This window comes from Bacillus cereus (assembly GCF_002561295.1).
GTDB classification, from domain to species: Bacteria; Bacillota; Bacilli; order Bacillales; family Bacillaceae_G; genus Bacillus_A; species Bacillus_A cereus_S.
In genome coordinates this window covers 115,344-159,357 of sequence record NZ_NTUG01000038.1, presented here as the reverse complement: position 1 = coordinate 159,357, position 44,014 = coordinate 115,344, and the positions used below count along the sequence as shown (strand labels likewise).

Sequence of the window (44,014 nt, the reverse complement as noted above, 5' to 3'; positions counted from 1 at the left end):
GCACTCGTCGTATTTGCTTCGCTTCTTACTCGTAAATTCGTTGCGGTGATTGTTCCTTTTTCTTCTGTACGATTATGAATTATCGCTGGCTTTTGAGTTTTAGGGACCACTACCTTTTGTTCTGCTTCTTCAAATTTTAAAAACTCTAAAGAAACGTAACCTTCTTTCCCTTTATACTCAATTTTTGCCCAGCCATTTGCTTTTCCTAAAACTGTTACTTTTTCATTTTTTGTAACATGTCCAACAATTGAATTTCCTAAGGCAGGGCTATTCCTTACATTTAAACGTGTCGCTGTAACAATACCAATTTCTTTTTGTTCACTATTAATTGTTGGTTTCTGTTTTGTTTCAACAATTGGATCTGACACTTTCATCTTTAAAAACTGTAAGGGGACATAGCCTTCTTTCCCATCATAAGAAATTTTAGCCCACTCTTTTTCTTTTCCTAAAACTTGTACAGTTGTCCCTTGCTTTACTTTTCCTATAACTTTACTTTGCGTTGTCGGTTGCTCACGTATATTTAAATTCGTTGCATTCACTGTCGCTAAATTTTCTTCTTGTGCAAAAGCATTTGTAGTAACGAAAGATGCTGCTGTTGCTATAAATGCCCCCGTTATAACCTGTTTTGTCGTTTGTTTCATCTGTTCACTTAGAATATAAACAATGTTATATTCTTCAACCCTCCCTTGCCAAAATCAAGTTTCACTTTATCTTAACACACCACCCCGCATTCATTTTTCAAATATACTTATCGTTTTTCCCAGCATACTCCTCTTAACGAATACTATCATTTTCTTTATTTGGTTTTTTTTGTATAAAATCTTTTCTACCATGAAATATTACAAAAGGATGTATTTTAGATGGAGTATTATTTGATATTTAGGAGGACACCCATGATAAAAATCACTACTTTAGCATTAGCACTATCTTTATCCTTTTTTAGCGGTCTAAGTAGCGGACATGCTGCGAAATACGAATTTCATAACCTTGACGTAAATGCAGTAGCTCAAGATGGAGATGATTCCCAAGGAGACAGCAATGGCTCTAAAGATGGCAATGGCTCTCAAGGCGGCAATGGCTCTCAAGGTGGTAACGGCTCTCAAGATGGCAATGGCTCTCAAGGNNCGGCTCTCAAGGTGGCGGCGACTCTCAAGGTGGCGGCGGCTCTCAAGGTGGTAATGGTTCTAAAGCTGGTAACGGCTCTCAAGGTGGCGGTGGCTCTCAAGGTGGCGGCGGCTCTCAAGGTGGCAATGGTTCTAAAGCTGGCAACGGCTCTCAAGGTGGCGGCGGTTCTCAAGGTGGTAATGGTTCTAAAGCTGGTAATGGCTCTCAAGGTGGCAATGGTTCTAAAGCTGGCAACGGCCCTCAAGGTGGTAATGTAAAAGGACAAGGTACTACCGAACAAGGTGGCAATGGTTCCAAAGCTGGCAACGGCTCTCAAGGTGGTAAAGTAAAAGGGCAAGGTACTACCGAACAAGGTGGTAAACTTCCTAATACTGCAACACACTATCCTGCAGCAATCTTAATGGGCATTACTACATTCCTCTTTGGAATCACACTATTTGTTCGTAGAAAAAGAGTAAAATAATTAAACTAAAATAACTCCATCTATAAAATGCATGATACAAATAGCTCAATTACAATATAAATGGACCTTCATCTCGAACTTTATAAATTCAAGATGAGGGTCCATTTTAAAATTTATACATTTTCCTTTTTCGAAATATTAGTGGTATTTACAGGCAAAAAATTCAGGTTACAACTACAAATGACCAAAATACTATTGTTAGAAAAGATGAAATCCCCCTAACTTGTTATCTATTTTATTTCATAGAGAACAAGTTATATTCAAGCTAATCTTATTAAGAAAATGGCATTGTCTGAAAATCAAAAAATTAATATGCCTTGCCCCAATACACCATATGTTCAGCTTTTTGGCCACAACATACGCACGCTTCTGCTAGTGATTCCTGCTCAAATGGTATACACCGTGAGGATACGCCTACTTCTTCTTTTAATTTTTCTTCACAAGCAAGGTCTCCGCACCACATTGCTTTCATGAACCCTTGTTTCTCATTAGCAGCTTGTTTCATTTCATCAAAAGTTGTAACGCTGTATGTGTTTGCATCGCGAAACGCTTTTGCTTTATGAAATAGAGAAACGTGGATTTCATTAAGTAGCGATGTAATACGTTCTTCTAATTGATCCATTGATACAAATTCTTTTTCCTTCGTATCGCGTCTAACAAGTACTACCTGATTTTTCTCTATATCTTTTGGACCAACTTCTAGGCGAATTGGAACGCCTTTCATTTCATACTCATTAAATTTCCAGCCTGGCGTTTTATTACTCGCATCTATTTTTACGCGCGCAACTTTTTGAATACGCTCTTGTAGGCCTGCTGCTTTTTCTAACACTCCTTCTTTATGCTGAGCGATTGGCACAATGATAACTTGTACTGGTGCTACTTTTGGTGGCATCACTAGTCCATTATTATCACTATGAACCATAATAAGTCCACCGATCATTCTTGTTGATACTCCCCAAGATGTTTGGTGTACGTATTGCCATTTTCCATTACGATCTAAAAATTTAATATCAAACGCTTCAGAGAAATTTGTACCGAAGTTATGGGATGTTCCTGTTTGAAGCGCTTTTCCATCATGCATTAAACTTTCAATTGTATATGTTGCCTTTGCTCCTGCGAACTTCTCTTTATCTGTTTTCTGTCCTTTAATAACTGGAATAGCTAAGTAATCTTCACAGAAAGAAGCATATAAATTCAAGATATTTAATGTTTCTTCTTGAGATTCTTCAGCCGTTTCATGAATGGTGTGACCTTCCTGCCATAAAAACTCAGTTGTGCGAAGAAATGGTCTCGTCGTTTTTTCCCAACGAACAACTGAACACCACTGATTATATAGCTTTGGTAAATCATTATAAGACTGGACAATTTTTGAAAAATGCTCGCAAAATAACGTTTCAGATGTTGGACGAACGCAAAGTCTTTCTGCTAATTTTTCATCTCCACCATGTGTAACCCATGCTACTTCAGGCGCAAATCCTTCTACATGATCCTTCTCTTTTTGCAGTAAGCTCTCTGGAATAAACATTGGCATATATACATTTTCATGACCAGATGCTTTTAATTTTTCATCCATCACTTTCTGTATATTTTCCCATAATGCATATCCGTATGGACGTAAAATCATACACCCTTTTACACTTGAATAATCAACAAGTTCCGCTTTCTTCACAATATCGGTATACCACTGAGCAAAGTCTTCTTCCATTTTCGTAATAGCTTGTACTTGTTCTTTTGCCATATTCGCTTCCTCCTTTAGAAAATAAAAAAAGCCCGTGTCCCCTAAATAGGGACCGAGCTTTTGCCGGCGTTACCACCCTGATTCATGCACAAAAATTGTGCATGCTCTCTTTTTGATAACGGGAACTTCCCGCTGCATATGCAGAACGCAAAGGTAGGTTCTATATCGCCTTTTTAAGAATCTTTCAGCCAATCGAATTCTCTCTCTGCAAAAAAGGTTGGATATGTACTAGTCCTTTTTCATCGTTATAACAAGATAAATTTGTTGAATATCATAATATAAATCCCATTGCAAAACAATAGTTAATTTTCTTATTTTTATATATTCTTTTCTAATTTAGATGAAATTTAAACATACGTTTTTCGAAAAAGTTTTACAATTTGATGAGCAATCATACCAATGAGTGTTCCCACTAAAACAAAGAAACATGCAATGCCGTATCCCATTCCATCCCAACCACCAATAGCAAAGATTGTAATCGGAAAGAATGCTAAACAAAGAAGAATTATAATAAGTGCAAATATAATATCAAGCGATTTCTTTGGAAATTGTTTCTTTAATAAAAATGAAACGGCAAATACAGCAAGAATTGTTATAGCCCCAATTATAAAAAACACTTCAAAACCATCCATCCCATTCCCTCCTTCCATGTATCTTTGTATAATCATTATATGTTTAAATATTCTAAAAATAAATAATAAACTTTTTATAAAAACAAGTTTTTATAACCAGGTATTAATAGTAATATATAATAATAGATTGTATAACAGGAGGTATACGCAATGGGAAAAGCATTAACGAATCATGTAATCATTTTATCTTTTGACTGTTTATCGGCATTAGATCTTCCTATATTACAAGAACTTCCTCATTTTCAGCCTTTCATAAAGCAAGGTGCAATTGCTAAGAAAGTAGAAGCTATTTATCCTTCTGTAACATATCCAAGTCATGCCACTATTGTAACTGGTAATTACCCTAACAAACATGGTGTTGTAAATAATACATTACTTCAGCCTGGAAGGGAATCACCGGATTGGCATTGGTATCGTCGTTCTATTAAAGGAACAACATTATATGACGAGGCACGAAAAGCAAATTTAACAACTGCCGCCCTATTGTGGCCAGTTACAGGAAGAGCAAAAATTGACTACAACTTACCAGAAATCTTCCCAAACAGACCGTGGCAAACTCAAGTGCTCGTTTCATTATTTAGTGGCAGTCCACTTTATCAACTAGATTTAAATCATCGCTTTGGTCATATTAGAAATGGATTATCACAACCTGAACTTGATGATTTCGTTCTCGCTTCTGCTGTATACACCATTCAAACAAAAAAGCCTAACGTTATGTTTGTACATTTTACAGATTTAGATACACAAAGGCACTATCATGGATTTTCTTCTAAGGAAACAGTCGCCGCTATTCACAGACACGATGAAAGACTAGGAAAAATAATTCAAGCATTGAAAGATAGTGAAATATACGAACAAAGTACAATTATTGCTCTCGGTGATCATAGTGCTCTAAGTGAAAATAAATCGATTCAATTAAACGTTCTTTTCCATCACAATGGACTTATTTCTGTAAATAAAAAAGGGAAATTAATAGATTGGCGCGCCTATTGTCAAAGTTGTGATGGTTCTGCCTACATACATGTAAAAGATAAGAATGATATCCAAACGATACAAACAGTCCAACACCTTCTTGAAGAACTTCTTCAAGATAAACAAAACGGAATTGAATTCATACTCCATGATGAAGATGCAAAAGAACGTGGAGCTGATGGAAACTGTCTTTTCATGCTTGAGGCAAGGGAAGGCTATTACTTTACTGAAAACTATACAGGCAACTTTATAAAAGAAATTACAGAAAAGGATGTAACTCCTAGTAAAAAATATACGTTTGGTACACATGGCTACTCTCCAACAAAACCAAACTATGAAACTATCTTCATGGCTGCCGGAAAAGGCATTCGTCAAGGTACAAGTATTCCATATATGCGTCTTATTGACGAAGGACCTACCATCGCTCGTTTACTCGGGCTACATCTTGGTGAAACCGATGGAACCGTAATAGAGGATTTACTTCAATTGTAAAGAAGTTTGTATCTATGTAAAAGTTACGTAAAACTTACCTCTGTTTCTCTTTTTTCTATTTTTATTTTTGTACACTAATATTAGAACGCCTAATAAGGAGGAACATTCTATGAAAAAAATGTCCAGACAAGAAAAAAGCTGGATATTGTATGACTGGGCCAATTCAGTATACTCGCTCGTCATTACAACTGCACTATTTCCTATCTACTTCAAAGCTGCAGCAAAAGAAGCAGGTCTATCTGGAGCAACTTCAACAGCTTTTTGGGGATATGCAAATTCTCTCTCGACACTTGTAATTTCGATTCTCGCTCCTATTCTCGGTACAATTGCCGATTATAAAGGATTTAAAAAACGTTTTTTCACATTCTTTTTTGGACTCGGTATTATATTTACAAGTATGCTAGCAGTTGTACCTACATCACAGTGGTATTTACTACTAGGCTGCTATATGCTCGCTTTGATTGGATTTGCTGGAGCAAATATTTTCTATGATGCATTTTTAGTAGATGTCACAACAGCAGATCGAATGGATCGTATTTCAACACGCGGATTTGCGCTAGGTTATATTGGAAGTACAATTCCTTTCATCGGCTGCATCGCCCTTATTATCCTGGCACAAAAAGGAGCCATTCCATTATCAGTTGGTATTGCTAGTCAAATTTCCTTTGCCATTACAGCTCTTTGGTGGGGATTATTTACGATTCCGATGCTCAAAAATGTGGAACAAACACATTATATTGAACGTCATCCAAAACCAATTACGATGAGCTTTAAGCGTTTAGTTCATACCTTTAAAAATATCCGTCAATATCGCACTGTCTTTTTATTTCTACTTGCTTATTTCTTCTACATTGACGGTGTCGATACAATTATTACAATGTCCACAGCTTATGGAACAGACCTTGGTATTAATGCAACAAACCTACTTGTTATCTTATTTGTAACACAAATTGTCGCTTGTCCATTCGCATTGCTATATGGAAAACTATCTGAAACGTTTAAAGGCAAAAAAATGCTATATGTCGGTATTATTATTTATATCATCATTTGCACATACGCTTATTTCTTAAAAACAACACTCGATTTTTGGATTTTAGCTATGCTAGTCGCAACTTCTCAAGGCGGAATTCAAGCGCTCAGCCGCTCGTATTTTGCTAAACTAGTACCGAAAGAATCCGCAAATGAATTCTTCGGTTTTTATAATATTTTTGGTAAGTTTGCAGCTATTATGGGGCCAGTTCTAGTCGGTGTAACAACCCAACTAACAGGAAAAACAAATGCTGGTGTACTAAGTATTATCGTTTTATTTATAATCGGTGGATTCATACTAACACGGGTACCGGAAAATGCTACCTCTGTTACACCGCCAGCTCCAAAATCGGAAACACTATAATAGAAAATGTCCCTTTCTGCATACAGAAAGGGACATTTTTATATGAATCTGTAAACGGTTTCCTTCTACTGCTTGTACAAAAATAATTGATCAACCGTTGTCCCTAACACTTCAGCTAAACGAAATGCCAGCGCTAAACTTGGATCGTATTTATTATTTTCAATTGCATTTATTGTCTGTCTTGATACTTTACATTTATCAGCCAATGCACCTTGTGAAATATTATTTTCAGTGCGTAATTCGTAAATTTGATTTTTCACATTTTTTCTCCTAACCTGTAAAATCGTTTTTACAACATCAGTATATATTTGGCCGATATCGTTGTCAAAAAATTCCCATACAAAAAAGGAGCATGAATCGCTCCTTTTCCAGCAGAACCACATCATCCATCTCCTATGCGAAAGAATCCGTAGCCTTCTTTTGGTCTGTCTCCTCTTCTTTTTCATTTATTTTCATATGTGAAATTGGTAAAATTGCAAGTAAAATAAGGGACATTGCGATACAAAACACAACAATAAGCGAAGTTAATTCTTTTAATCCCCCAGCTAATGAGTTTCCAATTAATAGCATTCCCATAAATAGTGGTAAAATCGTACCATTTACACGTCCTACCATATGCTCTGGTACGAGCTGAATCATAAGCGTTCCAACAACAATGTTCACAGCAGCTAAACAAATTCCCGTCCCAAATCGCATCAAACTTGTAATCCAAAATGATGTAGACAGTCCTTCCACAAGAAATGACATAGCCAATACAATCATACCAAACACAAACATTTTTTTCGGATGTACCTTTGAGGCAAAAACTGCCGCAACGATGCCTCCAATTAACATACCTATTCCATCAGCTGCTGCTAAATATTGAACAGCTTCCTTTTCCAACCCTAATCGTTCGATCACGAGAAATACTTCCAACGGATTTGTTAGTCCTACTGCCAGGCCAATAATGGAGAAAGTAATTGAAATCATACATAAATTTTTTGTTTGAAGGACATACAGCCATCCTTCTTTTATATCACTCAATAATGAAATATTTTTAGGTTTCTCTTTTTCTACCCACTTTGGTAAAAATGAAAGAGTAATAGCTGATAATATAAACAATCCAATTAAGCTATATAGTGAAGTAAACAGCCCTAGTTGCGTATACACAAGCGATCCTACAACTGGTCCGAAGATTATAAATAGAGACTGCAACGTTTGATTCACTGCAATTGCGTTTGCTACTTGTTTTTCTTCTACATAACGCTTAAATATGCGCGATGATGAAGGCTGAGAAAATTGTCCAACAATCGCTGAAACAAGCGCTGCAAAAAATATAGCCTGCCAATAATCCATTTTTAACAAGAAAACAATCCCAATAATAGATACCACACTCAGCATATCTCCTGCTACCATCGTTCTCTTCGGATTCCAGCGATCCGCTAGCGCACCACCAATGAATGAAAAAATAAAAATAGGCGCGTATTCCATAACAGATAATAATGAAACTGAAACGGGATCATTATTTGTCCGCTCCATAACGAAATACAAAAGTGCCATATTTCGAATCCAAATCGCAAACTGCTGTAAAATATCAGATGTCATAACAAGCATAAATGCTCGATTTTTAAGTAAATCTTTCATGTTATTCCCCCTTTTTATAAACCGACCGTTCAGTCTATTTCAATATGAAAGAAAAGCTGCTGATTTATGATTCAGCTGCCAATCCTTGTAACAATACATCAATTGCTTTCTTATAAATACGCTTCATTTCTGTAGGATCTAACTCGTAATACAGTACGCCTAATCCCGATAGTAAACCATTTACAATATACATCAAATCACGAATATCTCCTTGACGGAATTCACCAGATTTGATTCCTTCTTCGATGAGTTTCTCAAAAACACCATATGAAGCTCTTGCTAAAACAAGCATTTCATCTAAAATCTCTTTACCTACAACTTGACTCATCGAGAACTCTTCTACTGCACTGAATATGGGTTGTTGTATATCTTCCACATGATACTCTGCAAGCCCATATAATTTTTCTGTACTTGTATGATACTGCTTTTCTTTTTCATTCCATTTTTCAAGCCAATCATACGTATGTTGTTTAACTACGAATAAAAATAATTCTTCCTTACTTTTAAAGTGATAATAAATACTTCCTTTACTACGCTTTGTAATTTCACAAATCTCTTCCATAGATGTTGCCGCGTATCCCTTTTGTGAAAATAACTCTTCCGCTTGATACGCTATCTCTTTTTTGATTTCTTCTGCACTTTTTCTCATGTTCACACCTCACATAAAGTGAAACTTTAATCAGTGGGGGTTTTCTTCATCCCTCACTAATTATTAGCCCTCACCAATCGGGCTTTTACGGGCAGTTTATCTCTCGCCCAATTTTGAGGTGGGATTATTACTGCCCGTTAACGCGGATAAACCGACCGTTCAGTCTAATATTAACAAATATAAAACCTCTTTTACAAGAGGCAATATTCCTTATTTAGGAAAAAGTATTTTCAAACCATGTTCGAAGTGTATGAATCACTCCAATTTTCAAACCAAGTTTAACAAGAAATACGCCACCTGCAATTGCTAAAAATAAAGCTACCTTTCCCTTATTTTTGACTTTCGGCTTTTTCTCCATGTGCATTCCCCTTATAACATCATATATTCCTGATTTATCAATACAATACTCTTAAACAAACGTTTGATTAGCTGGTTTTATGCGCGTTCAAGCCAACTAATCAAACGTTTGTTTAAAAAGATATACGCCCATAAAGGGCGCATTTTTTTAATCTCCCCCGCCGCCTCCGCAGCTACCACCATCACCGCCCGAAGAACCACTGTCGCCCCAAAAAGAACTTCCGCAATCATTTGAGTTATCAGAACCCGCAAAGAAAAATGGGGTAGAGGTAGTAGTTGTCGTACTATCACCATTACCTGTTTTATAAAGATTTACTTTTCGTTTATTTCCTCTAATTGATTTGACAATCATTCCGATGAAAACTAAAAATAATAATGCCGCTATCACAAAACCCATATAAACCCCTCCTTTATTCTTCTAGTAATTGTAATAATCGTTCTATCTTCTCTAAGGAAATAAATCGTGACTCGCGCAGTATCTCTTTCCCTTCATGAAATAATAAAACGGTTGGCCCTGTAAATACTAAATACTCTGCTGCAATTTTTTTCATATCCTGTAGTGAAATTACAATATTTTCTATACCTTGGTATTGTTCTAATAAGTGATTTACTTTCTGTAACATCACATCACAAACACCACAATTTTCCGTTTTGATGAATAAAAGCACTACATCTTTTGCTTTAATATATGCTACTAATTCTTCTATCGTTTGAAATTTTCTCATGTTATTCTATCCCTCTTAACGCAATTTACGAAACATTTGATCTTGGTACATACGAAATGCTGAATTTCCTTTTATTTTTCGCTTCTCCATTAGTTGTTGAAATCGGAGAGTTTTTGCTGTTAACTCCTCTTTTAGTTGTGCTCGTTCTGTTTCATCGTAACAACAAACGATTAAATCTTCTATTTTCAATATATCCTTTTGTAATTCCATTTCTACTGGAATCATTCTAGCATTTTTCAAAATTTTATAGCTCATCCTAAGATCCGGGGGTACCATCGAAAGGTCTTCTAATTGTAGCGGTTTTCCCTTACCAGGAATATCATCAAGATCACCCTTATTGATTGCTTGACGAATTCTTTCTTCAGCAATACTTAAGAAAACATCCATTCCGTAACCTCCCTTACATATTTTTACTATTATTTTACATGAAAAACTTATATGATACCATAATATGGTGTATGAAAAATAAACTTCCAAAATATAAAATGCGGTGCCTCTTACAATAGAGCCACCGCATTTCATCAATCTTTCTTCAATTTTCTTGCAATCCCATTTCCTAAAGATTGTAATCCTTGGACAAGAATAATTAAGATAAAAACCGTTGCATACATTACTTCTGGTTCATAACGTAAATGTCCAAAACGATAAGCTAAATCACCAAGGCCACCAGCTCCTACAAGACCAGCCATCGCTGTTGCACCTATTAATCCAATCGTCGCAATTGTAAGTCCTAATACAAGGGATGGACGCGCTTCTTTCACCATAACATGCCAAATAATCTTTACTGTAGAAACTCCCATCGCTTGATATGCCTCAATTACACCACGATCCACTTCTAGTAACGCCGTTTCCATTAAGCGTGCGATATAAGGAGCTGTAAACACAACAAGCGGTACAATAACACCTTTCACACCAATTGACGTTCCCATCAGCAGCTTCGTAAAAGGTAAAATGAAGAATAGTAGAATAATAAATGGAAGAGAACGAATCACATTAATAATCGTATTCAAAATGGGGTATACAATTTTATTCTCATGTTGCCCACCAGGTCTTGTTAACACAAGTGTGACGCCAAGTGGCAATGCAATGATAACTGATATAAGTAGTGAAATGGATGTCATTTGAAATGTTTGAATCGTCGCTTCCCATATCATCTTACTCCATTCATCCCAAAAGGACTTGCTTCCCATACTCTTCCTCTCCTCCTTCTACGATAATTCCTTGTTCCCTTAAAAACGTTAAAGCCCGTTTTACCTCGTGCTTTTCACCTTGCATATGAACAACGAGTTTACCATATGATTCTGATTTCAGTTGTGTAATATTTCCTGATAAAATGTTCGGATATACTTGAAATCGCTTCGTAGCAACAGCAAGTGCCGGTTCTCCTGAAGAGTTTCCGATAAAGGACAACGTTACAATTTCACCAGTATTTTTTAGTTCTTTCTGTATTTCCTCTGGAATCTTAACCGCTAAAGCACTATTCACAAATTTTTTCGTTGTTTTATGTTGTGGGTTTGTAAAAATCTCTTTCACTGTTCCACTTTCTGCGATAGCGCCCTTTTCCATCACAGCAACTCGATCACATATGCGCTGAATGACGTTCATTTCATGTGTAATGAGTAAAATCGTAATCCCAATTTTCTCATTAATTTCTAGTAACAGATCTAAAATCGACTCCGTTGTTTCTGGATCTAACGCGCTCGTCGCTTCATCACTTAACAACGCTTCTGGTTCATAAGATAACGCACGCGCAATTGCAACACGCTGTTTTTGTCCACCAGAAAGCTCGCTTGGATACGCATCTTTTCTATCAAACAGATCAACAATACGTAAATACTTTTCTACTCTTTTTGCAATTTCTGTTTTTGAAATCCCAGCTAATCGCAAAGGCAGTGCAATATTTTCATAAACATTAACTGTTTTCAACAAGTTAAACCCTTGAAAAATCATCCCGATTTTTTGTCTCGCCTTCGCCAACTCTTTTGACGATAACGTCGTTAAATCTTTTTCATTTACAATGATATTACCTGTTGTTGGTTTTTCTAATAAGTTTACACAGCGGATTAATGTACTCTTACCAGCACCGCTATATCCAATGATTCCAAATACTTCCCCCTTCTCTACTTTCAGAGAAGTTGGTTTCAGAGCTTCTACCTTACCTTTTTGTGTTGTAAATACTTTAGAAACATTCTTCAATTCAATCATGATAATCAGCTCCTACCAAGACGGTAAAACAGAACCATCGAATTTCTTCTCAATAAACTCTTTTACTTCTTTAGACTGATACGCTTTTTTCAACTTTTTCACAACCGCATCATCTTTATTTTCTGTACGAACAACTACCCAGTTCACATATGGTGAATCTTTTCCTTCGCGGAAAATAGAATCTTTAGCTGGACTTAACTTTGCACCTAATGCAAAGTTTGTATTAATTGCTGCAGCTTTCACTTCTCCTAATTGTGTTGGTAATTGTGACGCCTCTAACTCAACAATTTTCAAATTCTTCGGATTCTCAATAACATCTTTTGCAGTTGCTTTTTCTGTTGCTTTCGGATCAACTTTTAAAACACCTGCTTTTTCAAATAGCTTTAATGCTCGAAGTTCATTCGTTGGATCATTTGGTACAGCAATCGCATCTCCATCTTTTAACTCTTTTACATCTTTTAAACTTTTAGAATATACTCCCATCGGGAATGTGACCGTTGAAAATACTTCTGTCAATTTCAGATTACGTTCTGCTTTAAATACATCTAAATAAGACTTCGTTTGATAACTATTTACGTCAATGCTTTTTTCATCTAACGATACATTCGGCGCTACATAATCATTAAATACTTTTATGTCGACTTGCACCCCATCTTTTGCTGCTACTTCTTTTACTTTTTCAAAAATTTGTTCATGTGGCCCCCCAGTCACACCAACTGTAATTTTTTTCTCATCTAGCGCTTTTGCCTCCTTACCCGAATCAGCACTACATGTCCCTAATAACAAGACCGCTCCACAAGAAATACTTAATAATAGTTTTTTCATATACAATTTCCCCCCACATATATTCTCTCTCTTCAAACAAAAAACACCTCTCAAATAAGAGAGGTGTCGAATAAACAAAATAGGCTCCTCTCTTATCTTCCAAAACGAAAATCGTTTTGCAGGAATTAGCACCTTAGCTTATTATTCATAAGCTCGGTTGCCGGGCATCATAGGGCCAGTCCCTCCGCCTCTCTGGATAAGAGTATTTGTATGTATTTGTTCAAAAGTTATGGTACTAATAGTAAATCTTACAAAAAATTTTGTCAATGCTATTTTTCTGAATATATTTTATTTTTATCTTGAAACATCTTAGAAAGAATGAGCCATCACTATGTACAAAGTATGCGCATCATTACTATACTAAGTAACAGCACATATACGAAAAGAGGTTACATTTTATGAATGAATCATCATCTATACAAGCCCTGCTCCTATCTCAAATAGAAAAACTATCTCAAGCCTTTCATTACGATTTTTTATATGAAGAGGATCAAAAAGGAACACTATGCCAAATCCTTTTACGCGACGATAATGGCTCTATCGCAGCAACACCACTTAGTTTTCATATGTTGGTAAACGAGGGCACTGGGAAAGGTGAACTTATTTTTTATCACGAACATGGTGAGTTTCATCGTCAAAAATTTGATATTTATACAGAAGACAGCATCGTTAAGTTGCTGTTGTTCATTCAAGAACGTTTGCAAGTCAATCAATGAAAATAATGAAAGCAGCCACAAAAAGTGGCTGCTTTCATTTTATACTCCTAAATAACTTTCCCTCTTATTTTTCAGTACGATCCATTTCCTCTAAATTCCAAACTCGTGTCACCCAAGACTCGTAAAAAGAGGGTTCATGAGAAACGAGTAAAATTGTTCCTTGATAATTTTGCAAAGCTTCTCCTAATGCTTCTTTCGCATGCACATCTAAATGATTCGTTGGCTCATCTAAAATTAATACATTACTTCGCTTTAACATAAGTTCACATAAGCGTACCTTCGTCTGTTCTCCACCACTTAGTAAGTGAAGCGGCTGCCGAATATGCTCTTCTTTTAAACCACATCTCGCTAAAGATTGCCGGATTTCTTTTTGCGTCATATCCGAACGCCCTGACCATACTTGTTCAAGCGGAGTAATTTCTTTCGCAAATTCTTCTTGTGCAAAATATGCGGGCTGTACTCGTTCTCCAATACTTACCGTTCCACTTAATGGTTTTAATTGCCCTAGTAATGTTTTTAACATTGTTGTTTTTCCAATTCCATTATGACCAACAATTGCGATCTTCTCGCCCCTTTTCACTTGTAAATTAAGGGATGTAAACAATGGTTCTGCATAACCAATCTGGATTTGCTGCGCTTGTAATATACGGCTCACAGGCTCATTGTGAACTTGAAAATGAAAACGCGGCCGCGGCGCATCATTAGGCTTTCCAACCTTTTTCATTTTCTCCAATACCTTTTCGCGGCTTTTTGCTTGCTTTGCTTTTCGGATTTTATTTTTTTGAATAAAACCCTCTAAATTTGCAATTTCCTTTTGCTGCCTTGTATAAGCTGCTTGTAATTGTTGTTTTTGAAGTTGATAGCTTTCTAAAAAGCTTTCATAATTCCCCGCATAGCGCTTTATTGTTTGCCCTTCTAAATGATAAATCACATTCGTAATACTGTTTAAAAATGATTCATCATGTGAAACGACAATATAAGCATGCTCATACGTTTGTAAATATGCTCGTAGCCAATCAATATGAAGCGTATCTAAATAATTTGTTGGCTCATCTAGCAATAAAATGTGTGGCTTTTCTAAAAGAAGCTTCCCGAGTAATAACTTTGTACGCTGGCCACCACTTAATTTTGAAACATCTTTTTTCATCCCTAAATCTAACAAGCCTAAACCAGCTGCTACTTCTTCTATTTTTGTATGAAGTTGATAAAAATCTGAACCTTCTAGTACACTTTGTAATTTTCCATATTGCGTTAATAGCTTCTCTAAGTCCGTTTCTTTGGCCATCTTTTCAGCAATATTCATCATTTCACGTTCAATCATATACAGGTGAGAAAAAGCACTTTGTAAATATTCTTCAATCGTTGTCCCTTCTTGTAAATCAATATGCTGCTGTAAAAAACCGACCTTCACATGTGGAAACCATTCAATTGTTCCCCCATCAGGTAAAATCTCTCCTGCTAAAAGACGAAGCAATGTAGATTTCCCTGCACCATTACTTCCTACAAGCCCAACGTGATCACCTTGTAATAACCGAAAGCAAGCACTATATAAAATGGTTTTATCTCCATACGTATGTGTAAGTTTTTCTACTGTTAATACACTCATTTTTGTTCTCTCCTTTTCTTTATCACTAACAAGCCAAATAGAGAGAACAGCAAAATAAAGATCTTATTTAATTGTGTATACATGAAAAATGGGTAAGGTGAACACACCTTACCCATTACAAAATATTATTGTAAAAAAGGATTAAGGTTCTTTACCTGCTGTCTTCAATTTGGCTTACACTTTAAAAATGGGCAGACTTCTCCCATATCAAGCTAAAACCATTTGAAGAACAGTTGATAAAGTCATCTTATCCTTTCACTCCTTTATAAATCATTATCGTCTTATAATAAGCATGTACCATGCTCTTATATTTTATTCGTTATCAATCTGTTTGTTCCTCTTTTTCACAAAAGATTTCTTCATACATTTTTTCCATTGCATAAGGACTTGTAAATTCTAAAGTTAACGATTTCCACATATAAATTCGTCTTTGTAATTCCATACCATATTCTGTACTCACGATCCTCTTTAACTCTGGAGTATGCACTTCTTCCTCAAACTGCTTTACTGACTTCTGTTCACCTGTTGAATAATCTGTCAAACAGCCAATAACTCCTCGACCATGCTCTTGTGATTTCTCTTCTAAATCAAACAGAATCGTATGTATACATCCTGTAACAAGGAACACTTCCCGCTGAAGATTTCCTCTTGCCTGCTTATGCATAATACGATAAAAAGCATTCTTCAATTCATAAAAGGAAACCCTCGTATCAAATTCATCATAGTTTTTACGAAGCAACATGATTTTGGCTAGTTCCGCTCTTGCATCCATACTTTTCAATAAATCTGTTACTAACGATATTGCATGTTCCACATATTCCAGTCGAATCATAGAATCCGTCAGTTCATCGAATACCTTTTCAAATTTCCCTACTAAAAAATTCCCCGTGAATTCTGGCGTTTCTTCTAAAAATTCTTCACGTAATTTCATCAAATGTGTTAATCTTTCCACTTCTTCATCTGTTATATCAGAATCTTCTTCTAAACCAAGCTGCATGATGCTAATCTTGGTCTTTAATTGTAACTTTATCTTTTCTACATTATCTGCGTTTAACTCATCTACCATTTGTCGAATCGTTTTATTCATCATATCTCCTCCACACAAAAAACCTCTCAACAATTATTATACCAAAAATTGTTAAGAGGCTTTTGTTACTTCCGCATATAAGGAGCTAATATTTCTAAAATCTTCGCTTTATCTTCTTTCAGTTCAAGTGATGTCAACATATCCATTGTGCGAGGACGTGGTAAATTCACACGCACTTCACCAATAACCGTCGCTGGCCTTTGCGATAGAATAAATACCCGGTCGGATAATAAAATTGCTTCATCCAAGTCATGTGTTACCATTACGATTGTTTGTTTCTCTTGATGCCATGAATCTAAAAGCCAACGATGCACTTCCATTTTTGTAAATGCATCGAGTTTACCAAATGGTTCATCAAGTAGCATAATTGGTTTTTCACACAAATACGTACGAAGGAAACTAATGCGCTGACGCATACCACCGGATAATGCATCTGGGTAATGATTTGCATATTCAGCTAGACCAAACTGCTTCAAAGCTTCCATTCCATTTGCCAATCGCTCTTTCTTTGGCTTTCCATCAATTTCTAATGGAAGAACAATATTTTGCAGCGCTGAGCGCCACGGAAGCAACAGATCTTGCTGCGGCATATAACTTACAATATCCTGCTTTTGAACGAGAGTATCGTTGTAAATTACCTCACCACTCGTCGCCTCTTCAACACTCGCAATCAGATTTAATAACGTACTTTTCCCGCAACCACTTGGGCCTACAAATGAGACAAACTCACCTTCTTGTATAGAAGCACTAATCTTTTCTAGTACATTTTTTCCATCAAACGCTTTTACAACATCTTTTATTTGTAATCCGTTCATTTTTCACTTGGAAGGAATTCATTTGTAAAGGCATCTTTCACATCAATTTTCTTTTTAATAACTTTGTTATCATATAAGAAATTCATGTAATTCGTCCAAACTTCTTCCTTCTGCACTCCCCATGCTTTCGCATCGTCTTGATACTTTGTGCTTAGCCACTTTTGGCTCTCTTGTACTAGTTCTTTATTAATATCTGGTACATTTTTAATTAAAATATCAGCCGCTTCTTTTGGCTCTTTAATTGCAAAATTATATCCTTCTGCTGTTGCATTCATGAATTTTTTCACAAAGTCTTTATCATTTTTCGTATGTTTTTCACTTGTAATAATGACTGGGCTATAAAAATCTAATGCTGGATCTAAGTCTTTTACCATAATTGTATTTAATTCTTTTCCTTGGCGTTTCGCTTCGATACCATCCCAGCCATAATAAATCCATTCAAAATCTGCATCTCTACCAATTGATTTAAAGAAATCAGTTTGTCCAAGAACAATCTTTTCTACTTTACTAAAGTCAGCTTGATGTTTATCCATAATTGTTTTTAACGTCGCTTCTTCTGCTGGTGCTCCCCAGCCTCCATAACGTTTTCCTTCAAAATCTTTTGGAGAAGTAATATTGTCTTTTTTCAACGATGCAAATGCAGATGTATTATGTTGAATAATTGCCCCAATTGAAACGACCGGAATTCCTTCAACGCGAGCTGATGTTACATTTTCTTGATAACTTACACCGAAGTCCGCTTTTCCTGATGCAATCATTTGCTCCGCTGATACATTATCACCTGGTTGAATAATTTCTACATCTAACCCTTGCTTTTTATAGTAGTCTTTCGTCTTCGCTACATATAAACCAGTATGGTTCGTATTTGGAAACCAATCTAAAACAACTTTTACTTTCTTTTCTTTATCTGTACTCTCTTCTTTCTTCGCTGCATTACAACCGACCACGCCCACAGCTAACAACGCTGCTAGCATAACTTTTAAACCTTTTTTCATTTTTTATCGTCCTTTCTATAGATCCATGGTGCTGTTAGTCTTGCCATAAATTCTACGATAAAATACAAAAGTAATGTCACCATTACGATAATCGCTGCGATACCAAATACACGAGCTGTTAAAAAGGATTTTGTTGCACGCGTAAGCATAACGCCTAACCCTTCACTCGCACCGAGCCATTCTCCAATAATGGCTCCCATTACGCTATATGTAACCGCAATTTTCAAACCCGAGAAAAAGTACGGGAGCACGGCTGGAAACTTTACCTTTTGATAGACTTGCCATTTCGTCGCACGCATTGTTTGTAATAGCTTCAACATATTCTTATCCACAGTTTGAAAACCTTCTAAAATACTAAGGGCAATTGGAAAGAAACAAACAAGAATCACGACCATTACCTTTGGCAGCATCCCATAGCCAAACCAAATAATGAATAAAGGTGCTAGTACAACAATTGGTATCGTTTGTGATATTACGAGTAACGGATTAATTAAAATGCGAAATAGCGGAATAACGTCCATAATAATTGCAATACTCGTTCCAAGTAAAATCGCAAAGAATAGCCCGATAATAACTTCTTGTAATGTTTGCATTGTATTTGGTAACAATAAATCTTTCATTCCAATTAGCTCTTGAACAATCGTAGAAGGTTTTGGCAAAATCCACGGTTCAATTTGAAATAATGAAACAGACCCTTCCCATATAGCAATGAGAAGGATAAGCCAAATCGTTGTAATTGTTATGTTAGATCGTTTCTGGTTTTTCATATTCATCACGGTACTTCCAAACTTTCTCATCAATCGTTACACCCGTACTTGGACGATAATGAATTTTAATAGAAGTAATCACTTCTTCTGCTCCAGCATCGACACAAGCTTGTTGCGCACGCTTAATAACATCAAGAAGCACATCTAATTCTCCTTCCAGCGTTGTTTCCATTGCACCTACTTCATAGCGAACACCAGATTGTTGTACGACTTCAATTGCCTTATCAACAACGGAATATACATCTTTGTTTTTCGCTTGTGGTACAACTGAAAATGAAATAGTAACTTGTTGTGACATACTAAAATCCCCCTTGCAAAATGTTGTGTAAAAAAGAAAAGGCTTTCCTGCAAAATACGCAGGAAAGCCTTGTATGCAAGTTATTATACAATAACATGTGCTTACATCACTTTAAGTAACTCCCTACGCTGGCATTATCCAGATCAGGTTGAGGGTCGATGCTTTCTTACATCCTCTCAGCCAATTGGCTCCCCGGTCTTAATTCGTTTTCATTGTAGCATGATTTATTTTTTCAAACAAACAAATCCACATTTTTTTCATAATATGATACTGCTTACAATCTATTGGTCATATATTTTATCATAGCAAAAATACAAGCATATTAAGGAGGGTAAAAATGGGAATCCGTTTTATTCAAATCTCTTCTATTTATTTTATCATCGGTGTTTGTATGGGGTTATTCATGTCAATTTCATCTAATTTCAAATTGACCGCAGTTCATGTGCATGTTTTATTACTGGGCTGGACTTCTATGATGTTGGCAGGTATTTTATATTATATTTTCAAAGAAGCTGGCACCTCAAAACTTGGTAAATTACATTTTTGGCTCTTAAATATTGGACTACCGATTATGATGATTGCACTCGCCTTTGAGATTTATGGACATCATACAGCTATACCTTTTGTTGCTGGTGGAAGTATTCTTGTTGTTCTTGCTATTATCATTTTTGCTATTAATATTTTCACCCACATGAAAGACTCTCAAAAATAAGTCTCTTTCAGAAGAAAAAGCAGAAATAGATGAATTCGTTTCTGCTTTTTTCTTTGCAGTACATTTATTATATGTATTCATCATTATATATAATTAAAATGAATATTTTTGCAAAATAATGTCACAAAATATAGTGAATGTTACATTTTATGTGTTATATAATAAAAAAGTTGATTTAACAAGTTTTCATTTGAATAATTTTATAATTATCATTCGAATTAAATTATTCAAAAATATCTTACTATATAAATTTCGGAGGTAGTTTATCATGTTTTGGCTACAATTTATTACCTTACTACTCTGCATTTTTATCGGTGCACGTCTTGGCGGAGTTGGACTCGGAGTGATGGGTGGAGTTGGTATGGCAATCCTCGTGTTCGTCTTCCACTTACAACCTACCGCTCCTCCTATTGACGTTATGCTGATGATTTTAGCAGTGATTACAGCTGCTGGTGCCCTGCAAGCTGCGGGCGGAATGGAATACCTTGTCCATCTTGCAGAAAAAGCACTTCGTAAAAATCCAAAGCGCATCACATTCTTCGCACCGATTGTGACATATTTATTTACATTGTGTGCCGGAACTGGTCACGTTGCTTACTCTGTACTTCCTGTTATTGCAGAAGTATCACGTGAATCAGGAATTAGACCAGAGCGCCCGATGTCAATTGCCGTAATCGCTTCGCAACAAGCCATTACAGCAAGTCCAATTTCAGCTGCAACAGTAGCTTTATTAGCGATGCTAGCTGATTATCAAATTACATTGTTAGATATTTTAAAAGTAAGTATTCCTTCTACTTTTATCGCTTGTATGTTAGCGGCATTCGTTGCAAGTAAAATGGGCAAAGAGTTAAATGAAGATCCCGAATACTTAAAGCGTTTAAAAGAAGGGATGATCCCAAAACTAGAAGAAAAGAAAGAATTTATCGGTGCAAAAGGTGCCAAGTTATCTGTTATTCTTTTCTTGTTCGCAACTATTTTTGTTGTTCTTCTTGGTTCATTCGAAACACTTCGTCCAGGATGGATGATAGATGGAAAATTAGTTCGCCTTTCTATGCCAAATACAATTGAAATGGTCATGCTTACAATTGCTGCTCTTATTATTATCTTCTGTAAACCAAATGTAGAAAGCATTGTATCTGGTAATGTCTTTAAAGCAGGCGCTACAGCTGTTGTTGCAATATTTGGTATCGCTTGGATGGGAGACACATTCTTTAACGGAAACTTAAATACAATTCAAGGTTCGATTCAACACTTAGTAACAAGTGCACCATGGTTATTCGCTATTGCATTATTTATTCTATCTATTTTACTTTATAGCCAGGCAGCTACAGTACGTGCGTTAGTGCCACTCGGATTATCACTTGGTATTTCACCAGCACTACTCATTGCAATGTTCCCTGCCGTAAACGGTTATTTCTTCATTCCAAACTACGGAACAATCGTTGCTGCAATCAACTTTGACCGCACAGGAACAACACGTATTGGTAAATATGTATTAAACCATAGCTTTATGATTCCTGGCCTTGTCGCAACATTTACTTCCATCGGAATTGGAATGCTACTCATTTCAATTATGTTTTAGTATTACAGGTACAAATCTTTTATCATATAAAGATTTGTGCCTTTTTTACGCATAAAGCTAAAAAAAGGGATTTTTGTTATATAATTCATATGAAAAGTATTTATTCGAGGTGAAACATGGTACAAGGCGAGAAACAAGAATTGTTAATCGATGTAAAAAAGTGCACAAAAATAGCTAATATTTCTCTTCTTCTATTGGGGATTATTACTTTTATTATTTATTCTCTATTATGGGGAATTTCTATTAATCTTGATTATATATTTTTAGCAATCTCTTTTGCACTTTACTTTATCTTAATTATTGCACACGAATTGTTACATGCATTCGGCTTTATTGTTTTCGGAAAGGCAAGTTATAAAGATATTAAATTTGGTATCATCATGCGTTACTTCATGCCGTATGCGCATTGCAAAGTCCCTATGAAAAATAAAGCTTTCAAAAAGGCGCTCTTACTTCCTGTCGTTGTAACAGGAATCATTCCGTTTATAATTGGTATTATGTTTGGATATGGTTTACTTACCTTTGTCAGTGTAGGTTTAGTCGTTGGCGGTGCTGGCGATATCATGATTTATCAACTTATCAAAAATCTTCCGGATGACATAATGATTCAAGATCATCCGAGTGAACCTGGCTGCATTGTTTTAGAAAATAAGAGCTGACAATTTCGTCAGCTCTTATTTCATGTAATCAAAAGTTTGTTTACACTGTTCATTCAATAATTTCTACGTTATACCCTTTCTTCTCTATCCCACTTAACACTTCTTCAATATGATTTTTATCTTTCGTTTCTAATGACAAATGGAGTTGTGCATATCCCGGAAACACCTTTGTTCCAATCCGCTCTAAATGAATGTGTAGCACATTCGCTTCAAAACTCGTTACAATTTCAAGTAAGTGCTGCAAATGTCCTGGTTTATCTTTAATCATTGTTGCAATATGAACAAAGCGACCAGCTTCCACCATCCCATGTTCAATAATACGGGTAATAAAGTTAACATCAACATTTCCACCACTTAAAATCGACACAACTTTTTTCTCTTTCACAGGAATCTTTTGATAGAGCAATGCGGCTAACGAACTAGCCCCTGAGCCTTCTACTAATAATTTATTTCGTTCCAATAGCATTAACATCGTTCGTGCTATTTCCATTTCATCTACACAAAAAATATCATCTACATATCGCTCCACAAGCTGAAATGTAAGTTCTCCCGGTCTTTTCACTGCGATTCCATCTGCCATAGTTGGTGAAGATTCCACAGTAATTACTTTCTTTTCTTCCAGGGATTGCTTCATTCCTGGACAAGCAAGCGCTTGTACACCATACACTTTCACCGACGGTTTTTGTTCTTTAATCGCCATCGCAACACCTGCAATTAAACCACCACCACCGACAGGACAAATAACAGCTTCGACGTCATCAAGCTGCTGCAATATTTCTAAACCTACCGTTCCTTGACCAGCAATTACAGCAGCATCATCAAATGGATGGACAAATTTCGCACCAGTTTGTTCTTTCAAATCTAGCGCATAGGCTAATGCATCATCAAATACATCACCATGCAACTCTACATGTGCGCCATATCGTTTCGTCGCAAGCACTTTACTAAGCGGTGCACCTTTTGGCATCACAATCGTACAGGGAATATCAAGCATATTACTAGAATAGGCCACACCTTGTGCATGATTTCCCGCAGACGCTGCAACAACCCCATTTTCTAATTCACCTTTATCAAGAGAAACCATCTTATTATAAGAACCACGCACTTTAAAAGAACCCGTCTTTTGTAAATTCTCAAGCTTTAAATATACTTCATTATGCGATAGTTCACTAAATGTACTCGAATAATCTAGCGGTGTCATATGGACAATGCCCTTCATTTTCTCATGAGCAGCTATAATATCTTGTAATGAAATCATGCATTCGCCTCCGAAACAATATATGTTCATATATATTAGTTTAAGCGGCGCAGTTTATTTTATGCGGTAAAAAGGAACCATTTCTATACTCGGCATTTTTCCATATATCAAAATCTCAGGAAGATATAGCATATCCTCCACAAAAAAATGGCTGTCAATAAAGACCAGCCATTTTCTTCGTACTCTCATAAGGTGAATCTGCTAAACTTATCGCTGAAATAACGGAAACCCCATCTGCCCCCGCTTCTATAACAGAAGCCGCATTTTCAACTGTGATTCCTCCAATTCCCACAATCGGAACTGTAATTCCCGCATCTCTAAAATGACGCAAACCTTTCGTTCCCTGTACCGCTTTTGTATCTTTTTTCGTGCTCGTTGGAAAAATAGGCCCTACTCCTAAATAATCCGCACCATTTGCAATTGCAAAACGAGCTTCTTCTATTGTATGAGCAGATACCCCGACAATTTTATCACCCATTTTTTCACGAACCGATGTGATCCCTTCATCACCTTGTCCGACATGAACGCCATCTGCATCCAATTCAATTGCTAACTCTACATCATCATTCACAATAAAAGGTACATCATATTCTTTACAAAGCGCTTGTAACTGCTTAGCAAAACGCACTCGTTCTTCTCTAGTTAAGGCACCTTCACCCTTTTCACGGAATTGGAAAAGCGTTACCCCGCCATCCAACGCTTCCTTCATTACTTGTAATGGATCCCGCTTACAATTGTTACTTCCCATGATAAAATACACTTGCAATAATTTAGACATTTGCTCTGTTTCAATACGTGCCATTCCTCTCATCCCTTCTTACTACACCTCTTGGATATTTCCATATTGTGCAATATCATTTGCAATTGTGTTTGCTAACTGGTTTAAAAATTCGATTTGGAAACTTCCTGGACCTTGCTCTACTGTTTTACTTGCAGCTATTTCTGCCGCTACCCCATAAAATGTTAATGCCGCAACCGCCGCTTTCACATAATCTTTTTCAACTGCTGCAAATGCCCCTAGTACAGAAGTTAATAGACAACCTGTACCTGTCACTTTCGTTAAAATTGGATGACCATTGCGAATAATAAACGTCCGCTCTCCATCTGTTACAACATCTTCTTTTCCAGTAATCACCGCAACTGTATCTATTTCATCTGCTGCTTGTTTCGCAATTCCGACAACATCACCATTGCCAGCGCCAGCATCCACACCTTTAATCTCCCACTTCTCATTAATAACATTGGCAATTTCTGCTGCATTCCCGCGAATCATTGCTAATTTCACTTCACCCGGAATATGTCTTGCCACTTCTGTTCGATAAGACGTTGCCCCTGCACCAACTGGATCAAACAATACAGGTACATGATGTGTATTCGCAGACTTTCCAGCGATCACCATCGCTTCTACTTCTTCAGGACGAAGCGTACCCATGTTTAAAACAAGTGCTCCTGCAATGCTTGCCATTTCAGCTACTTCTTCTTTTGCATATGCCATAACTGGTGATGCTCCTAATGCAAGTAAACCATTTGCTGTAAAGTTTGTTACAACGACATTTGTAATATTATGCACAAGTGGATTCGTCTCTCTTACTGTGTCCACTATTTTTGCGATTTCTTTTATATTCATTCTTTTCATCTCCTAATTTCATAATGGGAGATACACCAAAAGACACTTTGCGTATGCAAAGTGCCTGAACATGTGCTACTTACACTCTCCCTACGCTGGCATTATCCAACAGGTTCAAATGGTCAACGGGCGGTTTAGCCGTACTCTCAGTTCGCATCCGCAAACTCCCATGTTTTCTTATTCATCTATTTCAGAGTCTACTCTTATTCTATTAAAATAACAAGTTACAAATTAAACATCTAATATAAAAGCTTTCTTCTTTGGTGGGAGAGAGCATCCACTCATGCATAGAAGCGGTCAGTTCCTTTTTTCACCCCATGCCATGTGAAAACAGAAGGAGGGAATGAGTGAAGAACTTCTTTTGTTTTCATAACAGTGATTTATATGTTAAAAAATCAAAACGAATTTATATAAAAAATAGTGATAGAAAATTTGAATTTCCTATCACTACCTTTCACATTATTTTAAGCCTTTAGATACTTCTTTCACCATTTCAGAAACAGACTCAAGTCCGCCGCCAGATAGGTACCAGTAGTTCGCATCTAAGTAAATTACATTGCCATTTTTCGCGGCATCACATTTTGATAATTTATCGACTTGCGAAATCATATGTTTTAACGGTACTTCTCAAAAATCCCCTGCCTCCTATTTTGTCAGCGAAAACTTTCACCTCTTTACTACTTAAAGATGTAGAGGATTTAAGTAATAACAAAAGGTTAGAATCTTCGGCATAACTGAATCCGCAAAGGATGTATGCTATATTTAACTTACGGAAATTTGAAAGGATGTTTAAAATATGGCAAAAAGTGTTGTAATTGCTGAAAAACCTTCTGTTGCACGTGATATTGCACGTGTACTGAAATGTGATAAAAAAGGGAACGGCTATCTTGAAGGTAGTAAATATATTGTTACTTGGGCTCTGGGTCATCTCGTTACATTAGCAGATCCAGAAAGCTATGATGTGAAATATAAAAAGTGGAATTTAGAAGATTTGCCAATGTTACCTGAGCGTTTGAAATTAACAGTAATCAAACAAACTGGCAAACAGTTTAATGCCGTTAAAAGCCAGCTTATTCGAAAAGATGTAAATGAAATTATTGTCGCTACAGACGCAGGGCGTGAGGGAGAATTAGTCGCTCGTTGGATTATTGATAAAGTTAAAACGAATAAACCTATCAAACGCCTATGGATTTCATCGGTTACCGATAAAGCAATTAAAGATGGCTTTGCAAATTTAAAGCCAGGTAAAGCATATGACAATTTATACGCTTCCGCTGTTGCACGTTCAGAAGCTGACTGGTATATCGGTCTGAATGCGACACGTGCATTAACGACTCGGTTCAATGCACAACTAAACTGTGGTCGTGTTCAAACACCTACTGTAGCTATCATCGCAGGACGTGAGGACGAAATAAAAAACTTCAAAGCACAAACGTACTACGGCATTGAAGCTCAAACATCAGAAAAATTAAAACTGACTTGGCAAGATGCTCGAGGAAATGGTCGCAGTTTTGATAAAGCAAAAATTGATACGATTGTGAAAAAACTCGACAAACAAAATGCTACCGTGGTGGAAATTGATAAAAAGGTGAAAAAATCATTTGCTCCTGGTCTTTATGATTTAACAGAGCTACAACGTGATGCAAATAAAATCTTTGGCTATTCGGCAAAAGAAACGTTAAATATTATGCAAAAATTGTATGAGCAACATAAAGTATTAACGTATCCTCGTACAGATTCACGCTATATCTCATCTGATATCGTCGGAACACTTCCAGAGCGTCTAAAAGCATGTGGAGTAGGAGAATATCGTTCTTTAGCTCATAAAATTTTAAATAAGCCTATAAAATCCACTAAAGCATTTGTTGATGATAGCAAAGTAAGCGATCATCATGCCATCATCCCAACGGAAAGCTATGTGAATTTCTCTGCTTTCACAGATAAAGAGCGTAAAATTTACGATTTAGTTGTAAAACGTTTCTTAGCAGTTTTATTCCCAGCTTTTGAATATGAACAACTAACATTACGCACAAAAATTGGTGATGAAACATTCGTCGCACGCGGGAAAACGATTTTACATTCTGGTTGGAAAGAAGTATATGAAAACCGCTTTGACGATGACGATGCAGTTGAAGATTTAAAAGAGCAAATTTTACCTCGCATTGAAAAAGGCGATGCATTAAGCATAAGACTAATTGCTCAAACATCAGGTCAAACAAAGCCACCTGCACGATTTAATGAAGCAACGCTACTTTCAGCAATGGAAAACCCTACAAAATATATGGATACGCAAAATAAACAACTTGCTGATACTTTAAAATCAACGGGTGGATTAGGTACTGTAGCTACGCGAGCTGACATTATTGACAAGCTATTTAATTCGTTCTTAATTGAAAAACGTGGTAAAGATATTCACATTACATCAAAAGGTCGTCAGTTACTTGATTTAGTACCGGAAGAACTAAAATCTCCTACACTAACTGCTGAATGGGAACAAAAGCTTGAAGCTATCGCAAAAGGTAAATTAAAGAAAGAAATTTTCATTGCCGAGATGAAAAACTATACAAAAGAAATCGTTGCTGAAATTAAATCAAGTGATAAAAAGTATAAGCATGAAAACATTTCAACAAAAACTTGTCCAGACTGTGGCAAACCGATGCTCGAAGTAAACGGCAAAAAAGGGAAAATGCTCGTATGCCAAGACCGCGAATGTGGTCATCGTAAAAATGTATCTCGTACAACAAATGCAAGATGCCCTCAATGTAAGAAAAAACTAGAACTTCGTGGTGAAGGAGCCGGGCAAATCTTCGCATGTAAATGTGGATATCGTGAGAAATTATCTACATTCCAAGAGCGCCGTAAAAAAGAATCTGGAAACAAAGCTGATAAACGCGATGTTCAAAAATATATGCGTCAACAGAAAAAAGAAGAAGAACCATTAAATAATCCATTCGCAGAAGCACTAAAAAAATTAAAATTTTAATAAAAAAAGTTCCTACCATTCTCGGTAGGAACTTTTTTTAATGAATAATTTTACTTCCTTTTGCATTCTCAACAAATTTCTCACTCGACTTGTTAATCGGTTTTTTCAGTACCAATGCAAGTACAAGCATGATTACCACAAAGACACTTAATACAAGAAGATCTCTTATCACAATATCCCAAAGCATTCCGCCCACTGTTTCACGAATCGCGCTAATTGCATATGTGAACGGTAGGAACGGATATATCGATTGGAAGAATTTTGGAAGCATTTGAATTGGGAATGTTCCGCCTGATCCAGCTACTTGTAGTACGAGTAAAATGATTGCCATCGATTTCCCAATGTTTCCGAAAACAGAAACAAGTGAATACACGATACAAACAAAGACTCCACCAATGAATAAGCTGAATAGAACAAACCAAAACTTATTAACTACATACGTATCAAGTAAGAAAATATCTCCCATCGCTACGATAAATGCCTGTGCAAGGCCGATCGTTAAGAATGTTAAGAAACGTCCAAAGTAAATTTCATGGCTCTTATAATTTGCGTCTGGTTCATGCACTTCTACTGTTAATAATGAAACCATTAATAATGCTCCTACCCATAAGGCAAGTACTGTATAGAACGGTGACATCGCTGAACCGTAGTTTGGCATCGCAAATAATTTATTTTCTTTTAAATTCACTGGGTTTGCAAAGTAATCACTTTGCTGTTCCACATCGTTTTTCAATAAACGAATGATTTCTTTTACATCTTCTTCTGATTCAAACTCACGAATTTTATCTGCTAATTCTTTAATCTTTTTCTCAGTAGCCGGCATCTCAGCTTTAATATCTTCCACTTTCTTTTTGCCTTCTACTAAGCCTTTAGATGAATCTTCTAACAGTTTTTTAACATCTGGAAGCTTTTTATCTGCATCGTTTAAAATCTTAGATGTATTTTTCGACATCTCTTTTGTACGAGCGATTGCTGCATTGAAGCTTGGAACAATCTCTGAATCGTATTTCGCTAAAAAGTCTCCTAATTGTGCTGAACCGTTTTTCGATGCTTCGTTAATGCTTTCAATTAGATCTTTTGTAGGCTGTTGTCCGTTATTAATGAGTGTGATGGCTTTATTCGCTGCATCACTACCTTTTTGCATGGTACTTTTCGCTTTATTTAATTTCGCAATACCATTATCAAGGTTTTTATCACTGTTTACATCAGATAAAACTTTGTTTGCACTCTCAAGAACAGGAATTATATCATTAATCATCGCAATCCCTGACTGGAGTTGACCATTTACACTATTTAAAGCAACTTTTGTTGAATCTAGACCATTTACACCCTTATTCTTTAAATCTTCTGTCGCTTTTTCAACATCATCTCTAAACTGATTATATTGAGACTTCGCTTTTTCATACTCTTCATTTATCTTGTTTTCTGTTTGTTTTTGTAACTGCATTGCATCATTTTTAATTTGTTCACCAGTACTAACTGCTTTTTGATAATCCGCTACAAATGTTTCATTATAATCTTTCTCAGCTTTATCAATTAAAGCATTCGTTGCATCTAACTTTTGATTAATACCATCTCTCACATCTTGTTTTACTTCTTGTCCTGTACTAATTACATCATTAAGATGTTTAAATCGATTATTTAAATCTTGTTGACTATCTCTAATCGCAGTTAAATGATCTACTCTATCTCCAAAGAATTTCTTACCAAAATCAGTCGTTGCATTTTGTTGAAGTGTAGACATCATCGTAATGATTGAAGAAAGATTATCTATATGAGTTTGGAGATTGTTAGAAACAGTTGTTATGTTTTTCTTCGCTATCTCTGGATCAATTTTTCCGTTCTGCAATCCATCCATTACACTTTTCGCATATGCAGTTCCTGTACGTGCTGAATTCAACACATTGTTTACAGTTTGATTAATCGTGCTCGCAATATTTTTATAACCATCTGTATTCAACTTCGGAATATCTGGCACTGTTATTTGTGGTAATGCAGGAAAATCCGGAAGTTTTTTTATTTCAGGAATATCCAAAGTAACTCCAGGATTCATCAAGAAATCGGTAAAAGCTGTCGCCTTATCCATAGCATTTTGAGCTACAGTTAAGTCTCTTCGTATCGCTCCAGGAGCATCTTTTAACCTTTGGTCATTATTCGCAAAGAACTTATCTAAGTTCCCCAGCGTTTCCTGCCCATCCTTAATCACACTTTCCACAACAGGCAGATCCTCTTGCGCAACTTTCACAAGGTCTTGTGCTCTAGTCGCATCATCTAATGCTGTATTCACAAGTGTATACATTTCCGGGAATTGTGCTTCTAACTTAAACACAAGATCTTTTACTTTTTCGATACTTGGTAAGTTTGTTTCTAAATCGATTCCAAGATCATTGAACACTTGGAAAATCTCACCATTTGCTGTTTTGACGAAGTTTTTACTGATTTCTTCTGCTATACCTGATGCACCTTTTGCTGTAATTTTCGGTGCAATGGCATTAACCTTTTCATTTACAAAATAGTTCAACTCTGGTTTTTGTGGATTATCGCTAATGACTGTTGTAATTTTTTCAGAAAAGTCTTTTGGAATTGTAATACTTGCGTAGTAGTCTCCACGCTCTACTCCATAAATCGCTTGCTTTTCATCAACAAATTTCCACCCAAAGTTTTTGTCCTTCTTAAGTGAATCTACAATTTCTTTCCCGATGTTAATATCTTTTCCTCGTAGGTTCGATCCAACATCTTGGTTAGAAACTGCAATCGGAATCTCTTTCGTGTTTCCATATGGATCCCATGAGGCTTTAATGTTAAACCATGCATATAACGATGGTAAAATCATAAGCCCTAATACAATAACAATCGCAGCCCAATGTTTGGCTACATTTCGTAAGTCCGTCTTATAAATACGCCATATTTGTTTCATATAAGCTATCACCTAATTATATATTTTTCCTTCTTTAGAAAATGATACACACATTTTTTCATTATATCATTTTCTACATCGTGGATTGAACAAAAATGTACTATTTCTTCCAAACCAAAGTATTTCACTTACTTCATTATATAATGAATTTGATAAAGTATTCATACAAAATGACCAAATCGGTTTTACATTCAGTAATAACAAATATATAGGAAATGTCATAAAAAATACAAGTATTTTCCCTTGGAAATACTTGTATTCGCAAAAAAATCCTCCTGGCGCTTACATTGCTAGGAGGATTTTTTTCATTATTTTACATATCTAATTGGACTTCTACTCCGAAATGATCTGAAATAACATTTCGATTTACACCATTGAAAATAACTTTTGAAGAAAGAACCTTTTTGGGCCTGTTAGTGAAAATAAGATCAATACGTAGATTTTGCTTATTTTCATCCCAGCCAGCAATTTTCCCTTGTACAGTTGTTCCTTCATCTTTTTCCATCGCTAATTCATATGTGTCATAAAGCCCTTTCCGTATGAGATAATCATATCCTTCTCCTCTTAGATGAGCATTATTATTAAAATCGCCCATTAAGAATGAAAGTTCATCTCCATTTACATACTCTATTAAACGATTCACTTGCCCTTTGAAAGACTCTTCCTCATCATTCCACCAACCAAGGTGACAAGAATAGAATGTTATATTCTTACCTTGATAAGAAATTGTTGCATGAACAATCTTACGTGTTTTCCAATACGTTGTATCCTGACTTGCTGAAACAAAGAAAGAACCTTGTTTTACAATTGGATATTTCGTGATAATCGCTATACCTTCTTCATATATGTCATAACCGATATGCGAGAAATCCCAAACGATGTTGTAATTTCCTAGTCCGAGTTTCTCAAGCTCTGTAAGCAATATAAGACCAAAGTTATCCTTTTTCTTGTTATCGCATACATTTTGAGCTTTTATAGATTGACTAACTTCTTGCAAGGCAATTACATCGTAGTCTTCTTCTTGAATCGTTTTAGCAAGATGTCTAATTTTCTCTAGTTGATTCTCTTCTTGCCAAGAATGACAATTTAAAGTAAGTAATTTCATTTCTTATGCACCTAACATATCTTGAATGTCTGATTTCAATACATCGGCTTTCGGACCATATACCGCTTGAACGCCTTTGTCTTTTACGATAAGACCTAAAGCTCCATTTTGCTTCCATTGTGCCTCTGGTGCAACAACTTCTAGATTTTTCACCGTTACACGCAGGCGTGTCATACATGCATCTACATCAGCAATATTATCTTTTCCACCTAACAAATCAATAACCTTTGATGCTAATGCGCCTTCTTTTACATTTGCTGCTGTTTCTGAAGATTCATCTTCATTATCAATATAGTTACCTGCACGTCCTGGCGTTGGTAAATTGAATTTTTTAATTAAGAAGTTGAATAATGTAAAGTTTAAGCCAAAGAATACGATTGAAACAATAACAAAGTTAATCAAGTCTCTTGTTAGTCCTGCATTAATCATCATTGGTGTACGTGTAAGTAATTCAATAAATCCAAATGCATGCACACGCAAGTGAATTAAATCTGCTAGTGCAAATGCAAGTCCAGTTGTAATTGCATATACAATATATAATACTGGTGCAATAAACATGAACATAAATTCAATCGGCTCTGTTACCCCTGTTAAAAATACTGCTAATGCAGCTGATAAGAACATTGGTTTATACTTTGTACGTTTGTCTTTATCAACATTGCGGTACATCGCAAATGCAATACCAATTAATGCTGCTGTAGAACCGATAACTTGTCCTGCTTTGAAACGTGCTGGAACGACACTATTTAATAGATCGTTATAAGCTTTTGTGTCTCCATTTGCTAATAAGTTATTCAAGTCTGTAATCCATGCAAGCCATAAAGGATCTTGTCCTGCGACTACTTGGCCAATTTTGGATCCAGTTAACATCGTATATGTTCCACCAAGTTCTGTATAATTCATCGGAATCGTTAACATATGATGTAATCCAAATGGTAATAACAAGCGCTCTAATGTACCGTATACGAACGGCGCAACAACTGGTGCACTATCTTTAGATTCCGCAATCCATCGCCCAAATTCATTTAGTCCACTTTGAATGAATGGCCATAAAAGTGATAAAATAATAGCAGTAACTGTAGACCAAACGATAACAACGAACGGTACAAAGCGTTTTCCATTAAAGAATGCTAATGCTTGTGGTAATTTATTGTAGTTATAATATTTATTATATAAAGTAGCTCCTAAGAAACCTGTAATAATCCCCACGAAAACTCCCATGTTTAATGCTGGTGCACCAAGTACAGAAGTGAAATAATCTTTTACAAGTAAATCTCCTGCTAGTAATGAAGAAACCTGCGCCTTTGAATCCGCTAACATTTCAGCGTTTACGCCGAAGATAGCTCCCGTAATTCTATTCGTTAAGACAAATGCTAACAGCGCTGCAAATGCACCACCCGCACGATCCTTCGCCCATGATCCCCCAATTGCTACCGCAAATAGAATATGCAGATTTGTAATAATTGCCCAACCGATATCTTCCATTACTCTAGCAATCGTATGTACTGCATTTACATCGCCAGCAGACATACCAATTAGTTTACCAATCGAAATCATTAATCCCGCCGCTGGCATAACTGCTACAACAACTAACAATGCTTTCCCAAACTTTTGCCAAAAATCAAAAGATGTAATTTTCATTTGTTTCTTCCTCCCCTTTATTTATAGAATCCCTAATGGTCTAGATAATAATTTATTTTCAACTATGAAATCGATTCCTATCTTTAAATTTGCGCAACCGTTTTCATAAATCTATTTTAATAAAAGCGTTTTCACATTGCAATACAAATTTATTATTTTTAATAAAAAAAGATGCTACATGAGCATCTTTTTTTATTAAGAAATACGATAAACCCTTGTTTCATAAGGTTTCAGCGTAATTGTAGTACTATTATTATGTTCAGCTACATCATAATTATTTAAAAGCAAACGTTTGCGTTCTAATGCGAATGTATCCTCATTATATACTGCTTGCTTGCTTGAAATGTTGCTAATAACAATCACTTTTTCATCATTCAATGTACGTGTATATGCATAAATTTGTGGATCATCTTCTAAAAGTAAATCATACGTACCATAAGTAAATACATCATTTTCTTTTTTCAATGCAATCATCTTCTTGTAAAAATTCAAAATAGACTCTGCTTCTTCTTGCTGCCTTTGAACGTTGATTTCTTTGTAGTTTGGATTCATACTAAACCACGGTGTTCCTGTCGTAAAGCCAGCGTTTTCTTCAGCAGTCCATTGCATTGGTGTACGTGAATTATCGCGGCAAGATGCCCAAATAATTTCCATCATTTCTTGATGCGGTACGCCTTCTTCAATCTTTTCACGATATAAATTCTTAATTGCCACATCATCATAATCCTCGATATTTGGGAGTTGGACGTTAGTCATACCAATTTCCTGTCCTTGATAAATAAAAGGTGTCCCATGCATAAAGAAGTACATTGCTCCTAAAGCCGTTGCACTTTCACGCCAATACTGCTCATCATCTCCCCATGTAGAGACAATACGCGGTTTATCATGGTTCTCAATATAAAGTGCATTCCACCCTTTATTCTCTAAACCTTTTTGCCACTTCGTTAACACCTTTTTCAGTGCGACAACATCAAGTTCTTTTTTCTTTTCAGCATCCCATAAACTTAAATGTTCAAACTGAAATACCATATTAAATTTACCGTTTTCTTCTCCAACCCAAAGATCAGCGTCTTCAACCTTGACACCATTTGCTTCCCCAACAGTCATAATATCGTATTTTGAAAATGTATTTTCCTTCAGTTCCTCTAATAGCGGTTGAATTCCATTTACATTCATATGTTTATCAAAAGAAGGTACATACTTTAACCCTTTTGGATTTGGCATATCTTCTAGACCTTCTTCTTTTTTAATATGACTGATTGCATCTACACGGAAACCATCGATTCCTTTATCTAACCACCAGTTTACAGTATCGTATAAAGCGCCACGAACCTCTGCATTCTCCCAGTTTAAATCTGGTTGTTTACGTGAGAATATGTGTAAGAAATATTGATCCGTTACTTCATCATATTCCCAAGCAGAACCGTTAAAAATACTTTCCCAGTTATTCGGTTCTTCTCCATCCTTACCATCCTGCCAAATATACCAGTCACGTTTTGGATTATCTTTAGAAGAACGTGATTCAATAAACCATGGATGTTCATCACTCGTATGATTAATAACTAAGTCAATAATTAGCTTCATACCACGTTTATGCACCTCATCCAATAACTCATCGAAGTCGGCCATTGTACCAAACTCATCCATAATATCTTGATAATCACTAATATCATAACCGTTATCATCATTAGGTGATTTATACATTGGGCAAATCCAAATTACATCTATTCCTAAATCCTTTAAATAATCAAGCTTTGCAATAATACCTTGTAAATCTCCAATACCGTCGCCGTTAGAATCCATAAAGCTACGCGGATAAATTTGATAAGCAACTGCTTCTTTCCACCATGTTTTATTCATAATAGTTCTCTCCTTTTGCATTCCTTTTTTAATTCATGCAAACGTTTTCGTAACACTATCATAACAAAATATGAGGAGTTTGCAACGGGAATTTTTATCTTATTATTAAATATCTACTTATCGCTTAGAAACAATACCTCTTTTGATTGACCTTGCGCATTTTTATATGACTTCAAATTTTCAGCTCACCTTTGATATTCAAATAATGGCAAATGAAAAATCATCCAATTTATGAAATGGATGACTTAGTTTCGCTTTTCATTTATAGTTATTTCTCCCACATGTACGTCTCTTGTTGATTAACTAATTATATGTTTGATGCTTCTCGTTTAATGACTGTAAATCAATAGTTGGTGCTTTATTTTCTAATACAGTCGCCCCATCGACAACTGGTATTTGAAATTCAAATTTCTTTGTTTCATGGCGCTGTAAATAAACGGGTGTTGGTACTTCATAACTCTTCTCTTTCTGATTTTCATCTTGATATAAAACTAACTGTAACGCTTGCGAATGATTACGATAATTTTTTAAAGTGACGACACAATTTTGCTTAAAATGATTTCCTTCTTTCACCAATTTACATTGGCTATCATCTTTTTTATATTCAATTGCCGCTAGTCCTTGTTTTCCTGCGTAATGCCATGTCTTATCAAGAGTTTGAAGTACCTCATTTAAAGTAAATGGCATTACAATAATCAACATACTTATGCACGCTACTTTTATTTTACTAAGCTTTTTTAACCAATTAGGGTCCGTCTGCTTTAACCATTTCAAAAGGAATAAAAATGCCATTCCTTGTAATACAAACGAGAAAATCCATATATTCGAAACTCTATAATTCATATAAATATATGTATCTACCGGAATCCCATACGCTTGAAATAACTTTTCTCCAATTAATTCGTTATCATTTGGTAATTTTATTAATAGTAATACCCCGATACTGTAAAAAATAGCTACTAATCGATCATATTCAATCCGAATCATTTTTTCTCCCTTCCCCTTGTTTTATTATCGATTTTAGCTAAAATTATCGGAATATACAATCTCTTTATAGTGAATAACATAAAAAAGTTCCTTATAAATATATAAAGAACTTTATTAATATACAATATGAATAAAAGAGTTATTTTATAGATTTTTCTTATTTACTATTATGAAGTTTCACATTGAAACTTCTTCAAAGTATGTCGGGTCATGTATCGTAATTTTTTTTCCTAAAACTGTAACAATACTATCATTCTTCAATTGTTTTAACACACTACTAACAGTCTCTCGAGATGTTCCAGATATTTTGGAAATTTCGATTGTGGTGAGCGGACATGAAATTACAACTTCTTTACCATCCTGCTCTCCTAAATCTTTCATTAAGTAATTTAATGTTTGAATGACGCGATCTTGTGCGTTTGGGATTGTAATATTTTGTACGCGGTTCTCATTGGTTTTTAATATAGAGGATAGTTGCTGGACAACATACATAAGTTGCGTTCGACTTGATTTAACCATATCTTCAAAAATCATTGTAGGAATATAATATACATCCACATCTGTCATCGCTTCCGCTGTATAAGTATAAGATTTGTCTGTAAACATACCACCATAAGGAAAAACCGAAAACTTCTTTACGTAATCCTCATATAACAAATTTCCACTTTGATTCACTCGCTCTAACTTTACGAAACCATCTAACATAAAGTAGATTCTTTCTCTAGAATCACCTTCTAAAAACAAAAATTGACCTTTCTTATAAGTTCGCCAATAAACAAACTCTGTTAAGCCTTTCAGTTTTTTTTCTGTGACATGAGCAAATAATTCAAACTGCTTCAAATCTTTCACTACATTTCGGCTATTCATAAAACTCCCTCTCTCTTTCTATATATGGAGTGAAACGTCGAGAAAGCGTATTCAAGTTTGATTTTATCACACTTAACCTCTTTATCTTTTTTATGATCATGAATAATTTATGAATTTTTCCACCTTAAATTACCAATAAATAAAAAGAATGAAGTGGCTAACTTCATTCTTTTTACAATCGATAGAAAAGGTTTATACACAGACACGTGCATCCTGCTTAGAAATAATAGTCCCCGCCTTTTCTTCTAATGCATCATATACTTTATCTAAAGAAGTGATAATTGTTTTTCGCTTTGGATTTGCATTCGCAAAATGAATAGCTGCTTCAATTTTTGGGAGCATACTTCCTGCCGCAAATTGCTTTTCTTCTATATATCCCTCTAACTCATCAACTGTAACAGCCTCTAATTTTTTTTGGTTAGGCTGATTAAAGTTTACATACACATAATCAACTGCAGTTAAAATAACAAGTGTATCAGCATCCACTAATTCTGCTAATTTTTGAGCTGCAAAGTCCTTATCGATAACAGCTTCCGTACCTTTTAGCCCTTCATCAGAAGCAATAACAGGTATTCCTCCTCCCCCAACAGCAATTACTATATTTCCATCCTCCACTAATGAATTGATTATTTTATGTTCATGAATGCTCACAGGCTTTGGTGATGGTACAACTCGTCTCCATCCTCTTCCTGCGTCCTCTTTGAATACAGCTTTTGTTTCTTCCATCAACTTTCTTGCTTCTTCTTCTGTATAGAAAGGTCCAATTGGCTTTGTTGGATTTTGAAAAGCTTCATCCTTTTCGTCCACGACTACGCGCGTTATAACCGTTGCTACTTCTTTATTTATTTTATGCTTTTTCAGTGCCTTTTCGATTGCATTTTCCATCCAATACCCAATCATTCCTTGGCTCATCGCACCACAAGTATCTAACGGCATCGCCGGTGTTTTTTCTGTATCCGCTGCTTTTTGCTGCAATAAAATATTCCCTACTTGCGGTCCATTTCCATGTGCAATCACAATGTCTACGTTATTTTCCATAATTTTAACAAGTTGTTCTGCTGTTTTTTCTAATGCCTCTTGTTGCGCCTCAGCAGTGGCATTTCCAGATTGTATAGCATTTCCCCCTAGTGCAACTACGATTTTTCTTCGTGTCATATTTCAGCCCTCCAATTAATTTCATTTTCACAAACTTTATAAGGTAATACCTCCTGTAATTAATCCATAAATTGCAAAGAACGCTAGAGCACCAATCGCTACCGAAGATGCTAGTTCTACACGAGTAAATATTTGCTTTGGATTCGTTTGTTTTTGAACATTGTAAAAGATGAAAATACCTGGTGCATATAAGGTCATTGTTAATAATAAGTAATCTAAACCAGCTGCATAGACTAACCAAACTCCATAAATACTCGCTACCAAACCAATGATTATATTTTTTGTTCGGTCTTTTTCTTTAGATTGTAAGCTATGCTTAAATTGATAAAATGCTGAAAAGGCATACGGAATTAAAATAGCTGAGGATGCAAGAGAAAATGCAAAATTATATGCTTGGTCAGAAACAACAAATGTTAATAAGAAAATTTGAATTAAACCATTTGTAATCCATAACGAATTGACCGGAGCTTTGTTTTTATTTTCTTTCGCAAACCATTTTGGAAATACGCCATCTTTGGCTGCTAAATACGGAATTTCAGATGCAAGTAAAGTCCATCCTAACCAAGCACCTAATACAGAAATAACTAGGCCTAAGTTAATAAAAATAGCGCCCCATTTTCCGACAACACTTTCAAATAAATATGCCATAGATGGATTTTTTAAATTCGCAACATCCGCTTGTTGCATAAGACCAAGAGATAATAATGTAAGTAGGATATAAATGATGAGTGTACCAATTAATCCAATGACTGTTGCTTTTCCCACATCACTTCGGCTTTTTGCACGACTTGATAAGACAACAGCCCCTTCTACACCGATAAATACCCAAAGTGTTACAAGCATTGTGCTCTTAACTTGACTACCTACGGATCCCCAAGAAAAGGAGCCAGCTTGTCCCCAAAATCCATCTAAGAAAACATCAATATGAAAAGCGAAAATGCCTACAACAATAAATACAAAAACAGGAACTAATTTTGCAATTGTAGTTACTAAATTTACAAGTGCTGCTGATTGTACACCGCGTAAAATCAACATATGTACACACCACAGTAATATACTCGCTCCGATAATAGATGCTACGTTTTGACCTCCTTCAAAAATTGGGAAAAAATAACCTAATGAAGAAAATAATAATGTACCGTAAGCTACATTACCAAGCCAAGCAGATAACCAATATCCCCAAGCACTATTAAATCCCATAAAGTTACCAAATCCTGCTTTTGCATAACTAAAAATACCACCATCTAAATCCGGTCTTTTTATAGTTAAGTTTTGAAATGATAATCCAAGCGCAATCATCCCAATACCTGTTATAACCCAACCAATAATAATAGCTCCGGCGCCAGCGCCTTTTGCCATATCACTCGCTAAGTTAAAAGCTCCACCACCGATCATAGAGCCAACTACAAGAGCTGTTAACGTAAATAAACCTAATTTCTTTTCTTCGCCCATTACACTCACCTCTCTTTAATTACAATAAGAATAAATAGCAATAGTGAATGATAGTGTTTAAAGGAGGAGAAAGAAGGAAGGGTCCCTTCCTTCTTTACTCCATATTTCCTAAAGTAGCTGCCATAACAGCCTTAATTGTATGCATTCTATTCTCCGCTTGATCAAATACTTTTGAATGTTTGCTACGGAATACTTCGTCAGTTACCTCCATCTCTTTCAATCCATATTTTTCATAAATTTCTTCACCGTACATCGTTTCCACATCATGGAAGGCAGGTAAACAATGTAAGAACATTACGTTATCATTGCCAGTTGCTCGAATCATTTCCATATTAACTTGATATGGTTTTAACAGTTCAACACGTTCAGCAAATTTATCTTCTTCTCCCATAGATACCCATACATCTGTATAAATTACATCTGCACCTGCAACAGCTTCTTGCACGTCACTTGTTACCATTACCCGGTCATTATATTTTTTTGCCATATCAATTACTTCTTGTGCTGGCCATAACGATTCTGGTGTGCAAATACGTACTTCTGCTCCAACAATCGCTCCACCAACTAATAAGCTATTGGCTACGTTGTTTCGTCCATCCCCAACATAAACGAGCTTCACATCTTTTAGACGTCCAATATGCTCTCTTACTGTTAATAAATCTGCAAGGGTTTGTGTTGGATGCCACATATCTGTTAAGCCGTTCCATACTGGTACACCAGAGTTTGCTGCTAAAGATTCTACTGTCGCATGATCGAAACCACGGAATTCAATTCCATCAAACATACGTCCTAACACTTTTGCAGTATCCTCAACAGATTCTTTTTTACCGAGCTGAATATCACCTTTACCTAAATATTCAGGACTTGCTCCTAAATCTGTACAAGCTACTGTAAATGCACAACGCGTACGAGTTGAAGTTTTTTCAAATAAAAGCGCTACGTTTTTACCTTCTAAATAATGATGTGGGATACCGTTTTTCTTTTTCTCTTTTAAATCCGCTGCTAAATCAAGAAGATATACTAATTCCTCTTCTGTAAAATCTTTTTCAGCAAGAAAACTTCTTCCTTTTAAGTTTGGTTTAGTCATCAACATGATTCATCCCTACTTTCTCCATTATTTATACTAAATATCTTTTCTAACAATTGGCATACTCATGCAACGTGGACCCCCACGACCGCGAGATAATTCCGAACTTAATATTTCAATAACTTCAATTCCATGCTCACGTAATAAAGCATTCGATACATAGTTGCGATCATATGTAACAACTACCCCTGGTGCAATTGCTAACGTATTTGATCCATCGTTCCATTGTTCACGAGCAGAAGCAATGATATCTCCTCCGCCGCAAGGGATTAGTACTAATTCGCTTAATCCTAATACTTCTTTCAGTGCTTCTGTTAAAGATGTACGGTGCGTAATTTTAAGAGTTTCTTCATCCTTTCCTTTTTCTAAAATATAAATATTCATATTTCCTTTTGGTCCTTGAATTGCTGGATGAATTGTAAATTTGTCGTAATCGACCATTGTAAATACAGTATCTAAGTGCATAAATGCACGACATTTTGGAATTTCTATTGCTACCACTTTTTTAATTTTATTTTGACGGCTAAATAAGTTTTTAGCTAAACGTTCAATCGCTTTAGCAGAAGTACGAGCAGATACACCAATCGCAATTGTTTCTTCATTTAAAATTAGCTCGTCGCCACCTTCAATTGGAAACTTATAATCACGATCTAACCAAACTGGCACATCATGACTTGCAAATCTTGGATGATGTTTAATGATATATTCCATAAACAAGGATTCACGTCTCCGCGCTGGTTCTCTCATTTTATTAATTGTTAAGCCGTCACCTATAGACGCTGCTGGATCACGAGTAAAATATAAATTTGGCATTGGGTCTAAATAAAATGGATAATGATCTTCCATTAATTCATACAGATGCGTTTTCTTACTCGTTTCAATTTCGTTTTTCCGCACACCGCCCATAATTTTTTGAATCAATTCTTCATTTGAAAAGGAAAGTAAATACTCTTTTAAAGTTTGATGTGCAACATTTACATCTGCTTGTCCCTCTTTTAAAATACGATCAACAAATTCTTCACGAAGCCCTTTATCTACTAGCGCCTCAGCTGCTAGTGTTTCTAAATATAGAACTTCAACACCCCGATTGCGTAATGTTTGTGCAAAATAATCATGCTCTTTTTGAATAATTGGTAAATATGGAATGTCGTCAAATAATAATTGTTGTAAATAATCTGGCGTTAAGTTTTCCACTTCTTTACCAGGACGCTTTAATAGCACCGTTTGTAATTCCCCAATTTCTGAAGTAACATGTATCGGATGTTTCATTTGTTGTACCTCCTTTTAGGTTCATGTGATGTCTTACAAGTACATAATAAAACTTACTTGCTACCGCCTTCGTGAAAACGTTAACACTTTTAAGTGAAAAATTTCACAATTTATTTTTTAAAATAATAAATATCTGTATTTTTATAAAGGTTTCCGCCCTATATTTTATAAATCAGCTATATATTACGTATATATAATGAATAACACGTTACTCATTTCTATTAAAATTCTAAAAAAAATCCTATCTCTAATAACAATTAGAAATAGGATTTTCACTTACATAATTAAGTTCAATCTTTCTGCTAGAACTTTCCTATCCGATTGGGATTGAGAAATTACAAGACACGTATCATTTCCACATATGCATCCCACTTTTTCTTTCCAGTCTAAAGAATCCAATAAAGCACCAATAACATGGGCATTACCTGGTAATGTTTTAATAATCGTTAATTGCTCTACATAGTCAACCTTTACGACAACTTCTCTCAACTTTTTCTTTAACTTCATATCAGTCTGTAAGTTATCCGCTGAGAAAACCTTATATATAGTTAATCCTTTTGAAGAGGTTACCTTTATTAAATTTAACTCACGAATATCTCGCGAAATAGTAGCCTGCGTCACTAATATACCTTGTTCTTCTAACAATTCTACTAATTTCTCTTGTGTATCTATCTCATGCTCTCTCACCAATTGCTTAATTAGCCGTTGTCTTTTTTCTTTTTTCATAAAAGACACCCCTTCGAATGTTATAACCTCATTATATATTGCTATAATTTTCATCTGGAAGAGACAACCGTAAATGTTGCGGAAACGTTCATAGTTTAAGACCGTTTCCTAAAACATATAGTTGCATTTCTTTTAAATATCCTAAAATACAAAAAGAGGAGGGCTATCAGCCCTCCTCTTTTTCACATTCTATCACTATATTTCTATTATTTTTTAACTTTATTCGTTACTGCTGGTAATCACTCCTAAACAAGCTTTCTCATACAATAGTAATAAGGTGAAACTTCAATCAGTGTGGCTTCATCCACTACTGATTATTAACCTTCCCGAATCAGGCTTTTACGGGCAGCCCTCTCCCTGCCTAATTTCTTTGCTTTTACTGAAGCTTGAGGTGGGGGTCTTACTACTCGTTAATGCCGGATAAAATGCTCTATATGAGAAAGGAGTTCTATTTTGAGTCAAACAAAACTAACCGGGCGCATCGTAATTCCAACAGACCCAGACTACGATATAGCCCGAATAAACTTAAATTTAAGTATTCCAAAGCTTCCTTGCATTATTGTCTTCTGTCAAAATAAGAAAGATGTATGCAACGCCTTAAAATGGGCTAGAGAACGTCATATACCATTTCGTGTACGGAGTGG

Annotated in this window: 42 protein-coding genes, 1 pseudogene, 2 riboswitches and 1 other annotated feature (1 of these 46 running past the window's edge); of the genes and pseudogenes, 9 read left to right on the top strand and 34 right to left on the bottom strand. The window is 35.7% G+C overall.

Annotation, left to right across the window (positions count from 1 at the left end):
- Window positions 1-641 (bottom strand): SH3 domain-containing protein (locus tag CN373_RS21090; RefSeq protein ID WP_165770983.1); only part of this gene is annotated, 641 nt, incomplete at its 3' end.
- Between the two features lie 884 nt (window positions 642-1,525).
- Between CN373_RS21090 and CN373_RS26230 the strand changes: the two genes are divergently transcribed.
- Window positions 1,526-1,588, top strand: coding sequence for a hypothetical protein (locus tag CN373_RS26230; RefSeq protein ID WP_430794194.1), 63 nt, complete (start codon window positions 1,526-1,528; stop codon window positions 1,586-1,588).
- 307 nt (window positions 1,589-1,895) lie between these two features.
- On the opposite strand, the gene proS is transcribed toward CN373_RS26230, so the two are convergent.
- Together proS and CN373_RS21075 are read right to left on the bottom strand one after the other, a co-directional pair.
- Window positions 1,896-3,326 carry a proline--tRNA ligase gene (gene proS / locus CN373_RS21080; RefSeq protein WP_098360102.1) on the bottom strand — a complete coding sequence of 477 codons (1,431 nt, stop codon included), beginning with the start codon at window positions 3,324-3,326 and terminating at the stop codon, window positions 1,896-1,898.
- A gap of 44 nt (window positions 3,327-3,370) precedes the next feature.
- Window positions 3,371-3,578: a binding site (T-box leader), on the bottom strand.
- A 95-nt stretch (window positions 3,579-3,673) separates the two neighbouring features.
- Window positions 3,674-3,958 carry a YesK-like family protein gene (locus CN373_RS21075; protein ID WP_000348601.1) on the bottom strand — a complete coding sequence of 95 codons (285 nt, stop codon included), beginning with the start codon at window positions 3,956-3,958 and terminating at the stop codon, window positions 3,674-3,676.
- 150 nt (window positions 3,959-4,108) lie between these two features.
- Here CN373_RS21075 and CN373_RS21070 point away from each other — a divergent pair, with 150 nt between their 5' ends.
- Together CN373_RS21070 and CN373_RS21065 are read left to right on the top strand one after the other, a co-directional pair.
- Window positions 4,109-5,422, top strand: coding sequence for an ectonucleotide pyrophosphatase/phosphodiesterase (locus tag CN373_RS21070; RefSeq protein WP_000513579.1), 1,314 nt, complete (start codon window positions 4,109-4,111; stop codon window positions 5,420-5,422).
- A 109-nt stretch (window positions 5,423-5,531) separates the two neighbouring features.
- On the top strand, window positions 5,532-6,815 hold the full coding sequence (locus CN373_RS21065) for an MFS transporter (protein ID WP_098360101.1): 1,284 nt from the start codon (window positions 5,532-5,534) through the stop codon (window positions 6,813-6,815).
- Between the two features lie 65 nt (window positions 6,816-6,880).
- Here the strand turns inward: CN373_RS21065 and CN373_RS21060 are convergent, their stop codons facing one another.
- From CN373_RS21060 to CN373_RS21015, 10 genes are all read right to left on the bottom strand, one after another.
- Window positions 6,881-7,132 carry a helix-turn-helix transcriptional regulator gene (locus CN373_RS21060; RefSeq protein ID WP_098360104.1) on the bottom strand — a complete coding sequence of 84 codons (252 nt, stop codon included), beginning with the start codon at window positions 7,130-7,132 and terminating at the stop codon, window positions 6,881-6,883.
- A 76-nt stretch (window positions 7,133-7,208) separates the two neighbouring features.
- On the bottom strand, window positions 7,209-8,438 hold the full coding sequence (locus tag CN373_RS21055; RefSeq protein ID WP_098360100.1) for an MFS transporter: 1,230 nt from the start codon (window positions 8,436-8,438) through the stop codon (window positions 7,209-7,211).
- Window positions 8,439-8,502: 64 nt separating this feature from the next.
- Entirely contained in the window at window positions 8,503-9,087 is a 585-nt protein-coding gene (locus tag CN373_RS21050; RefSeq protein WP_098360099.1) for a TetR/AcrR family transcriptional regulator, read from the bottom strand.
- A 214-nt stretch (window positions 9,088-9,301) separates the two neighbouring features.
- On the bottom strand, window positions 9,302-9,445 hold the full coding sequence (locus CN373_RS21045; protein WP_098360098.1) for a histidine kinase: 144 nt from the start codon (window positions 9,443-9,445) through the stop codon (window positions 9,302-9,304).
- A gap of 147 nt (window positions 9,446-9,592) precedes the next feature.
- Complete coding sequence (locus CN373_RS21040; RefSeq protein ID WP_000508123.1) at window positions 9,593-9,841, bottom strand: hypothetical protein; 249 nt, start codon at window positions 9,839-9,841, stop codon at window positions 9,593-9,595.
- A 13-nt stretch (window positions 9,842-9,854) separates the two neighbouring features.
- The gene (locus CN373_RS21035; protein ID WP_098360097.1) at window positions 9,855-10,169 is read right to left on the bottom strand and encodes a thioredoxin family protein; all 315 of its coding nucleotides are present in this window, start codon (window positions 10,167-10,169) and stop codon (window positions 9,855-9,857) included.
- Between the two features lie 15 nt (window positions 10,170-10,184).
- The gene (locus tag CN373_RS21030) at window positions 10,185-10,556 is read right to left on the bottom strand and encodes a DUF1992 domain-containing protein (protein ID WP_098360096.1); all 372 of its coding nucleotides are present in this window, start codon (window positions 10,554-10,556) and stop codon (window positions 10,185-10,187) included.
- A 134-nt stretch (window positions 10,557-10,690) separates the two neighbouring features.
- Window positions 10,691-11,359, bottom strand: a complete 669-nt coding sequence (locus CN373_RS21025) for a methionine ABC transporter permease (protein ID WP_000534990.1) — start codon at window positions 11,357-11,359, stop codon at window positions 10,691-10,693.
- On the bottom strand, window positions 11,334-12,374 hold the full coding sequence (locus tag CN373_RS21020) for a methionine ABC transporter ATP-binding protein (protein WP_098360095.1): 1,041 nt from the start codon (window positions 12,372-12,374) through the stop codon (window positions 11,334-11,336). The genes CN373_RS21025 and CN373_RS21020 overlap by 26 nt, the downstream gene beginning before the upstream one ends.
- 12 nt (window positions 12,375-12,386) lie before the next feature.
- Complete coding sequence (locus tag CN373_RS21015) at window positions 12,387-13,199, bottom strand: MetQ/NlpA family ABC transporter substrate-binding protein (protein ID WP_098360094.1); 813 nt, start codon at window positions 13,197-13,199, stop codon at window positions 12,387-12,389.
- Window positions 13,200-13,288: 89 nt separating this feature from the next.
- Window positions 13,289-13,402, bottom strand: a riboswitch (SAM riboswitch).
- A 195-nt stretch (window positions 13,403-13,597) separates the two neighbouring features.
- Here CN373_RS21015 and CN373_RS21010 point away from each other — a divergent pair.
- Window positions 13,598-13,915, top strand: a complete 318-nt coding sequence (locus tag CN373_RS21010; RefSeq protein ID WP_001005917.1) for a hypothetical protein — start codon at window positions 13,598-13,600, stop codon at window positions 13,913-13,915.
- A 64-nt stretch (window positions 13,916-13,979) separates the two neighbouring features.
- Here the strand turns inward: CN373_RS21010 and CN373_RS21005 are convergent, their stop codons facing one another.
- The 6 genes from CN373_RS21005 to CN373_RS20980 all read right to left on the bottom strand — a co-directional run bounded on the left by CN373_RS21005 (window position 13,980) and on the right by CN373_RS20980 (window position 19,483).
- A complete protein-coding gene (locus tag CN373_RS21005) occupies window positions 13,980-15,521 on the bottom strand; it encodes an ABC-F family ATP-binding cassette domain-containing protein (protein ID WP_000115128.1) in 1,542 nt (513 codons plus the stop codon).
- A gap of 322 nt (window positions 15,522-15,843) precedes the next feature.
- Window positions 15,844-16,608: a hypothetical protein gene (locus CN373_RS21000; RefSeq protein WP_098360093.1), complete on the bottom strand. Its 765-nt coding sequence runs from the start codon at window positions 16,606-16,608 to the stop codon at window positions 15,844-15,846.
- A gap of 65 nt (window positions 16,609-16,673) precedes the next feature.
- On the bottom strand, window positions 16,674-17,423 hold the full coding sequence (locus tag CN373_RS20995; RefSeq protein ID WP_001013842.1) for an ABC transporter ATP-binding protein: 750 nt from the start codon (window positions 17,421-17,423) through the stop codon (window positions 16,674-16,676).
- Window positions 17,420-18,418 carry an ABC transporter substrate-binding protein gene (locus CN373_RS20990; RefSeq protein WP_098360092.1) on the bottom strand — a complete coding sequence of 333 codons (999 nt, stop codon included), beginning with the start codon at window positions 18,416-18,418 and terminating at the stop codon, window positions 17,420-17,422. The genes CN373_RS20995 and CN373_RS20990 overlap by 4 nt, the downstream gene beginning before the upstream one ends.
- On the bottom strand, window positions 18,415-19,191 hold the full coding sequence (locus tag CN373_RS20985) for an ABC transporter permease (RefSeq protein WP_001056414.1): 777 nt from the start codon (window positions 19,189-19,191) through the stop codon (window positions 18,415-18,417). The genes CN373_RS20990 and CN373_RS20985 overlap by 4 nt, the downstream gene beginning before the upstream one ends.
- The gene (locus tag CN373_RS20980) at window positions 19,163-19,483 is read right to left on the bottom strand and encodes an MTH1187 family thiamine-binding protein (RefSeq protein ID WP_000082899.1); all 321 of its coding nucleotides are present in this window, start codon (window positions 19,481-19,483) and stop codon (window positions 19,163-19,165) included. Before CN373_RS20980 ends, CN373_RS20985 begins: the two co-directional genes overlap by 29 nt.
- Window positions 19,484-19,586: 103 nt before the next feature.
- Window positions 19,587-19,688: riboswitch (TPP riboswitch) on the bottom strand.
- Window positions 19,689-19,820: 132 nt separating this feature from the next.
- Here CN373_RS20980 and CN373_RS20975 point away from each other — a divergent pair.
- From CN373_RS20975 to CN373_RS20965, 3 genes are all read left to right on the top strand, one after another.
- Window positions 19,821-20,195 (top strand): hypothetical protein, encoded by a 375-nt coding sequence (locus CN373_RS20975; protein ID WP_000512819.1) that lies wholly within the window; start codon window positions 19,821-19,823, stop codon window positions 20,193-20,195.
- A gap of 268 nt (window positions 20,196-20,463) precedes the next feature.
- Window positions 20,464-21,777, top strand: a complete 1,314-nt coding sequence (locus tag CN373_RS20970; RefSeq protein WP_000498689.1) for an anaerobic C4-dicarboxylate transporter family protein — start codon at window positions 20,464-20,466, stop codon at window positions 21,775-21,777.
- A gap of 116 nt (window positions 21,778-21,893) precedes the next feature.
- Complete coding sequence (locus CN373_RS20965; protein ID WP_000249793.1) at window positions 21,894-22,436, top strand: DUF3267 domain-containing protein; 543 nt, start codon at window positions 21,894-21,896, stop codon at window positions 22,434-22,436.
- Window positions 22,437-22,485: 49 nt separating this feature from the next.
- Here the strand turns inward: CN373_RS20965 and ilvA are convergent, their stop codons facing one another.
- The 4 genes and pseudogenes from ilvA to CN373_RS20945 form a co-directional block, all read right to left on the bottom strand.
- Window positions 22,486-23,694, bottom strand: a complete 1,209-nt coding sequence (ilvA, locus tag CN373_RS20960; protein WP_000624739.1) for a threonine ammonia-lyase — start codon at window positions 23,692-23,694, stop codon at window positions 22,486-22,488.
- Window positions 23,695-23,848: 154 nt separating this feature from the next.
- On the bottom strand, window positions 23,849-24,496 hold the full coding sequence (gene thiE / locus CN373_RS20955; RefSeq protein ID WP_098360091.1) for a thiamine phosphate synthase: 648 nt from the start codon (window positions 24,494-24,496) through the stop codon (window positions 23,849-23,851).
- An 18-nt stretch (window positions 24,497-24,514) separates the two neighbouring features.
- A complete protein-coding gene (gene thiM, locus CN373_RS20950; RefSeq protein WP_346426364.1) occupies window positions 24,515-25,330 on the bottom strand; it encodes a hydroxyethylthiazole kinase in 816 nt (271 codons plus the stop codon).
- Between the two features lie 450 nt (window positions 25,331-25,780).
- A pseudogene (locus CN373_RS20945) lies at window positions 25,781-25,909 on the bottom strand (ABC transporter); the annotation flags it as partial.
- Between the two features lie 208 nt (window positions 25,910-26,117).
- Here CN373_RS20945 and CN373_RS20940 point away from each other — a divergent pair.
- A complete protein-coding gene (locus CN373_RS20940; RefSeq protein ID WP_098360089.1) occupies window positions 26,118-28,304 on the top strand; it encodes a DNA topoisomerase III in 2,187 nt (728 codons plus the stop codon).
- 37 nt (window positions 28,305-28,341) lie between these two features.
- On the opposite strand, the gene CN373_RS20935 is transcribed toward CN373_RS20940, so the two are convergent.
- From CN373_RS20935 to argR, 11 genes are all read right to left on the bottom strand, one after another.
- Window positions 28,342-31,221: a YhgE/Pip domain-containing protein gene (locus tag CN373_RS20935; protein WP_098360088.1), complete on the bottom strand. Its 2,880-nt coding sequence runs from the start codon at window positions 31,219-31,221 to the stop codon at window positions 28,342-28,344.
- Window positions 31,222-31,534: 313 nt separating this feature from the next.
- Complete coding sequence (locus tag CN373_RS20930) at window positions 31,535-32,326, bottom strand: endonuclease/exonuclease/phosphatase family protein (RefSeq protein ID WP_000772001.1); 792 nt, start codon at window positions 32,324-32,326, stop codon at window positions 31,535-31,537.
- A gap of 3 nt (window positions 32,327-32,329) precedes the next feature.
- A complete protein-coding gene (locus CN373_RS20925; RefSeq protein WP_098360087.1) occupies window positions 32,330-33,967 on the bottom strand; it encodes a PTS transporter subunit IIBC in 1,638 nt (545 codons plus the stop codon).
- Window positions 33,968-34,162: 195 nt separating this feature from the next.
- The gene (locus CN373_RS20920) at window positions 34,163-35,827 is read right to left on the bottom strand and encodes a glycoside hydrolase family 13 protein (protein WP_001044723.1); all 1,665 of its coding nucleotides are present in this window, start codon (window positions 35,825-35,827) and stop codon (window positions 34,163-34,165) included.
- 303 nt (window positions 35,828-36,130) lie between these two features.
- Window positions 36,131-36,814, bottom strand: coding sequence for a hypothetical protein (locus CN373_RS20915; protein WP_000619200.1), 684 nt, complete (start codon window positions 36,812-36,814; stop codon window positions 36,131-36,133).
- A gap of 177 nt (window positions 36,815-36,991) precedes the next feature.
- Complete coding sequence (locus CN373_RS20910) at window positions 36,992-37,681, bottom strand: Crp/Fnr family transcriptional regulator (protein ID WP_001088579.1); 690 nt, start codon at window positions 37,679-37,681, stop codon at window positions 36,992-36,994.
- Window positions 37,682-37,873: 192 nt separating this feature from the next.
- A complete protein-coding gene (arcC, locus tag CN373_RS20905) occupies window positions 37,874-38,836 on the bottom strand; it encodes a carbamate kinase (RefSeq protein WP_000198403.1) in 963 nt (320 codons plus the stop codon).
- Window positions 38,837-38,872: 36 nt separating this feature from the next.
- Window positions 38,873-40,288, bottom strand: a complete 1,416-nt coding sequence (arcD, locus tag CN373_RS20900) for an arginine-ornithine antiporter (RefSeq protein ID WP_000503481.1) — start codon at window positions 40,286-40,288, stop codon at window positions 38,873-38,875.
- A gap of 94 nt (window positions 40,289-40,382) precedes the next feature.
- Window positions 40,383-41,381, bottom strand: coding sequence for an ornithine carbamoyltransferase (argF, locus tag CN373_RS20895; RefSeq protein WP_033663933.1), 999 nt, complete (start codon window positions 41,379-41,381; stop codon window positions 40,383-40,385).
- A 30-nt stretch (window positions 41,382-41,411) separates the two neighbouring features.
- Window positions 41,412-42,644 carry an arginine deiminase gene (arcA, locus tag CN373_RS20890; RefSeq protein WP_000682345.1) on the bottom strand — a complete coding sequence of 411 codons (1,233 nt, stop codon included), beginning with the start codon at window positions 42,642-42,644 and terminating at the stop codon, window positions 41,412-41,414.
- Between the two features lie 276 nt (window positions 42,645-42,920).
- A complete protein-coding gene (gene argR / locus CN373_RS20885; protein ID WP_098360086.1) occupies window positions 42,921-43,370 on the bottom strand; it encodes an arginine repressor in 450 nt (149 codons plus the stop codon).
- Window positions 43,371-43,823: 453 nt separating this feature from the next.
- Between argR and CN373_RS20880 the strand changes: the two genes are divergently transcribed.
- Window positions 43,824-44,014, top strand: the beginning of a protein-coding gene (locus CN373_RS20880) for an FAD-dependent oxidoreductase (protein WP_098360085.1). It continues 1,150 nt past the right edge of the window; 191 of the gene's 1,341 nt are visible here — the first part of the coding sequence; its start codon is at window positions 43,824-43,826; its stop codon lies beyond the right edge, outside the window.

Excerpts from the sequence above, each read along its gene's own strand:
- CN373_RS21050 (WP_098360099.1), bottom strand. The coding sequence starts at position 9,087 with ATGAGAAAAAGTGCAGAAGAAATCAAAAAAGAGATAGCGTATCAAGCG.
- arcD (WP_000503481.1), bottom strand. The coding sequence starts at position 40,288 with ATGGGCGAAGAAAAGAAATTAGGTTTATTTACGTTAACAGCTCTTGTA.
- CN373_RS21000 (WP_098360093.1), bottom strand. The coding sequence starts at position 16,608 with ATGAATAAAACGATTCGACAAATGGTAGATGAGTTAAACGCAGATAAT.
- CN373_RS21030 (WP_098360096.1), bottom strand. The coding sequence starts at position 10,556 with ATGGATGTTTTCTTAAGTATTGCTGAAGAAAGAATTCGTCAAGCAATC.
- thiE (WP_098360091.1), bottom strand. The coding sequence starts at position 24,496 with ATGGCACGTATTGAAACAGAGCAAATGTCTAAATTATTGCAAGTGTAT.
- argF (WP_033663933.1), bottom strand. The coding sequence starts at position 41,381 with ATGTTGATGACTAAACCAAACTTAAAAGGAAGAAGTTTTCTTGCTGAA.
- CN373_RS20990 (WP_098360092.1), bottom strand. The coding sequence starts at position 18,418 with ATGAAAAAAGGTTTAAAAGTTATGCTAGCAGCGTTGTTAGCTGTGGGC.
- CN373_RS21040 (WP_000508123.1), bottom strand. The coding sequence starts at position 9,841 with ATGGGTTTTGTGATAGCGGCATTATTATTTTTAGTTTTCATCGGAATG.
- CN373_RS21020 (WP_098360095.1), bottom strand. The coding sequence starts at position 12,374 with ATGATTGAATTGAAGAATGTTTCTAAAGTATTTACAACACAAAAAGGT.
- CN373_RS21055 (WP_098360100.1), bottom strand. The coding sequence starts at position 8,438 with ATGAAAGATTTACTTAAAAATCGAGCATTTATGCTTGTTATGACATCT.
- CN373_RS20930 (WP_000772001.1), bottom strand. The coding sequence starts at position 32,326 with ATGAAATTACTTACTTTAAATTGTCATTCTTGGCAAGAAGAGAATCAA.
- CN373_RS20985 (WP_001056414.1), bottom strand. The coding sequence starts at position 19,191 with ATGAATATGAAAAACCAGAAACGATCTAACATAACAATTACAACGATT.
- CN373_RS21035 (WP_098360097.1), bottom strand. The coding sequence starts at position 10,169 with ATGAGAAAATTTCAAACGATAGAAGAATTAGTAGCATATATTAAAGCA.
- CN373_RS20975 (WP_000512819.1), top strand. The coding sequence starts at position 19,821 with ATGGGAATCCGTTTTATTCAAATCTCTTCTATTTATTTTATCATCGGT.
- CN373_RS20965 (WP_000249793.1), top strand. The coding sequence starts at position 21,894 with ATGGTACAAGGCGAGAAACAAGAATTGTTAATCGATGTAAAAAAGTGC.
- CN373_RS21045 (WP_098360098.1), bottom strand. The coding sequence starts at position 9,445 with ATGGAGAAAAAGCCGAAAGTCAAAAATAAGGGAAAGGTAGCTTTATTT.
- CN373_RS20940 (WP_098360089.1), top strand. The coding sequence starts at position 26,118 with ATGGCAAAAAGTGTTGTAATTGCTGAAAAACCTTCTGTTGCACGTGAT.
- CN373_RS20970 (WP_000498689.1), top strand. The coding sequence starts at position 20,464 with ATGTTTTGGCTACAATTTATTACCTTACTACTCTGCATTTTTATCGGT.
- CN373_RS20925 (WP_098360087.1), bottom strand. The coding sequence starts at position 33,967 with ATGAAAATTACATCTTTTGATTTTTGGCAAAAGTTTGGGAAAGCATTG.
- argR (WP_098360086.1), bottom strand. The coding sequence starts at position 43,370 with ATGAAAAAAGAAAAAAGACAACGGCTAATTAAGCAATTGGTGAGAGAG.
- CN373_RS20920 (WP_001044723.1), bottom strand. The coding sequence starts at position 35,827 with ATGAATAAAACATGGTGGAAAGAAGCAGTTGCTTATCAAATTTATCCG.
- CN373_RS21075 (WP_000348601.1), bottom strand. The coding sequence starts at position 3,958 with ATGGATGGTTTTGAAGTGTTTTTTATAATTGGGGCTATAACAATTCTT.
- CN373_RS20915 (WP_000619200.1), bottom strand. The coding sequence starts at position 36,814 with ATGATTCGGATTGAATATGATCGATTAGTAGCTATTTTTTACAGTATC.
- CN373_RS21025 (WP_000534990.1), bottom strand. The coding sequence starts at position 11,359 with ATGGGAAGCAAGTCCTTTTGGGATGAATGGAGTAAGATGATATGGGAA.
- CN373_RS21010 (WP_001005917.1), top strand. The coding sequence starts at position 13,598 with ATGAATGAATCATCATCTATACAAGCCCTGCTCCTATCTCAAATAGAA.
- ilvA (WP_000624739.1), bottom strand. The coding sequence starts at position 23,694 with ATGATTTCATTACAAGATATTATAGCTGCTCATGAGAAAATGAAGGGC.
- CN373_RS21005 (WP_000115128.1), bottom strand. The coding sequence starts at position 15,521 with ATGAGTGTATTAACAGTAGAAAAACTTACACATACGTATGGAGATAAA.
- CN373_RS20995 (WP_001013842.1), bottom strand. The coding sequence starts at position 17,423 with ATGAACGGATTACAAATAAAAGATGTTGTAAAAGCGTTTGATGGAAAA.
- CN373_RS21015 (WP_098360094.1), bottom strand. The coding sequence starts at position 13,199 with ATGAAAAAACTATTATTAAGTATTTCTTGTGGAGCGGTCTTGTTATTA.
- proS (WP_098360102.1), bottom strand. The coding sequence starts at position 3,326 with ATGGCAAAAGAACAAGTACAAGCTATTACGAAAATGGAAGAAGACTTT.
- arcC (WP_000198403.1), bottom strand. The coding sequence starts at position 38,836 with ATGACACGAAGAAAAATCGTAGTTGCACTAGGGGGAAATGCTATACAA.
- thiM (WP_346426364.1), bottom strand. The coding sequence starts at position 25,330 with ATGAAAAGAATGAATATAAAAGAAATCGCAAAAATAGTGGACACAGTA.
- arcA (WP_000682345.1), bottom strand. The coding sequence starts at position 42,644 with ATGAAACATCCGATACATGTTACTTCAGAAATTGGGGAATTACAAACG.
- CN373_RS20910 (WP_001088579.1), bottom strand. The coding sequence starts at position 37,681 with ATGAATAGCCGAAATGTAGTGAAAGATTTGAAGCAGTTTGAATTATTT.
- CN373_RS20935 (WP_098360088.1), bottom strand. The coding sequence starts at position 31,221 with ATGAAACAAATATGGCGTATTTATAAGACGGACTTACGAAATGTAGCC.
- CN373_RS20980 (WP_000082899.1), bottom strand. The coding sequence starts at position 19,483 with ATGTCACAACAAGTTACTATTTCATTTTCAGTTGTACCACAAGCGAAA.
- CN373_RS21070 (WP_000513579.1), top strand. The coding sequence starts at position 4,109 with ATGGGAAAAGCATTAACGAATCATGTAATCATTTTATCTTTTGACTGT.
- CN373_RS21065 (WP_098360101.1), top strand. The coding sequence starts at position 5,532 with ATGAAAAAAATGTCCAGACAAGAAAAAAGCTGGATATTGTATGACTGG.